Annotated in this window: 30 protein-coding genes and 1 tRNA gene (1 of these 31 running past the window's edge); 2 read left to right on the forward strand and 29 right to left on the reverse strand. The window is 43.1% G+C overall.

What is annotated here, in order from left to right; translation table 11 throughout:
• Positions 1–580: the 5' portion of a pitrilysin family protein gene (locus tag ABJL82_RS07270; protein ID WP_347274070.1), read on the reverse strand. 926 nt of this gene lie to the left of the window's left edge; only the first 580 of its 1,506 coding nucleotides appear in the window; it begins with the start codon at positions 578–580; its stop codon lies beyond the left edge, outside the window.
• A gap of 807 nt (positions 581–1,387) precedes the next feature.
• Here ABJL82_RS07270 and ABJL82_RS07275 point away from each other — a divergent pair.
• A complete protein-coding gene (locus ABJL82_RS07275) occupies positions 1,388–2,332 on the forward strand; it encodes a TlpA disulfide reductase family protein (RefSeq protein ID WP_347274071.1) in 945 nt (314 codons plus the stop codon).
• A gap of 169 nt (positions 2,333–2,501) precedes the next feature.
• Here ABJL82_RS07275 and ABJL82_RS07280 read toward each other — a convergent pair whose 3' ends face one another.
• The 13 genes from ABJL82_RS07280 to ABJL82_RS07340 all read right to left on the reverse strand — a co-directional run bounded on the left by ABJL82_RS07280 (position 2,502) and on the right by ABJL82_RS07340 (position 21,015).
• Entirely contained in the window at positions 2,502–2,951 is a 450-nt protein-coding gene (locus tag ABJL82_RS07280) for a hypothetical protein (protein WP_347274072.1), read from the reverse strand.
• Positions 2,952–2,971: 20 nt separating this feature from the next.
• Positions 2,972–4,036, reverse strand: coding sequence for a tetratricopeptide repeat protein (locus ABJL82_RS07285; RefSeq protein ID WP_347274073.1), 1,065 nt, complete (start codon positions 4,034–4,036; stop codon positions 2,972–2,974).
• Positions 4,037–4,080: 44 nt separating this feature from the next.
• Positions 4,081–4,485, reverse strand: a complete 405-nt coding sequence (locus ABJL82_RS07290; protein ID WP_347274074.1) for a tetratricopeptide repeat protein — start codon at positions 4,483–4,485, stop codon at positions 4,081–4,083.
• Positions 4,486–4,605: 120 nt separating this feature from the next.
• Complete coding sequence (aspS, locus tag ABJL82_RS07295; RefSeq protein ID WP_347274075.1) at positions 4,606–6,369, reverse strand: aspartate--tRNA ligase; 1,764 nt, start codon at positions 6,367–6,369, stop codon at positions 4,606–4,608.
• 214 nt (positions 6,370–6,583) lie between these two features.
• Positions 6,584–7,894 carry a histidine--tRNA ligase gene (hisS, locus tag ABJL82_RS07300; protein ID WP_347274076.1) on the reverse strand — a complete coding sequence of 437 codons (1,311 nt, stop codon included), beginning with the start codon at positions 7,892–7,894 and terminating at the stop codon, positions 6,584–6,586.
• An 823-nt stretch (positions 7,895–8,717) separates the two neighbouring features.
• Complete coding sequence (locus tag ABJL82_RS07305; RefSeq protein ID WP_347274077.1) at positions 8,718–10,733, reverse strand: ABC transporter ATP-binding protein; 2,016 nt, start codon at positions 10,731–10,733, stop codon at positions 8,718–8,720.
• Between the two features lie 208 nt (positions 10,734–10,941).
• Positions 10,942–12,150 (reverse strand): ABC transporter permease, encoded by a 1,209-nt coding sequence (locus ABJL82_RS07310; protein WP_347274078.1) that lies wholly within the window; start codon positions 12,148–12,150, stop codon positions 10,942–10,944.
• 326 nt (positions 12,151–12,476) lie between these two features.
• Positions 12,477–15,029, reverse strand: a complete 2,553-nt coding sequence (locus tag ABJL82_RS07315) for a hypothetical protein (protein ID WP_347274079.1) — start codon at positions 15,027–15,029, stop codon at positions 12,477–12,479.
• A 383-nt stretch (positions 15,030–15,412) separates the two neighbouring features.
• Positions 15,413–17,704, reverse strand: a complete 2,292-nt coding sequence (locus ABJL82_RS07320) for a glutamine amidotransferase (RefSeq protein WP_347274080.1) — start codon at positions 17,702–17,704, stop codon at positions 15,413–15,415.
• 858 nt (positions 17,705–18,562) lie between these two features.
• Entirely contained in the window at positions 18,563–18,715 is a 153-nt protein-coding gene (locus tag ABJL82_RS07325) for a hypothetical protein (protein ID WP_347274081.1), read from the reverse strand.
• Entirely contained in the window at positions 18,712–19,110 is a 399-nt protein-coding gene (locus tag ABJL82_RS07330; protein WP_347274082.1) for a hypothetical protein, read from the reverse strand. Before ABJL82_RS07330 ends, ABJL82_RS07325 begins: the two co-directional genes overlap by 4 nt.
• Before the next feature lie 1,446 nt (positions 19,111–20,556).
• Positions 20,557–20,685 (reverse strand): hypothetical protein, encoded by a 129-nt coding sequence (locus ABJL82_RS07335; protein WP_347274083.1) that lies wholly within the window; start codon positions 20,683–20,685, stop codon positions 20,557–20,559.
• A gap of 253 nt (positions 20,686–20,938) precedes the next feature.
• Positions 20,939–21,015, reverse strand: a tRNA-Val gene (locus tag ABJL82_RS07340).
• Positions 21,016–21,570: 555 nt separating this feature from the next.
• Between ABJL82_RS07340 and ABJL82_RS07345 the strand changes: the two genes are divergently transcribed.
• A complete protein-coding gene (locus ABJL82_RS07345; protein ID WP_347274084.1) occupies positions 21,571–21,918 on the forward strand; it encodes a hypothetical protein in 348 nt (115 codons plus the stop codon).
• Here ABJL82_RS07345 and ABJL82_RS07350 read toward each other — a convergent pair.
• The 15 genes from ABJL82_RS07350 to ABJL82_RS07420 all read right to left on the reverse strand — a co-directional run bounded on the left by ABJL82_RS07350 (position 21,887) and on the right by ABJL82_RS07420 (position 43,332).
• On the reverse strand, positions 21,887–23,371 hold the full coding sequence (locus tag ABJL82_RS07350) for a TrkH family potassium uptake protein (protein ID WP_347274085.1): 1,485 nt from the start codon (positions 23,369–23,371) through the stop codon (positions 21,887–21,889). The genes ABJL82_RS07345 and ABJL82_RS07350 overlap by 32 nt on opposite strands.
• 140 nt (positions 23,372–23,511) lie before the next feature.
• Complete coding sequence (gene trkA / locus ABJL82_RS07355; RefSeq protein ID WP_347274086.1) at positions 23,512–24,867, reverse strand: Trk system potassium transporter TrkA; 1,356 nt, start codon at positions 24,865–24,867, stop codon at positions 23,512–23,514.
• Positions 24,868–25,007: 140 nt separating this feature from the next.
• A complete protein-coding gene (locus ABJL82_RS07360; protein ID WP_347274087.1) occupies positions 25,008–27,071 on the reverse strand; it encodes a HEAT repeat domain-containing protein in 2,064 nt (687 codons plus the stop codon).
• An 855-nt stretch (positions 27,072–27,926) separates the two neighbouring features.
• Positions 27,927–28,877: a carbohydrate kinase family protein gene (locus tag ABJL82_RS07365; protein WP_347274088.1), complete on the reverse strand. Its 951-nt coding sequence runs from the start codon at positions 28,875–28,877 to the stop codon at positions 27,927–27,929.
• Positions 28,878–28,954: 77 nt separating this feature from the next.
• The gene (locus ABJL82_RS07370) at positions 28,955–29,905 is read right to left on the reverse strand and encodes a chemotaxis protein (protein WP_347274089.1); all 951 of its coding nucleotides are present in this window, start codon (positions 29,903–29,905) and stop codon (positions 28,955–28,957) included.
• A gap of 128 nt (positions 29,906–30,033) precedes the next feature.
• The gene (locus ABJL82_RS07375; RefSeq protein WP_347274090.1) at positions 30,034–30,444 is read right to left on the reverse strand and encodes a thioesterase family protein; all 411 of its coding nucleotides are present in this window, start codon (positions 30,442–30,444) and stop codon (positions 30,034–30,036) included.
• Between the two features lie 99 nt (positions 30,445–30,543).
• Positions 30,544–31,329 (reverse strand): dihydropteroate synthase, encoded by a 786-nt coding sequence (locus ABJL82_RS07380; protein WP_347274091.1) that lies wholly within the window; start codon positions 31,327–31,329, stop codon positions 30,544–30,546.
• A 31-nt stretch (positions 31,330–31,360) separates the two neighbouring features.
• Positions 31,361–32,317, reverse strand: coding sequence for an acetyl-CoA decarbonylase/synthase complex subunit delta (locus ABJL82_RS07385; protein WP_347274092.1), 957 nt, complete (start codon positions 32,315–32,317; stop codon positions 31,361–31,363).
• 168 nt (positions 32,318–32,485) lie between these two features.
• Positions 32,486–33,280, reverse strand: coding sequence for a carbon monoxide dehydrogenase accessory protein CooC (locus ABJL82_RS07390; RefSeq protein WP_347274093.1), 795 nt, complete (start codon positions 33,278–33,280; stop codon positions 32,486–32,488).
• 14 nt (positions 33,281–33,294) lie between these two features.
• Positions 33,295–35,229, reverse strand: coding sequence for an ASKHA domain-containing protein (locus ABJL82_RS07395; RefSeq protein WP_347274094.1), 1,935 nt, complete (start codon positions 35,227–35,229; stop codon positions 33,295–33,297).
• 203 nt (positions 35,230–35,432) lie between these two features.
• On the reverse strand, positions 35,433–36,773 hold the full coding sequence (gene acsC / locus ABJL82_RS07400; RefSeq protein WP_347274095.1) for an acetyl-CoA decarbonylase/synthase complex subunit gamma: 1,341 nt from the start codon (positions 36,771–36,773) through the stop codon (positions 35,433–35,435).
• Between the two features lie 358 nt (positions 36,774–37,131).
• Complete coding sequence (locus ABJL82_RS07405) at positions 37,132–37,749, reverse strand: ATP-dependent Clp protease proteolytic subunit (protein ID WP_347274096.1); 618 nt, start codon at positions 37,747–37,749, stop codon at positions 37,132–37,134.
• 264 nt (positions 37,750–38,013) lie between these two features.
• A complete protein-coding gene (acsB, locus tag ABJL82_RS07410) occupies positions 38,014–40,197 on the reverse strand; it encodes an acetyl-CoA decarbonylase/synthase complex subunit alpha/beta (RefSeq protein WP_347274097.1) in 2,184 nt (727 codons plus the stop codon).
• A 29-nt stretch (positions 40,198–40,226) separates the two neighbouring features.
• Positions 40,227–42,188: an anaerobic carbon-monoxide dehydrogenase catalytic subunit gene (gene cooS / locus ABJL82_RS07415; RefSeq protein ID WP_347274098.1), complete on the reverse strand. Its 1,962-nt coding sequence runs from the start codon at positions 42,186–42,188 to the stop codon at positions 40,227–40,229.
• A 370-nt stretch (positions 42,189–42,558) separates the two neighbouring features.
• A complete protein-coding gene (locus ABJL82_RS07420; RefSeq protein ID WP_347274099.1) occupies positions 42,559–43,332 on the reverse strand; it encodes an AAA family ATPase in 774 nt (257 codons plus the stop codon).
• Positions 43,333–43,933: the final 601 nt, after the last annotated feature.

Below are 43,933 nucleotides of genomic sequence, written 5' to 3' on the forward strand. Positions count from 1 at the left end.
TCATCCGGTCTGATTCGATAAAGGCCCACAACTCCAGTTTATTTGCGGGGATGTTACAGATATAGAACGTGCCGTCAGAAGATGTTGCGGCATTTAATCCAACCGCGCCATGTCGCAGGTAGAGGGAAAATATTTCATCCTTTACCGTCAAATCCCGCAGTTTTTCCCTTGTCGTTTCCAATTCTTTTTCTAATGCTGCAATCTTTTCATTGTCCCTGGTTTCTTTTCCGGTTTCCCATGCAATTTCTGCTACCAGTGTGTCTTCTTTTTCAAGCAGCGGTTTTTCGGCGGCATAATCTTTCGTTCCAAATATTTTCGTTCCCTTAAACATCATGTGTTCAAAGAGATGAGAAACGCCGGTAATACCAGGCCTTTCATCCACAGAACCTACCCGGAAATTAATCCGAAGGCAGACAATAGGCGCCTCGTGTTTCTCCAGCATAAGCAGCTTCAGGCCGTTCCCGAGAACGTGTTCCTTTACGTCTAATTTGAGCGGATTGGCATGCGCCTTCAGTGAAACAAGAAAGATAACCAAAAAATTCACGATTGCAAAAGATATGAGACGTTTCGTTTGTGCCATTTTATACGTACTCCCGGTTATTCATCTGATAAAAATATAGAGAATTGTTTTTAAAATATTTGATTATAAAAAATATAGCGTCCGAGCCAAAAATCTCTTTACCGAAAACATGAACACTGTCTGTCAATATCAAATTAAGAAGAAAACCACCTTTTTCATTCTAAAAGGAAAGACGGCTTTTTTGCAATGTAAATTTTAAAACACACCTTTTCTATAAAAATTGGCATAGCCAGAACCAAACAAGCAGGAAATATAAAAGGAGGAACCACAGATTGCTCAGATTAAAAAATTAAATATTCGTATTTCACCATCCTACTTTCCTACTTTTTCAAAAAACGAAGGTGTTAATAATTTTACCGAAAATGAGTCTTGAATAAAGGATGTATTCTGTGTTAGCATAGCCCGCTGTCTTGTATTCTTTTTTAGCGTAAGGATTGCGGGAACTTTTCAAATTTACAGCATGTTAATACGAACGAGTAAAATATTTCCCCCTCCTTCCCTTATTTCTTTTCAATATAAATCAGGCTTTAGGCGGCTTTCTGAAAAATAGATTTATTTGACTATAGAAGAATAAGGGCTTCTGCTGGCGCTTTTGCCACATTTTGCATCCTTGCTGACATAGAAGGCAAAGCCGCAAACCCGAAAGAGTTGAACCGTGAAGAACATGAAGGCCGCGAAAAAAACCAGCAAAAAATAAGTTTTTACCGTGTAATACTATAGCAGCGGCGATTCATGAATTGCCGCTACATTACAGGCTTTAATTTTTTTAACATTACATTATCCATTGGGACTTTAGGAGTTTATATCATGAAAAGTAAATACCTTTTTGTTGTAACAATTATTTCGGCGCTGTTTTTTTCTTTTGTGTGCCAGGTATCTTTTGCAAAGGAGCTTGCACATAATCAGGAAGCTGCAAAACAACTTGAATTGCTAAGAAAAAACCTGAGCGGGTTAACGGAAATGAAATTAAAAGATGCTGAAAATTTCTACAAAGATTTCCTTAAGGATTTAAAAAAACTGGAAAAAAAATACGAGGGAACCTGGGAGGGTCTGGAAGCAACCTTTTTTATAGGCAATGTGTACAACATGACGAGGAATTTTGATGAAGCGGTAAAATGCTTTGATGTTGTATTGAATCAGGAAGGGGTCGACAAAAATTTTCAGGCGCGAACGCTTTATTTTAAAATACAGGCCCTTCTGGGCAAGGGTGACGTTGTAAATGCAAAAAAAACTATTGAGGCATTAAAAGAAATAGAACCAAGGGCTGCCGCCAGTTTTAAAGGAGACTTAAGCAATACTACGCAAATGGGCGTGGAAGCCCCAACGTTCAACGTAAAGGATGTAAATGGAAAGACTGTTAACCTGGCGGACTACAAGGGTGAGGTTGTCCTCTTGTTTTTCTGGGCGACATGGGCAGAACCATGCATCCAGGAATTTCCGAAGATCATGAGAATGTACACCAATTTGGGAAGTCAGGGGGTGAAATTCATAGGAATAAGCCTGGATAATGATCTTGAAAACCTTATAAGTTTTATGCAACATGAACGGTTTGATTGGCCGCAGATATTTGACGGAGAACAATTTAAAGGCGAGCTGGCCCAACTTTATAATGTGCAGAATTTACCCTTGATATATGTATTAGACAGGAAGAGCAAGGTACGCTATATTGGAAATGAAATTCGTGGAATAACGATGACTGTTGCATCAATTCTTTCCGAAACCGAATCTGAGGATATACCTTCATTCAGGTAGGAGCGATAAGAGATTTTACTCTGTGGAAGGAAGCATACCGGGGTGCATCCCGCTTTTATAAAAGAGCGGGATGCACCCCTTTTTAGTTGCAGCAAATGCTTCGCCCCTACACTATGAGGCAAGCATCGCTATTATTGGAATTTTCCAAAAAACGAAGGTGTTCTGAAGATTATGGAAAACCCTCTATGCCAAGTTGCTTGCTGAATTGTATTACCAGAAGTAAAACGCCAAATACAATAATCGCAATTATTAATACCCAGTCTTTTTCCTTCTTTTTTATCTCGCCGGATTTTCCAGGGAAGACGACGGCAGATGCTTCTTTTATCGATTTCTTCACTTCAACTGCTGGCGGTGTATAAACCGTCTGAAGCGGTGTTTGCCCCGATTGTTGTTGAGACATTAGCCGTTCTTCTTCCTTACCAGCAATGTGTTGCAGAGGAGTTTTTTTGCCCTTCTGAGGCCTTGTTTTTTTATGGAGGTTTTCAGAAGAGGGAGTATATCCGGTTTTGGGCGCTCTTTCACCGACCTCTTCGTGAGAAGAAGTCAAAAATTCGCCGCAAAAACGGCACTTAATTGCTTCGTCCTTAATTTCTTCTGCACAAAAAGGGCATTGTTTCATAGTTTATATCCTTATTATAGTCAAGCGTTTCCCTTGTCGCTACTTCTCGGTTTAGAAAAATAAATGCATAGCGCCGCGGCAACACATAACCAAATTTGAATTACCACTACATAATATACTGCGCCCTTTACCAGTCTTGCAAAATAAGATTTTTCCGTTGCTCCGTCACTTCTACGGAAAGGGTTTTTAATCAAAAATGAAGCGGTGGACTTTAATTTTCTAATGAAACCCTTCAGGGTAGGATCGTCGCCTTTGTAAGATTTTTTATATTTGGCGGTATAATCCGTATCGAGATGGGGTTTATATTTCTGTTCAACCAGCGGACTTTGTGGTCTTAAAGGCCTTGTTTCCGGTACAACCGGCGGTGGTTCTGGCGGCATAACAACAACAGGCTGTGGTGGCGCCTCTTTTTGAGGTTTCACAGGCACTACAGCCACGGGTTCCGGTTGTTTTTTCGGCTCCGTTTTTGCGGCTTCAGCCACAGGTTCTTTTTCTGCCGGCTTGGATTCCGTCACACGTGATTCCGGTGATTTAGTTGTCTCTGAAGGGGTTGTTTTTTCCGGCGCTGGCCTTGCCGCTTGTTTTGTTTCTGCCGGTTCTGACGGTTTCTCTTCCTGTTCTTTCACAGGTTCCTTTTGAGCGGGGGGTGCTGGTCTTACCACCTGCGGTGAACCACCCGACATTGACTGCATACGCTCTTCTATCAGTTTGCGGTATTTGAGGAGTTCCTGTTCGGCTTTTTCACTCATGCCCAGTTTTTTATATGCCAGCCAGAGCCGTTGATATGCCTCCACATAATTAGGTTTGATTTCCGTCACCTTCGTAAATGCTTCAACGGCTTTTTGGAATTTTTCCTGGCGGAAGTATATGCTTCCCCTTCCAAAATGGGCCTCGGGGTGATTGGGATTCAAAGTTGTTACCTTTTCCAGCAACACCAGAGACTCATCCAGTTTCCCCAGCTTGTACAGATTGTACGCATCCAGGTAAAATTTGTTTGCTTCGCTATTTGCGTCGGCAAATACAGAAGGCATAGTAAAAATGCCAACCAATATGAATATGGGAAATAGTCTTAAATAGTTCTTCATAAAAAAAATGTTAACACTTTTACAAAAACTATACAAATTAAATTTTATTCGCTTCCTTTCAATTTTTCATAAGAACCTAAAGCCTTTTGTGCTTCTTCCTCCATGCCCTTTTTCTTGTAGACCTTATACATTTCCTGATAAATAGTTATAAGGTCGGGTTTCATCGTTAGCGCAATTTTCAATTCCTGCAGAGATTCATCGGGCAGGTCTTTTTTGTTGTATATCATGCCCAACGCGGCATGCGCCTCTGCAATGTTTGGATTATTACGCAATGTCTCTTTCAATAAATGAATAGCGTCATCGTATTTCCCCTGCTGCACATATTCTCCAGCCATTTGCAGGTACGATAATGAATGGTGTTGGCGCTTCAAATATATATAAAAGCCAACAGAAGTTAGCAGCACGACAAATGCCGCGCATAGAATCATAATGAGCATTTTTTGTTTCATAAATATTATTCGGTGTATCCTTCCTTTTTCCTAATGTCCTTTCTGAAAACGAGCATATTCTCCCTTTAGTGAAAATATCATCCTTTCTATAAAGGTTCATTTCAATGCCCGGCAAAATATTCAGGCAAGGCGTATGCCCAGTTCTTTTAATTGTTGCGGGTCTGCTTCAGAAGGGGCCTCCGTCATGGGACAGGTAGCTTTCTGTGTTTTTGGAAATGCGATTACTTCCCGGATATCGTCAAGGTGCAACAGCAATGCAATCATGCGGTCAACTCCCAATGCAATTCCGCCATGGGGCGGCGCTCCGAATTTTAACGCATCCAGCAGAAATCCAAATTTCTGATATGCATCGTTATCGTTTATCCCCAACAGGCGAAACACCCTTTTCTGTATTTCAGGGGAATGAATACGGATACTGCCTCCTCCAAGCTCCACGCCATTCAGCACTAGATCGTATGCCCTTGCCCTGACTTCTAAGGGTTTTTCCTCCAACAAAGGGATATCTTCAGACCGGGGCGAGGTAAACGGGTGATGTAGGGCCACGTAACGCTTCGCATCTTCATTATATTCGAACAGCGGGAAATCAACAATCCATACAAAATTAAATACCTCTGCATTGATAAGATTGTTTTTATGACCAAGATGCGTCCGGAGATGCGCAAGGGATTGGGATACGACCTTTTCCTTATCCGCAACAAACAGGAGCAAATCACCGGCTTTAGCATTCATGTGCTGCTGAATTTTTTGCAATATTTCCGGAGGAAAAAATTTAGTTATAGATGAAACCAGACCTGTCTCTTCCACTTTGAACCAGGCCAGCCCCCTGGCGCCAAACTGGCTAACAAATTCCGTTAATGCATCTATATCTTTTCTCGAATAATGCCCGCATCCTGCCGCGTTTATCGCCCGCACCTGCCCGCCGGAGTTAATTGTCTCTAAAAAAACCTTAAAGTTTGACTCTTTTACAATATGAGAAACATCCTGTATCTTCATACCGAATCGTAAATCAGGGGCGTCGCATCCATAGGACGTCATGGACTCCTGATACGATAATCTGGGGAACGGCAAGTTGACCGGTTTCCCCACAACCTTTTCAAAAATTGTAGCAATCAGCCCTTCGATAACCTGTATAATATCATCCTCATCCACAAAAGACATTTCCATATCGATTTGGGTAAACTCCGGTTGCCGTTGTGCGCGGAGATCTTCGTCCCGGAAACACCGGACGATTTGAAAATAGCGGTCAAACCCTGAAACCATGAGCACCTGCTTAAAGAGTTGCGGAGATTGCGGTAAAGCATATACCTTGCCATGATTCACCCTGCTGGGAACCAGATAGTCCCTGGCGCCCTCCGGGGTACTCTTTGTCAGTACCGGCGTCTCAATATCAATAAAACCCAGCGTGTTAAAATATTCACGCATCGTCTGGCACACCTTATGGCGGAAAATTAAATGCCTTTGCATTTCTGAACGTCTCAGGTCAAGATAGCGATATTTCAGCCTTAATTCTAATGAAACGTTGGAATTGTCAATGATTTCAAATGGCGGCGTTTCGGATTTGTTAAAAATTTCAAGCTCATCGGCGAGCACCTCTATCTCGCCGGTAGCTAAATCCGGATTGACGGTTCCGGCGGGCCTGGCAGCAACCTTTCCTTTTATTGCGATAACGTATTCAGATCTTAATTGATGTGCAAGTTCACATAATTTATTTGCCGTGTCAGGATTAAAAACCACCTGGGTAATTCCCTCTCTGTCCCTGAGATCGATAAAAATTACTCCCCCGTGGTCCCTAACGCTATCTACCCATCCCATCAAAACTACCGTTGAATCGACCTCTTTTAAGCGCAACTGTCCACACGTACACGTTCGCTTTAATTTAGACATGTGTTTACTGCCTCCTGTGGATTACAAATTTCCCATTTAAAATGGTCCGAAAAAAAATAATGTGTCTTTATTGCAAGGAAGATTTAGGGCGGGATTTTTGTTGTGAAGAGAGGGTTGAAATACCGTTGATCTTTATCTAAAAATTCCTTTTTGCTGTATAGCTTATTCTGCTATTCTTTAACTAAGGACTTGAGACTAAATTGCGATTGCCGGTTTATCGTTTTTGAAGGAACCAATTGAGTATCTCATCCTGTCTTACGATAACCTCTTCGCCCGTTTCCATTATTTTTACCTTCACATTGCCCCTTTCCAATTCATCAGGCCCCAGCACCAGAACGTATTTCACCCCCAGTTTATTTGCAACACGCATTTGTGCCTTCGGACTCCTCCCTTCATAATCCAAATCCGCGGAAATACCGGATTTTCTCAAAAGATTGAGCAGGTAAAAGCAATGTTTTTTGATCTCCTTGTCGATAGAAACGATATAAACCGTTGGCGCAGGCTCGTTAATTTCCGGATAAACAGATTGGGTTTTTTTGTTTAATAAATTTTGCATCGCCAGAATAGTCGCCTCCATTCCTATCGCAAACCCGACAGCGCCAATGGAAGGCCCTCCCATATCGGCTATCAGATTGTCGTACCTCCCGCCGGCGCAGATTGCATCGCGGGCGCCTAATGAAGAATGGGTAATTTCGAAAACCGTTTTCGTATAGTAATCCAGCCCTCTCACAAGATGCGCATCCGCAATATAAGGGATGCCTATTCCCACCAGGGCTTCCCTTACGCTATTTGCATGAATACGGCATTCTTCGCAGAGATAGTCATTCACGGGCGGCAGTTGATGTGTTACTTCCTTGCATTTTTCATTTTTGCAATCAAGTATACGAAACACATTCCTGTGAAGCCGTGATTGGCAAAGTTCGCACAATGCGGTCTCACGCTCGCAGAGGATGTCCTTTATGATATTTCTGAATACCGGCCTGCATTCATTACAGCCTATTGAATTGATCTTCACATTGTAACCTTTCAACCCGATACGATCAAAAATCCTCACTGCAACACCAATCGTTTCCACGTCGAGTAATGGGTCGTTTGCGCCAACTGCCTCTATCCCCATTTGGTGAAACTGGCGAAGTCTGCCTGCCTGAGGGCGTTCTTTCCTGAATTGCGGGCCGATGTAATAGTATTTTTGAAATTTTTTTGTTTTGTGCATTTCATATTCCAGATACGCCCGCATAACAGGCGCGGTATTTTCAGGACGCAATGTTATGCTCGAATCTTCACTGTCTGAAAAGGTATACATCTCTTTTTCCACAATATCAGTCGCCTCGCCTATGCTTCTTACAAAGAGACGCGTGTCTTCAAAAACCGGGGTACGGATTTCATAGTATCCGCATAATTCGAACTCCTGCCGTCCAGCCTCCTCCAGTTTCTTCCACAAAGCCCAGTTACCTGGCAAAACATCTTCAGTGCCTCTGGGGGCTTTAAATACATATCCTGATTTCTTATCGGTTTCTACGTTCATGTTTCATTCTCAACGTTTATAAATTTTCGTAAATATTGTTACTTCTCAATAAATTGGCAACACTCTAGCTTTTTGAAAACACTCAATAAAATTAAGGTTTTTGGTGTTTACAAAAAGAAAGGTATATACATGATTATTAAACACACACCCTAAATCCTCTCTCTCTTAGAGGAGACTTCTTATCTCCCCTCTAAAAAAGGGGGGCGGGGGAGTGTAAATTTTTAGAAAACCTTATTTGTTTGATTATATGTTTAAGGTATGAACACGGATGTTTCATTTTACTTTGCGATTGTAAAAATGCAAGCGAAAGCTTGCCTTGTTCACTTTAGCGGGCATTCGTCGGTATTGAATATAGCGTTTGATCAAATCAACGTTTTAAATGCTATGCAAATTAGAGTTGGACAAAATACGGAAAATTCTAGTTTTCTGGTCGAATCCCGGGAGAAATACATTCGCGGGTTCAGGTTTGTAACCTGAACCAAACATTTTATACTTTCAATCCAGCCTTCTATTAGGAGAACAAATGACAAATAAATTCAAGATTCCATACAGGGATTTTGTGATTTGGGCATTGGAATTTTGCCGTAGTACATTGCTCCATTATACGCATAAACTCATAGGTTCAGGTTGCAAACCTTAACCCGCCGGGATTTCATCCCTTCGGGATTATTGGAATTTTTCAAAGAACTAAAGTGTTACAAAAATTCTAGTTTTATGGTCGAATCCCTAGAGAAATATTTTCATTCATTTTTACCCACCCACAACCCCTTCCTCAAGAGGGGAATTTGATAAGTCCCATACTCAAGATGTTTAGCCACTTTTTCTACCATTTCATGGTTTGCCGGTGTTCTTCTATTATATCTATGGCTGGTTCGGGGATTTTCACACCTTCTCCGGTTTCGGTTTCCGGCCTTATTTTTTCCTGTGTATCGAACTGCATCTCAAAGAGCTTTTTGTATAGTCCATTATTCGCAAGAAGTTCCTGATGAAGGCCTGTCTCAACGATCCTTCCATTCTCCAAAACAACAATCATGTCTGCGTGAAGAATCGTTGATAATCTGTGGGCGATAACGAAGGTTGTCCTGTTTTTTACCAACCGGTAGATGGCATTCTGGATGAGCTGTTCCGTTTCCGTATCTACGGAGGAAGTTGCTTCGTCCAGAATCAGTATTCTGGGATTTGCAAGGATGGCCCGCGCGATTGCGATGCGTTGTTTCTGTCCCCCTGAAAGTTTTACCCCACGCTCTCCTATAATGGAATCGTAGCCATTCGGGAGCTGCATGATAAAGTCATGCGCGTTTGCGGCTTTCGCAGCATATTCAACGTCTCTGTCTGACGCGTCCGATCTTGCGTAAGCGATGTTTGTTCTTACCGTGTCGTTAAAAAGAAAGGTTTCCTGAAGCACCATCGCCATTTGTTTTCGCAGAGAATGCAGGGTGACGTTTTTTATATTATACCCGTCAATAAATATGTCCCCCTTTACCGGGTCATAAAACCGTGGCAGCAGTTTGGTCAGCGTGGTCTTTCCGCTCCCGCTCGGCCCTACAAAGGCAATCATCTGGCCAGGGCATGCAGTTATATTAATGTCCGTTAACACCTCTTTGTCATTCCCGTACATAAAGTGTACATGTTTGAATTCCACAAATCCCTGTACCACCGGCAATGGCCGGGCATTCGGAGCGTCTTGCAGTTCTACGGGTGTATCAAGCGCCTCGAAAACACGTTCGGTTGATGCAATGGCGCGCTGCACCTGATTATAAAACCGCGTCAGCCCGGTAATAGGACCATACATCATTTGCAGGTAGGGAAAGAAAATAACAAACGTTCCTGCAGAAAGCTGCCCCTGCAGCACCTTGTATCCTCCCAGACAGATAACAGCCACTGCGCCGGTTTCCGTTATGAAATCAACCGCCGGCCGCAGGGTATTCACAAGCCTCAGAATCCGGACGTGAAGAAAGTAGTTCTCGTAGTTTTTGTGTTTAAAACGTTCCAGTTCTTCCGTCTCTTTCGCGAAACCCGCTATAACACGAATGCCGGATATATTGTCCTGAATAAGTGCGTTGAGATCGCCGGTCTTTTCCCGTAACATGCGGAAAATCCTTCTGATTCTTTTCCCGAAATTATAGGTGCAGAGCGAAATAAAAGGGCATACAAACAAAACAATGCAGGTAAGATGCCAATCCAGTTTCATGCAAAAATAAATAATCCAGAAGAATTTGAACATATCGGTAATGAACGTAATCACCGGACCCACAATCGCCTGTTCCAGCGAATTCACATCGTTCATAATTCTGCTCATAATGTCGCCGGTTTTGTGATTTTCGAAATAACTCAGGGGGAATTGCTGGATATGGCCGTAAAGCTGATTCCGCATGTCATACACAAGCCGTTGCCCAAGCTCTGAGGTAATATACCCATGCGCCAGTGATATACAACTGCTTATTGCGTGCAACACGAGAAAACCCGAAGCAAGGAAGACGAGCGTAACCATAATGGCATTATGTTCCGGAAACCAATGGTTATGAATATATCCTGACGTTTTCAGCAACGGTTTTGCTATGGGAATGGAATATTTCTTTTTAAGAACCGGTTCATCGCCAGGCGTGTTTGCATTTTGTGTGGGTAGAGACAACGCATGCGTTGTCTCTACATTCCTATTCGCATGGCGGTCTGCCATTCTTATTTCGTCAACCGCTATTCCCAATATTTGAATAGGCAGCACGGCAACAAAAGCGCTGATTATTGAAAGCAGCAGAATGACAATCACCCGCCGCCAATATGGCTTCAGGTAGCATAACAATCTTACGTATGTGCCTTTTGAATGGAAATCTTTTTTCATAGACAGCTATTATAAGCAAAAAATATCTTTTTGCGTAACACTTTAGTTTTTTGGAAATTGCCATACATATTTTCGCGCAACATGGGTGGCACGGACAAACTTTGTTTTGTCCGTGTGGGGATTGGATACAGGCTCAGTTCAATATTCAATGTTCAATGCACATGAGCGGCAATTTGAGAATTGAATATTGAACATTTTGTAACACTTCTTATTCGTACCTGAGCGCTTCGATAGGATTCAGCCTTGACGCCTTTCTTGCGGGATAGTATCCAAAAAAGATACCTACTATATTGGAGAAGAGAAATGCTATTGCCACTGGCAATGGGGTGAGCATCGAAGGCCATCCACCGTAGAGTGAAATAGCCTTTGAAAAGACAATGCCGGAGATTACGCCAATAATCCCGCCGATGGAACTCAATACTGTCGCCTCTATCAGAAATTGAAGAAGGATATCCCTTTCCTTTGCCCCCACCGCCATCCTGATGCCTATTTCCCTCGTTCTTTCGGTGGTGGATACCAGCATGATATTCATTATCCCGATACCTCCCACAACTAAAGAAACAGACGCGATGCTCCCCAGCAATATGGTCATTGTGCGGCTGGTTTCCGTCATTGTGGATGCATATTCGACCTGGCTGATAATCCGGAAGTCATCCTCATCCCCGGCCCGCAGCCGGTGGCGCTCGCGCAACAAATCGGTAATCTGCCCGATAGCCCTGAAACGTCCCGTCGCGGTATACGAAGAAGCAAGGATAGCGCTGACATGGGTAACGCCCATAATCTTTCTCTGAACGGTGGTATACGGCATAAGCACGGTATCGTCCTGGTCTGTGCCCATCGGAGACTGCCCTTTTGCCTTTAATACACCAATTACTTTGAACGGGATATTGTTAATACGTATCCACCTGCCAACCGGGTCGAGAGACCCGAATAAATTCCCGACAACCGTTTGCCCCAATACGCATACCTTTGCCATTATCTTGACGTCCTGCGATCTGATAAACCTGCCTGCCTCCAGCTCCCAGTTCCGTATAATCTGATAATCCGGGTGAATGCCTACAATGCTTGTTGACCAGTTTTGGTTTCCATATACCACCTGGGAAGCCGTTCGTAAATTTGCCGATACATGGCTTACCTCCCGGCATTCCTTCGCTATTGCCGCTACGTCATCCGCAGTGAGGGTAATTGTGCCTTCCGTTCCCCTGGCGGCGGTGTGAGAAGTGCTGACAGGGATAATAATGAGTACGTTTGTGCCCAGGCTTTCTATTTGTTTCTCAATCAAATCCTTCGCACCCTGTCCGATACCTACCATGACAATTACCGCCCCTACCCCGATAACAATACCAAGTATTGTAAGTGAGGAGCGTAATTTATTCCTTAATATGGCGCGTAACGCTATTTTTAACAAAGGCGGCATGCCGCAAAAAACCTTTCATTAAATTGCTCTTCGTATTAAAACATAGGGAATTTCGCCATTAAATACATAGTGCGGCAAAGCCGTGACCAAAGAGAGTTTAACTACCTTGTCATTGCGAGGTTGCTTCGGAAAAGACCCTCGCAATGACAAGCTTGGACACCTTGTAATGACATGCTTTTGTCAATGCTAACTGTCCCCGGTTTGTCATTGCGAGGGCTTTTTCCGAAGCAACCTCGCAGTAAACACGCTCTTAACCACGTAGCAGCCCTTCGGAGTGAGAGATAAAGCCAGAGTGAAAGTCTCACTTTCACTTTTGACTTGAGTGGTTAATCTTCTTTTATTGTTACGGGTATTTTTTTCTTCAGATTGTTCGATTTAAACATAATTTTTGCTTTGCCGCTCTTGTTGGCGGTTATTGCAAAAACAGCCTCTCCGTTTGCATCCGTAGTTTCTTTCCTGGATGACAGGTTTAATAACCGCTTGCCCTTTGTCACCTTTGCTTTAATACTAGCGCCTTCGACAAGGCAGTTGTCATTTCCTGTGATTTTTACATATACTTCCTTGCCTTCTCCAACAAATAATGAAATTTTATCAGGTAAAACTTGCATGGAATCAGCCTTGCACCCTTCTTTTGGCGTTGGCGTTGGCGTTGGCGTTTGTGTAAGTGTAGGCGTAGGCGTAGTTTTTGGAGTAGGGCTGGCAGGTATGTCTGGGGTAAGAGTTGGAGTTGGAGTTGGAGTTGTATCGTTACTGCTGTAAGAAAACAATCCGATTGCCGTACCTGCCAGAATATCGTCAAATATCAATACGTTAACATCTTCATGTGAATCGCTGCAGGACGAGCCAAAAATAGTCCATGTAACGCCGCCGTCAGCGGTTTCATAAATACAATTACCCACTGCAGCATACGCATTACTTGCATCGGAAGGGTTTACCGTAACAGAGGTGAAATCAGTGGATGTTGCGGAAGAAGGGGTTACCGTTTGCCATGTCCATGTAGAACTGCCCGAAGGTTTTTCTCCCTTGTAAACGTCCCCTTTTGTTGCAATATAAACTGTTACATCCCCGGAGATGGTAGTTCCGTCTATGGACGTAACAATTTCATTATCAATATTTGTTCCGGTATTTGGCTTCCAGAAACTATTGGTTGAGCATACGGAAAGCCTCCAGCGAAGGCCTGTTTCCGCACTGTTTTCCCCGCCGACGCCAGCCCAGATTTCACTGTCAGTTACCCAAAGTGTATTTACCGGAAAATCAATAGTTGCGCCTGTGCTGTTTATGGTATCGGCAGTCCAGGTAGCACCGTCATCGTCACTATAAAATATTCCCCCGTTTGCTCCGGTTTCCCAGTTTGTGCCTGCAATGTATATCCTGTTGCAGACGGAAGGCACAAAACCAATTGCGGTAATATTTGAATGATCAGGGCGGGTAGAACCAAACTCGCCGGTATGATCTTCTGCCTGGAATACCTTTGCCCATGCCGGTGAAGTGGATGTGCCTGTTGTTGTCACATAAACCCTTCCCGCATTATTACCTACGAATACTATTGAGGGGTCATTTGGATTTATGGTTACTTCCGTTACCGGAGGCCCGTCAGTCTCAGGAAACATAGGAAAAATCCAGTCTGAAGAACTTGCTGTTGATGAGGCATCTGTGGGGTCGAAATTGACAGCCCTGCCGACGCCACTTTTTGAGGCAATCCATAGTTCTTTATGGGTGGAAGAGTATTCATAGAAATCGATATCATTTAAGACAACCCCTTCTATTCCATTGTTATTTCCAACTTCCGAGACGGCTGTCCATGTGCCGGAATTATAATTAAGTTCTCCAATAGCCCAGTCAGTTGCCATGTAAATGTTGGTTGTATCATTGGGATTAATATCTAATGCCCCATCATTAACATGGGTATCAACGGTATATGAACCAACCGTTGAGGAAAGGATAGGCGCATGAGACCATGAACTTGATGCACCGTCCAATACAGAAGCGCTGATAAAGACACGGCTGTTATTAAATTTAATATATTGAGGGAATCCTCCCGGAAAATTATCAGCGCCGGAACTTTCAAAATCCCATGAAGAAGTCCAGGGGGAGTCCCCTGTTGTTGTCTTATAAACCTGGGGGTTTGCTGAACCGCCTGCGATGAAAATAGTGTTAACGTCTGTAGGGTCTACGCCGATTATTTCAACCTCAACGGAACCTGAACCTGATGCAGGGCTTGCTGGCAGTGTAAGCGCTGTTGCAATTAAAGGCGAACCGTCCAATTTGTATGGCGTTACAACGCTGCCGCCGGTTCTTACCATAACAAAAATAGTATCCGCATCATAGACAGAAAGAGAGGTGATCTCAGAACCGGAGCCAAAAGAATACAGCAAGGTAAACGGATTGCCGGTTCCACCGGTATTTCTGTAAACATCTCCCTGATAAGTGCCGGCGTATAACCCTGAACTATGAGCAGTCAGCACACCCGGAGCAGGAATAGTGGTTGATATATTTCCCCAGCTTCCATAACTGCCACCGCTGTCGCTTGCATATATTTGTGAGGCGCCGGTACTGTCGCTGATGATCGCATAAATATCATTTTCATAGCCGGAGACAAGGTTTGCTTCAATCTCTGAACACTTGCCGGTGATATCGGGATAAGTGACCGCTTCCCATGAAGAAGAAGTACTCGTATTCCATTTGTATACCCCTTTGATGCTATCAATACCAATAAGAATTTCCGTTGTGCCTGAATTATCATATGATGTAATATCCTGTACCTGAGCGCCATATATGCCCAGGTTTACTTTTTCCACGCCGGCAGCAAAGGCAAAATGGGTCCATATAATTAAGGTAAATAAAAAAGAAACTCCTAACATAGACATACATTTTTTCATATTTTTTTCCCTTCCTTATTTTTGTGAATAATCACATAAAAACTCGTTATAGAATAAAGCACATGGCAGAGATTGTAACGAGTAATGCAGAAAAGTATATGATATACGTCACATTTACACCCAAAAAAACTAAATTGTTACGAATAATTGGGTTTGTATTTTCTTCTCGTCAATGGCCTTTACTTTGATGTGACGCGGAGCGTAGGAACGAGAAGGTGTAAAAACTCCCGGCGGGTTCAGGTTTGCAACCGAACGGTTACAAACCTGAACCCGCGAATGTAGTTTCCAGTGCCAGTACGTTCCCAAGTAGCGGTAAGGCATGCCTTGCCGCACTACACATCATGCCCATTATTGATTCTGCATTGACTGCAAATGCACGGCGTTCAGCTTAGGCCGCTGCGTTTTCTTATCCACCAATCAAAGGACACGATTGATATAATAATCACAAAAACGTACCCTTTGTCCCAGAGCGAAATTTGCTTTTTTCCGACAAGTTTCGTAATGGGCGGATTCTCTATGGAAATTTTTCCCCTGATATCCTTTTGGGGCAAACTGAAATATTTTCCCCCGGAAACCTCCGCCAATTTCATAAGCAATTCCCTTTGGATCGAAGTATCCTTAAATTCTTTATCCGCTTTCATAATATTAAACACGGTATGTTCTTGTCCGATCTCCCCGCTTTCATTTTTTGCAATTGTTTTGATAATATAAAACCCTTCCTCTTCGTATTTAAAATTAAAGGAATATTGTCCGTCGCTCCCGGTCATTCCTTTGTTAACGAAAATGTTTTTGCCGGTAAATTCGTTTGTGACGTCTATCTCCAATTGCACCCCCTCCCATGGCTGGTAGCTTTTTTCCAAAACCTTTATATTTACTTGTACTTCTTCCTGCGGAAGGAATGTGTCCTTGTTTATCGTTATGTGGATTGGATTGAACAGGGGGTCTTTGATAAGCCATTTGATGGTATTTTGCCAGAATTTCATATAATGCCGGTTGCTGCCCCCTCTTCCCACTGAGAGAAAATTCCATCGCCAAAGGGAATCGGTGGTAATGGCCATGCATCTTCCCTGTCCGGCATCGCGAACAGCAATGAGCGGAGGCTCTCCCTGTGATGGATATGTTGCCAATACTACAGCGTCAGTCTTTGGTTGTGTCGTAATGTTACAGCCATCAAGTTCCGGGAGATTTTTCCAGATGGAGAGGTTTCTGTCGTTGTTTATATCAAGGGTTGTCACGGGATGTAGTTGCCCGTTTTCTGTAAGAGTTGCACGTAATCCGGTTGTTTCCGTAATGTCTTTACCGGACGTAAGGTAAACCGGCAGAATTTCTTCTATAGAGGTGCCGTCATACCCCCCCTGTGTAAAAGACAAGTCCCCCCCAATCATGAGAAAGCCGCCGCCGTGTTCCTTTACGAAGGTTTCAATGTTGCTTAGATAGTAAGAAAACCGGTAGATCGGGGAATCGTAAGGGCGGTAGTCAAAGTTTTGAAATATCACCAGGTCGAAACTGTTAAGTACCTCGGTGAAAAGTTCATCCACGGGAAAGGGAATAAGGCTGAGTTCGTCATTGCTTGCATTGGAGATATCATTCGGCGTTCTCAGGATAAAAAAGGAAACAAGGTCGATGTTGGGGTCGTTCTTCAGCGCTTGCCGCAAAAAACGTTCATCCCATGAGGGCCTTCCGCAAACATGCATTACCCTGATCTTGTCCCGTACTATCTTAACGAGAAAGCTTACCTGATTGTTTTCCGTAATTGCCTCCTTCGGCTGAACGGGAATCGATACGGTATAAAGAAAGGTTCCTGTTTTGTAGGGAGTAAAAGAGAGGGTGACGTTGTATTCACCTTCTTCATCGGCAGTGATGACCTTTGTGGAGATGATGTCGTTCCCTTCTTTAAGCGTAACGGGGAGTTTCAGGTTGTTGTATCCCATCACCTTTATCGTGGTGTCTACCTTCCATGGATTTCGCGCAAAAGTAAATGTATTGTAGGAAATGCTGCTTAAGGCAACATCTCTTGCATCCATATTCTCTGCGGGTGCAAAAGTAAAAAAAGGAGTGGAAAATTCTCTTGCAATGCCTGAAATAACCTCCGAGGCATTTACATTCGCCGGGCGTTCCACCGTGTCTTTCCCGTCGGAAAAAAGGAAAAACGCCTTCACGTTATCGTCTTTGTAACGTTGCTGTAAATATTTAAGGGTTTGCGCAAAATCGGTATCTTCTCCATCTGGCTTAATGCCGGCCTTTATATCTTTATAAGAGGTTTCCGTTGGGATATCGGAAAAAGCGAAGAAATTTACGTCAAAAGAACTTTGCAGTTCCTTGAAAAAGGCATCATTATCCGTAAAAAAATTATCAAGCAACTGTGATCGGGTAACCGTAGTATCTCCGCATTTAAGAGACATGCTTTTCGAAGCGTCGAGAAGGCAAACCACCTTGTTTTTCAGCTTCAAAACCTCTTTTTGCTCCAGGTGTGGTTGAAAAAGGAGAAGGACGATCAGCAAGGTTCCTGCCAGCCGTAAAGAAAATAAGAGTATGCGTCGGGAAACAGGCCGGATATTTTTGATGCTCGACCATGAAAAAAAGAGAATCGCGATTGCGATGATAAATACAATCGCACGGAGGCCAAAACCTTCAAGCCCTGTAAAAGTGAGGTTCCATTGAGTAACATTTTCCATGCGTGTTATTATACTATCAATTCTCTTTTATTGTAAAATGTTTTCGATGAAAAAGAGATTTGCCGTAACACTTTAGCCTTTTGAAACCGGAAGTTGTCATTTGTAGTGCGATGAGGTTCGTCGCACTACATGAATTTTTCGCGCTCGTTCCCAAGCGCCTGTTTGGGAACGTAATGGCGCTGGAAACTACATTCGCGGGTTCAGGTTTGTAACCTGAACCAAACGTTTTATACTTTCAATCCAGCTTTTTATTAGGAGAACAAATGACAAATAAATTCCAGATTCCAAACAGGGATTTTGTGATTTGGGCATTGGAATTTTGCCGTAGTACATTGCCCCATTATACGCATAAACTCATGGGTTCAGGTTGCAACCCAATGTCATTAAGTTAAGAATTATTGTAACACTTTGGTTTTTAAAAAAAACGTGTTACCGATAAGCTCCGTCGGAGCAACCTGTTTGTAGATAGGATACCATAACAGATATTAGCTCCATCAGGAGTGGCCTGTCTTCCTGTCAATCATATACAGGCCGCTCCTACGGAGATATTTACCTGTTGAATTTTATTGCGCTACAAACAGACCGCCCCTAAGGGGGCTACATTGTTTTTTATGTCCCCCTTGTATTTTTCAAATAACTAAGGTATTAAGAATTATTTTATTAAAAACAACCCCCTTTTTCTTCCTTTATTAAGGGGGACTTTTGCGGCCGTTTGCTTAACTTAATGACATTGGGTTGCAACCTGAACCCTGGGTTTTATCGTGATAATAGCGCTCTGTGCAAGCGATGGCGAAATCAACCATATAAAACATGTGGTTCGGGTTAAAAACCAGAACCCGCAAAAGGGGGCAATAGTTTTTACAGCAGGTTGAATTTTTTCAGGATACCGGCGACTTTTTCATCGGTCTTGCTGAGGGTTCTGAATGCATCTATGAGAGTGTGCAGTTTGTTGTGGTTTGCCGCGATGTCGTCCTCTATCCTCTTAACCTTATCTTCAAAGGGGCGTATCATGGTGCGCCTGTCCCACAGGGCAAAAACCATATCGTACCGCCGCACAACGCCGCAAATGCGCCAAAGATGCCAAGCATAATATGTACCAACCGGCCAAACTGTTTGTCTATTCTGTCAAACTGAGCATCTATCCTGCCAAACTGGGTATCTACCCGGTCAAACTGGATATCTATCCGGTCAAACTGTTTATTCATGTCCTCACGGAGTTGTCTTGTTGCATTCGCATTTGCCCTGATTTCTGCCCGTAGTGTGTTTTGCCCTTCTTCAAGCCGTGTAAGCCTTTCCACGATTTCCCGGTCGCTGATGTGCGGTGCGGTCTCTATGGCAAATGTTTGGCTATTACAGACAATAAGAGCGGACGCTATGAATGGAATGATAATGGACAAATTCTTCATAAACAGCAGCTTAAATTTGACATGCAGTTTTGTCAAGAAAATTAGTCATTAGTCATGCATGGCAGGCTTTGCCTGTGACAATGACAGGCTAGCGAGGGGACGAGAGACTACGGACGATGGAAGAGGGCGCTCTTTCGTCTCCTGGCTATACCAACTTAGGATTTCACAACACAAGGTATAGGATGATATTTGTCATTAGGTATGCGGGTATGAGCGGCCATACGAATATAATAACGAATGTGGTGTCTGTACAAAATAAACCATAGCACACATCCAGAGCAAAGAGGATAAGGCAGACAGTTGGGAAGAGTAAGAAGAGTGTTATTATTATGTAAAAAAGTATGGGGTGAGGATGATAAAGCAATATTTGAGAAAGATACGTATTGCATGCGTAAAACAGGAGTAACGCAAAAGAAAATATTTTAGTTTTCGCAAAAAAATAGCTCGCGGCCGCTATGATGAACAAGAAAAACGCTATTATGAATAACCCGCTTATTGGCACTCGTATTTCTCTTTGTATGTTTATTAAGCAGTCGACAATCTACAATCGGCAGTCAGAAGTCTACAGTCTACAGTCTACAGTCGGCAAATTGCTGATTGAGGATTGAGGATTGCAGACGGGAGACTGGAGGTCAGTAATTTCTTTGTATTTTTTGGCAAAATATTTAATGCTGAAATCCGAAGTCCTCAATACTCACGCAAAATTACGAAAGGGGAACCCCGGATTACATAGATTTTTCAGGCAGGATGGAGAGCCGGTTTCTCCCCCTCATATCGCAGCCGCTAAGCGGTCGCGCCGTAAGCAACGCCAAAATTTTCCTATTGTCATCCTGCAATTATGCAACACCTTAGTTTTTTGAAAAACGTATTACCTATAAGCTCCGTAGGAGCAGCCTGTTTGTAGCAAAATAGGATATTATAACAGATCGTAGAGACAGGTTTGAAACCTGTCTCTACAATTAGGAGCGACCTGTCTCTTGTAAATCCATATAAACAGGTATACCTGAATACGGACAGGCCGCTACTACGGAGCTATTTACCCTATTGAATTTTATTGCGCTACAAACAGACCGCCCCTAACGGGGCTACATGGTATTTTTTCTATCCCGTGAATTTTTCAAAAAGCTAAAATGTTACGACAAATATTGACGTGATGTTATGACTATGATGGTAATTTGTTTTTTTGTCCGGGACATAGCACAAAAATATTCTATATACTGCCGGTGTGGATTGTTCGGCATAAACCTCAAAAACCTTTTCTCCTTTCGGTCCTTTCAAGGTGGTAAACTCATGGGTTTACAAGCCCGGATGCCTTGGATTTTGAGACAGAAACTGAATGGCCTTTTTTACCGCCTTGTATCTCTTGAAAAATCCCTTGTCGGTTTTGAGTTTGTCGAGTTGCCCTTGCGTCTGGTAGGTTAAGAATATTTCAAACAAGGGATGTTCCTATAGGTAGTCAAGATTGAGTTTTGAGATTTTTCCTTCCGATACCTCTTTTAAACATTTTTGGACGCCTTCAAAGGCTTCGCTATTTTGATAGAGCCATACCTCTGATGATGGAATATTCTTTAACACTTCTCCCAGCCTGCTAAGTTATTCAATATCAATTATTGCAGCCACCTTGTAACCCTCACTATCGATGATATATTGCCTGACTTTGATAAGACCGGTTTCCTGCTTTATGGTTGTAGTCATAATACATTCTCCTAACAAAAACACATATAAACACAGGGGTTGGAGGGGCACGCAGTTCCCTCATAAGTCGGCAGTCGGCAAATTGCAGATTGAGGACTGTAGATTGTAGACTGGAAACTGGGGATTTGAAAAATGGTGGGCGATATAGGACTCGAACCTATAACCCCTTGCTTGTAAGGCAAGTGCTCTAGCCGATTGAGCTAATCGCCCCCTGGTCTTCGATATTTCTGTACAGCCCGCGAATTTTCACTTTGCATATCTGCTTATACGCAGCGACAAGATCGACCTTGCGAAGTACCGCATGAGACAGGTGTTTGCCGATTCTCCGTTAAGAAAGATATATCTGTCGTCTATAAAATGCGCAGGAATACAATGCGCATGGGCGATTAATAAATGTATTATACAATTAATTTGTTGCAGTTTCAATATGAAAAAGATTCCGTAACATTTTAGTTTTTTGAAAAGGCATTTTTTCCCTTTGCAACGTGGTACGTTGCAAGTTATTCTTGCTTATGATATTATTTTAATCTCTGCATAAATATCGATATGAGGGACACACTCCGGCTTCATAAAAGTGAATATGACAAAATTCGCAGTGTGGCTTAAAACGGGAGAAAACATTGCGATATCTAAAAACATACAGCACCTTTAAGGAAATGGAAAGGGATGACATACTTTTCTGGAAAACCGCTTCAATGAAAGACAGGACAATCGCAAGGGAATCGTTATGGCAAAATTACTGTCTCTTTAAAGGAATAAACCCTGATGGACTCAAACTGCAAAGAATTCTTAAGCTTGTTAAATACCCACAAAGTTAAATATGTAATAGTAGGCGCTTATGCGCTGGGCTGTTACACAGAACCTCGCTTTACGAATGATCTCGACATTTACACACATCCGGATATAAACAACGTTAAACGATTAGGGAATGCATTAATAGATTTTGGGTTTGACGTATCTCCGGTAGACTTTTCCCTATTTCTCTCCGGCAATGAGATATTACGGATAGGAAGCCCTCCGGTCAGAATTGATATATTACCCAAAATCACCGGTATTACAAGGGACGAGGTCAAGAATAATTCTACCTTTTCCACGTTACCGGTAAAAATATAAGGAGAAAGCTGTAAATTTCCAGCCTGCCAAGGAGCATGCAAAAACTTAAAATCCATTTACAAAAATAAGAAATTTCGCTGAAATTAAGCGATGGGCCAACTTTTGCAAGTCCGGGTCCGCAATTTGCCATACAGGTGCATACGGCAGAAAATGCGGTAACCATATCAAGATTTGTTGCCATCAGCGCCAGCGAACACACCCCGAAAAATCCAAGGTACACCACAAAGAACACCGAGCAGCCGGTAATAATTTCCCCACTCACCGATTCGCCGTTAATCTTTACATGTTTTACCATGCGCGGCCTTAGTACACGCACTATTTCCCGCATGCTTGACTTGAGAAGTATCAATATCCTCACGCTTTTAATGCCGCCGCCCGTTGAACCTGCGCAAGCGCCGATAAACATGAGCAATACGAGCAGAAACCGGCATATATCAGGCCATACGTCAAAATCCGCCGTTGAGAAACCCGTTCCGGTGCATATTGTAACTACCTGGAAGAACGAACGTCTGAGGGAATATTGAAAATTCTGATAATACTCACTGCCAGCGTCATTACGAAAACTGTCAGGCTGCCCAAGGTATAAAAGCGCCGCGACAAAGACAATTGCAATCAGATTGAGTCCTGCAAAAAAGCGCAGTTCGGAATTTTTCAGTATTTTTTTGAAATTTAATTGAAAACACTGATAATAAAGTGCGAAACTACAGCCGCAAATAAACATAAAGACAGCGGCGACAATTTCTATATAAAGATTATCAAAATATGCAATACTGGCGTTCTTTGTGGAAAATCCTCCCGTTGAAACCGTGGCAAATGAATGGCAAATGGCGTCAAAAAACGGCATGCCGCCCAGGAAGTACAACAGCGTCAGCGTTGCCGTAAAAACAAGATAGATAATCCACAGCACCTTTGCCGTTGCCGCTATCCTGGGCTTCAGTTTGCCGACGGTAGGGCCGCTTACCTCTGCAGTAAAGAGCGGGTATCCGCTTACGCCCATAGCGGGGAGTAATGCTACAAAAACAACTATAATCCCCATCCCGCCAAGCCAGTTGGTAAATGCCCGCCAGAAGAGTATGCTTTCCGGCAATATTTCCACGTTTGTAAGAAGGGAAGACCCCGTTGTGGTAAAACCGCTTGTTGTCTCAAAGACCGCATCGGTGTATGTTGCGCATACCCCTGAATACCAATAAGGTACTGCTCCCAGGAATATACAAATGAGCCAGCTAAACGTTACAATGGCAATGCCTTCTCTGATGCCTATTTCTTCTTCAATTTTCCGGAAGAATAGTTTATTAAGTCCGCCCAATATGCCGGAAAGAACTATTGCCAGGATAAAGGCCCATAAGGTGTCGTAATTTTTATAAAACAACGCAACGCCCAGCGGGATTATGAAGATTGCGGAAAGCATTAACGCAAGATTAGATACCGTACGAAGTACTATCGAAATGTTCATAGGTGGTGAGGTTTAAGTGACATAGAAGGGTTTAATATGCATGTGGTTGTTTATTTCTACCAAAGTGCGAAATCCTCAGTCCTCAGTCGGCAAATTGCAGACTGTGAACTGCCGACTGTAGATTGTAGATATGGACTGCATCAGGTTTTTCCATTGGAAAATAGGGTTTGGACTTTTTCGATGGCGTTTGGAAGGGCAAAAACAATCACGCTTTCCCCAGGATTTATTATGGTATCGCCTGTGGGCAGTTTCATAACGCCATTCTGCGAAATAGCGCCAATAATGGCGCCCTTAGGGAAGGACACATCTCTCAGGGGTTTGCCTAAAATTTTTGAGTGTTCCGATGCTATCAACTCCATGGCCTCTGCTTCGCTTTGCTGAAACTTTACCACGGAAAGGGTATCGCCCCTGCGAATATGCTGCAAAATGGAACCCGCGGTGATGAGCCTTGGGTTTATTACCACGTCAATACCCAGAGAATTAATAATAGGTACAAATGCGGGGTCTTCTGTGAGCACAATGGCCTTTTTTGCTCCGAGTCTCTTTGCCAGTAATGCGGCGAGAAGATTGCTCTGTTCGTTTTCAGAAACGGCTACAAAAAAATCTGCCATGTGAATAGAAGATTCCTTCAGGAGATCGATATCCAGGGCATCGCCCTTCAGGATAATTGTTCTGTCCAGCACTGATGCCGCTTCTTCCGTTTTTTCCTTGAGGGGTTCTACGATGGTAACCCCGATTTTTCTATCTTCCAGTTTCTTTGCCAAATTAAGGCTTGCCCGGTTTACGCCATAGATAACGACCTTTGCGACTTCATCTGCCCGCCTGTTCACCATCGGGAGGAAGAAGGGCAATGCCTCCCTTGCCACAACCACATAGATGTTATCGTTAGGTTTGATTTCTGTTTCTCCCGAAGGAATAATCATTTCATCATTCCGTTGGATAGCGACGATAAGAAAAGAATCCGTATATTCAATTTCTTCCAGATCGACTAGTTTTTTCCCGACTATCGGGGCATTAGCAGGCACGCCAAACCCTCTCAGCAAGACGTCCCCCCCTTTAAAATCGGCCACATAGTTTGCGCCGGGAGTGCCGATGATATCCATAATAGAATTAATTGTTATCATTTCCGGGTTTACTATGTAGTCGATATGAAACCCGTTTTGGTGTACAAATGGTTTTTTCTCAGAAAATTCAGGGTTTCTTATTCTTGCAATCTTTGTTTTTACATTATATTTATACGAAAGGATACACGTCACGATATTTATCTCATCGCTGTTTGTTACCGCCAATACGACATCGGTATTCTTAATCCCGGCTTCTTCCAGGATTGAAGGAGACGTGGCCATTCCCAACACCGCAGAAACATCCATTTTCTCCGTAATACGGTCTACCATGTTTTGGTCTTTGTCTATAACAGAGATATCGTGTCCCTCTTTCGACAATTGTTTTGCGAGATTAAAACCTACCGCACCTGCTCCTACGATAAGGATTTTCATTTATATTTCAAACTCCTGTTAAAAATTATTTACGATTTACGATTTTTTTAATCTGTGTAATCTATGTAATCTGTGGTTTCTTTTTTTATTGACTTACGATTTGAGATTTTAGGTCGTACCTCGTAAATCGTACTTCTTTACTATTTTGCATTGGCGACGCCAATTTCAATTTTGTCATTTAATGCCTGAAAATGGGGTAAAAATTCTTCTCCGCCAAGATTAGGGTCCTCCGTCTTCAGCAGGGCGATAAGGTTCTTTACCTTTTCATGGTTGCCCTGTTCAAACATGGCAGAGGCAATGTCCAAACGGCCTTGCCAGCACCATTGACAATTCCGGGGATTCTCTTCAAGCCACACGGTGAACCATTTTAGCGCACGGTCAAACTGTTTCAGCTCTTTTGCGCACCGAATAAATTCTTTTTTTATTGTGTCATCAACGGAATTACGTTTTAAAATTTCCTCATAATTATTGAGTGCGTTTTGCCAATCTTTTAACGCAAATAATGTTTTTGCCCGTTTTATCCTGATTTGCAAGACCTTATCCTGTAACTCCGGGAATTTTGCATATTTTGCCATTATCCTGCCAAGAACGACTTCTGCCCGCTTATAATCTGCAATATTATAAAAACTAGCCGCCACGGACTCCATAATATCAAACGTTGCGTCTTCAATATTAACCAAACGCCCGGCCGCTTGTTCCACAACCCGTTTATCAACATCCTGAAGCGCTTTTATCAAAGCCTCAATTGCCGGCAGATTTCCTATCTGACCGAGAGCCGTTACTACCGACTCTCTTACTCGGGCGCTACTGTCGGACAGGCGTTTAATAAGGGGTTCTACACATACAGGGTCACCGATTTTCCCTAAACTATCTGCTGCATACCACCGCACACGTTCTTCCCCGTCGTTCAGGGCGGCAATTAAGTGCGGCACAGCGCGCGCATCGGCGAGTTTACCAAGGGACGCCGCAGTACACTCCCTTATTTCGGGCTTCTCGTGTGTCAGAAATTGAATCAAAGTATCAACAGCTTTTAAATCTCCCGTCTCGCCTAACGATTCTATTATCGTAGACACAATAGGGGCATTCGTTTTATTGTTTAACGTTTCGATGAGAACCGCCACCACCTCATTATTCCCAAATTGTCCAAGCGCCCTGGCAGCCTTTTCTCTCACAATCAAACTTTCATCACCCAGGGCACGAATTAAAGGTTGTAGCGCTTTTTCATCGCTAATAACCCCCAGTGTCTGAACAACTTCAATACGCACTTCTTCTTCTTTGTCTGATATGGCATTAATCAATATATCGACTATTGATGAGTCCTTGATCTTTGCCAATTCCTTTGCGGCAAAAATTCTTACTTCCGGATAATCACTTTTAATCGCTTCACTTAACAATGTAGTGTCTATTTTGTCATATCCAAGTTCAATGAGTTTAATAGTCTTTCGCGCCACTTCCTGTTTTAATTGTTCAATCCCTGCCTCTAATTGCTGGGTCTTTTCTTCCTGCTTCAGCACAATTTCATCCAGCCATTGCTCCCGTGTTTTCGACTTATTACGCAGCCACCATTCCTTCCACCATGAGGAATCCTTGTTGCTTGATACTTTCGTAATTTTCTCCAAAGACGCCATCACGGTTTCACGCAAATCACTATCATCAGACCGAAGCATTTTAATAAGCGGGTCTACGGCATCCTGGTCATTCGTATTGCCTAATGCCTTTGCCAACAGTATTTTAACATCCCTTAACTGCTTAGAGTTAAGCATGGCGTCCGCCATCATATTTATTGTTTTTTTTGTTTTAATCCTCCCCAGCGCATTTAAGGCAACGGTTCTTATTTGTTCAGATTCATCGCCCAAAAGGCGGATTAAATGCTCAACCGCACGATCATCTCTGGCAAATCCGAAGGCCCTTATCGCGGATATTTTAATATCTTCCCGAACCTTGGTATCTTTTAATATATTTGTTAAGGGTTCCTGCGCATTTTGCAAATTTAATCCCAGCAAAGAAACTGCCGCAGAACTTCTTATCGTGGGGTCATCTGAATATAACTGAAGGGTCCATTCGTCTATATTCCTGCGCAGTTTTATATCCGCTTTTGGCTCTTTCTCCTCATTAACCACCTTTTTCATTGGTGCAGAGGCGCATCCCATAGTGCCAAATACACACACAGGATATAAAACCATTCCGAATAGCATCAGCTTCATTTCTCTTCGCATGCGTATGATCCGTTGTTAAAAGTAATTTTCAGGCAAATACCACCATCATAGAGGTGGAAATCCGAAATGCTAAATACGAAATACTAAACAAATTCCAATGACAAAGCATAAAATTCAAAACGACTCCAAAATAACCCTGTCTGCGTGCGGTAACGCACAGGCAGGCAATATGCAATACGAAATACGAGAGACGAAAGATGCGCTTGTTTAGAATTTCAAATCATTTTTTCATTAGAATTTGTTTCGTATTTCATATTTCGTGCTTCGTATTTTGTGCTTCGTGCTTGTTTGGTTCCGGCTTGTCCAGGGCAGGATAATACCTTTTCTTCCCGCAAAGGTATGCGTTACACATATTGGCTATTTGGGTTGAGGCAGCAAAAAACACCTTGGTAAGCAGGGCTGGGTATATAGTATTACCCCGTAAAAACTTCTTTTTTTGTAGGTTTTTCTTTGTGTCCTTTGTGTTCTGTATATTCTTTGTGCCCTTTGTGGTTATAGGACAGACGCACGGCCGTGCGTCTCTACATTTTGGTTGCGGTTTTTTGCTACATTATGACGTTTCTGTAAGAATAAATGACTTAAAGACCGTTTGATGGTAACAAATTCCACTTTTTCGGTCAATATAAAAAGATTTGGGAGGTACGAGGCTGGATTTACGGTTTTTGTTTGCATAAGTTTTATAAAAACGTGTAAGTCTCCTCTATCAAGAGGAAATTTAAGAAATGTGTTTATTATTCTAAGACCAGACGCTTTTGGCTATAACAACTCGCGGGAACATTGTGTAGATTTACAAGGTACGATTTAAATCCCAAATCGTAAATCGTACTTCACAAATCTACTATATTAAAAAGGTGATTCCTTAAATACCTCTTTAAACCGCACCTTAAATTCATCTGCGGTGAAGTGAAAATTTTGTGTCCCATACACTTCAACTGCATAGGCGGCGCAAACGGCGCCTATCTTTGCCGCATGGACAATCCCCTTGCCTAAGACCAATCCTTTTATCAAACCGGCTCTGTATGCGTCTCCGGCGCCGGTAGGGTCCTTTACCACGGATACTTTTGCGGCAGGGACGTCATATGTCTTTGTGGTTCCGTTTTCTCCGCATATAATTGTAGACCCGTATTCCCCTTTCGTGATAATCAAAATATCCGTTTCCCTTATAATATCTTCGCTTGTCATGGAAATTTTGTCTTGCGTAAGCTGGAATTCATAGTCATTGCAGATAAATATTTTTGCCCCGTCAATGGCTTCCATTAGATGCTCTTTTGACCATGCAGGCAAGGACTGTCCCGGGTCAAAGATATACTCTATTCCTTTTTGTTTATATATTTTTGAAAACTGCATCATATCATTCAAATTTCCGGGAGAGACAATTGCCAATGATGCTTCTTTCGCCGCAGCATCAAAATCAAACCAGGCGCTATATTTCATGGCGCCCGGATTAAACGCCGTTATTTGATTATCCGATTGGTCTGTTGTAATATATGCCCCTGCCGTTAATTCTTCCTCTATCATCTTTATATGCCTGGTAGGTATTTTATTGTCTTCCAGCCACTTTTTGTACGGCTCAAAATCACGTCCGGAAGTGGCGATAATTTTGGGGGTTTCACCAAGCAGGGAGAGCGCGTAAGCAATATTGCCCGCCGTGCCTCCGAAATTTTCTTTCAGTTCATTAATCATAAAACACACATTCAACATGTGTATTTTTTCAGGAAGAATATGGTCTGAAAATTTTCCGGGAAAATCCATAATTCTGTCATATGCCACTGAACCTGAAACAAGTATATTCATTGCTTTTCCTTCTCAATAATGAAGTGATTAAAAAAATTTCGTAACAAGTATGGGCGGAGCATTTGCTATAAATTCGATTATTTTTCCTTCTTTAAACATCTATTGTCAAGCATATGTATTAATTTATTCATCTCCGGTTTTGTTACGTAGTTATCTGCGCCAACACTTTCACATTTCACCACCATCTGATTATTTATCAGACTGGAGAACATAATCACAGGGATATTTTTGAGCAAGGGGTCGCTCTTTATCCTTTTGCATAAGGTTAATCCGTCAAGCTCCGGCATTTCTATATCAGAGATTAATATATCTGGTAACTCACCGGAAAAAGAATCTTCCGCTTTTACTTTGTCACAAATTTCCATAAGTGCATCAAACGCCTTTTGACCATTTTCAAACACACGGACATTACCATATCCCGCACTGCTCAGTACGCGAACAACATTGTCACGAATAGTCTTTGAATCCTCGGCAAAGAAAACCACCACATTTTCACGTCCCTGTTTTTTTTCTATTTGAAATGTCTTGCTGGCAGCCTCGCCAATCGCCAGATGTGGAAATATTTTAGAAAGAATATGTTCCAAATCGATAATCATAATTTCTTTCTTATCGATATGCACCGACCCGGTAATGCCTAACCCGCTGCTATTGATAATATTGCTTATGGGAACAAAATCGCTCCAGGAGAGCCTGTGAATCCGGTTCACCCCATCTACCAGAAAGCTATTAATTGCATTATTAAATTCAGTTACTATTACCACGGATATGCTATTTGCATCATCGCTGTTTTTCCTCTGTATATCTAAAGCGTTTGCCAGATTAACGAGGGGTATTGTTTTACCCCGGTGCAGCATCACCCCCATCATGGACGGAGGAGACGTAGCCACCTTCGTGACTGTTTTTGGGTCATACTGCACTATTGACTGTACTTTTGCAACATTTACACCAAACGACTGCTCTCTGAGGAGAAACTCCAGCAATTCCATTTCATTGGTGCCGCTTTCCAGGAGAATTTGTTGTTTTGCCATAGCAATACTCCTTCGTTAAATAGTTGATTGGTTAAGGGGTTAAATAGTTGATTAGTCAATCATTTACCATTCAACCATCTAACGACTTGACAATTTAACTAATACATACAGATATATTAAATTTAATGTTACCCTATATCTTTTGGCTGTAGCAATTTCCTTAATTTTTCCGGCATTGCCGCAGGTTTGCGTTTTGCATTAAGGCATGCGAGCTTTGTGTATCCTTCGGCAACCAATATATCACCCCCTTCCCTGAATACTTTATAACTAAATTGAACCGTTGCATGTTTCAATTCGGAAACCCATGTTTGGACAATTAGTACGTCGTCATAGTAAGCAGGGGAACGGAAATTACAATGCACTTCGACCACGGGAAAATAGATATGTTCCTTTTCCATTTCGGAATAAGGCAATCCGCATTGCCGCAAATATTCAGTCCGCCCCATTTCAAAGAAAACAAGGAAGTTTGCGTAATAAACAATCCCCATCTGGTCTGTTTCCTGGTATCGTACGCGCGTTTTTATTTCGTGTATTTTCACCGGCAAAGCCCCTTTACGAGGTACGATTTTAGATTTACGATTTACAATTTTGGGGTTTTAAATCGTACTTCGTAAATCGTAAATCATACCACCCTATTATTATTTCCTGAATGCGGTAAGGTAGGAATCGCTGTAAACATTTTTGTTCATAATAATTTCCGCCGTAATTGCGGCATCCATCAGATCCTTATCAAGTACGTCCATCACTGCGGCATTTAACCCATATGCAATCCCCATAGTCAGGAAGGTGCGGGCGAGAAGTCTTTTTTCTTTTGTACCCTGAGAAAAATTGCTCAATCCCACGTTCCTCTGAGGTGCCGGGTCTGAGATCATTTGTATTTGGCTGAAAATATCAAACATGAGTGCGGGTTGTTTCTGGTCTACATTGATGGGAAACAATACCGGGTCAATGAGGATTTTTTCCATGGGAAAATCATGTTCAACGGCCTTCTCTACAATCTGCATTACAAATTCCATCCGCTTTTCCACGTCCTGCGGAATGCCGTGTTTGTCCATGGTGAGGCATATTAAGGAGGCGTTATAGTCCTTTGCTATGCCCATATATTTATCCAGTTCTTCCGGATCGCTCTTTGTTGAATTGATTAATACGTCATTTTTTACTACCGACAAACCGGCTTCCACTATGTCCCACTTTTGACTGTCAATGGCAATAGGGGTTTTTACGGTATCCTGAATAACCTCAATCAGCCATTTCATGGCGTCTACCGGGTCAGTTGCAGCAGGCCCCACATTCACATCCAAATATGTGGCGCCTGCTTCCGTCTGCTTCTTTGCCAGTTCCTGTATCGCTTTCGGATCTTTATTTTTAATACTTTCCCTCACGTCTTTAAACATACCATTAATACGTTCGCCGATAGAAATCATCGAATGTTTTCCCCTTTTTGAAATCGTAATTTTAGTATAAACGGTCAATACATTTTTTTACTGCGGCTACGGCCTTAGGGTGATTCATGCGGATAATGTCAACTCCGGACTGCAAAAGGCTTGTTGCGGTAATCGTTTCCCACATGGGGCCTCTTTCTTCACCAGGCCCCCATTGAGGAGCATCTTTATCGTCGGATTTTGCTTCTTTTGCCCGCCATGCTTCATGGCCAACGTCACAAATTACCGGCATTGCCATTAATTTATCACCGGTTAAGGCGGCGATTCTTTCTCGCTCTTGTATAGAATACGTATATTCCATGCCGTACCCCAATGCGCCCGTTGTCTGGAACATGACGATGCGATTAAGCGGGAAATCCATTTCAGAGACAAGGATGTTTACCTGTTTCGCAATATTAATATCTACCGGCGAGAGTGTTATAATGCTATGCCCGTCCGCAAGACAGGTAACGGTAAGCGTTTTGTAATTATCCTGAGTTACTACCCCTATCAGGCAATTTTCCCCTTTTAGTGCCTGGCTCACCTTTGGCAAAATCTCATTATCCTTTTCATCATGTTCGCAACCCCAGATGATTAAGGGAACGCCGACGGCGGCAAGGATAGACTTTGCGATGTCAACAGTTTCTGCCGCGGATTTGTTTCCTTTATCCGGATGGATACCTTCCAGTTTCAAACAGATTAAGTCCGCTCCATATTCTACGCACTTTTTTGCCCATTGTGCAGGGTTGTTAAGGACGTCCGCAAAAGGTTTTTTTAACGTTTCAGGCCAGTCGTCAGGCGGTATATCGTAAACATCCATTGCGATTACCGGTTTGCGCCCCTTGCTCCCGTCAAAATCCATAAAAGGAATGCATTTTGAGCCGCCGATAGTTATCGTTTTTTCCCTTGTGCCCCCCTCTTCTTTTGTTGCTCCGATGGTAATTTCGTTTACGCTACTTGTCCATTTCTCAGCTACATTTGGTATTTCCATGAATCGTTCTCCTACTTGTACAAGTCTAATGAAAAAATGTAACAGTTCATTCACCCTTAAATCCCTTCCCAATAGGGGACTTTTTGTATTCCCCTCTTGGGAGGGGCTAGGGGTGGGTCCTTTTCTAATACTGGGACAATCCAGAAGGGGTGAACTATTATGATAAAATCATATTTTGCCGGCAGCGCCTTTTTCAAGCGCGGTTGCGGGCAAATGTTGCCGTAAAAAATCCCCCAATTTCCGATAGAATTTACTCTCCCGTGAGATTTCAAAGACGGAGACTCCACACGCCGCAGAATTGTATATTTCCTGGTCGAATGGGAATATGGCAGAAACTTTAATCCCCAGGCTATCCAGTTTCTGCTGCAGATTTTCATGAATACCCTCTTCAGGCACGCGATTTAAAACGCAAAATTTTTCCTTAATCGTTATCGGGAGGGAATCTGCCAGTTTAATTATACGCTGCATAGTCAATGCGCCTACAATGGTAGGTTCACTGACTATCATCAGAAAATCAATATTATTTGTTGTTCTTCGTGAAAGATGTTCCATCCCCGCCTCGTTGTCCAGCACAACAAAAGGATAGGTAGTTCCTACTTTATCAAGATATTTTCGCAGTAGATTGTTGACATAACAATAGCATTTTGGTCCCTCTGGCCTGCCCATGGTCAAAAGGTCAAATTTGTCTCTTTCGACAATCGATTCCTCGATACAATATTCTATGTATCTGTCCTTCGATATGCCCGTAGGAAACTCCGCTTTTTTTTCAACTATATCTTCCCGTATGTCAGCAATAGTACTGTCGATGTGCAGACCTAGCAATGGTCCAAGGGAAGAGTTAGGGTCTGCATCAACCGCTGAAACGGTCTTGTTTAATTCTTCGGTGATGTATCGTATGATAAGCGCGGAGATAGTAGACTTCCCCGTACCGCCTTTTCCTGCAACTGCAATGTTATAAGCCATAATATGGATATCCTTTATTTTTTACTCACCATTAATTCTTCTACCACGGAGGGGAATTTTTCGATATTCGTGTGAGGAAGAAAGTTTGCCGATACATATTCTTCCATATATTTATTGTTACTCATCAGGTCAATATAGGTCATTTTCGCACCAATTTCTTTTGCAACTTCGTGGGCTTCCGCGGAGAATAAGGTCATTTTTGCACCGATGATCGAAGTGTTGCCGACAAAATGCACTTTTGATAGAGTAACATCAGGTAGCATGCCAATGGTAACGGCGCTTTTTGCATCCAGGTAATTTCCGAACCCCCCGGCGAGGTACACCTGTTCGATACTTTCCACGTCCATTCCCATAGATTCCAGTAAGGTGGAAATCGCGGAATAAATAGCCGCTTTAGACCGGATAAGGTTCTGTATATCCGCCTGCGTAATAACGATGTCTTTCTTTTTTGCCGTTTCTTTCCTGTCTACAAGGAGAAATTCCTGTCCGTTATCCGTAAACCGTAATCTTTCCGTGTTTATCCCTTTTTGAAAATTCCCCGTCCGGTCGATAACGCCGCTTCTTACCAGATTTGCCAGGCATTCCAATAACCCGGAGCCGCAAATTCCGGAGGGGGGGGCGTCCCCTATTGTTTTGTACATTACTTCAAAGTCCGGTGTAATGGTTATTTTTTCAATGGCGCCTTTTGCCGCACGCATACCACAGGAAATTCCACTACCTTCAAAAGACGGTCCGGCGGACGCCGAACAGCATACAAGCCAGTCCTTGTTTCCCAGCACAATTTCACCATTCGTGCCGATATCTATCAGCAGTGATAATGCCTCCGCCTTATCCAATCTTATGGATAAAACGCCGGAAGAGATATCTCCGCCGACATAAGCCCCGACACAGGGCAGTGTGTAAAGCAGGCCATGACTGTTAATCCTGACGTCGATTTCACTTGCCCTTATTGGCGCAATAATATTTACAACAGGAAGATACGGTTCCTTTCTGATATTAGTCGGGTCAAGGCCCATGAGAAAATGAGTCATTACCGTATTGCCTGCGCAAACGACGGCATTGACATCGTGGATATTCAGGGTATTCCTTTTCACCAGCGTGGATATGAGGTGGTTAACATCCTCTGTCAGCATTTCGTGCATCATTTCCATCGCATTATTTTGGGCAGCATACATAATTCTCTGGATGTAATCGTCCCCGTACTTGATCTGTGAATTATAGGTGGCTTCGGCGTCAATGGTTTCCGTGGTGGACAAATTAATCAGGTGTGCTACTACTGTTGTGGTTCCAACGTCAACAGCTATCCCATAATTGTTTGCGCTTACGTCGCCTGACTGCACCTCGGTTATTTCAAATAATGGGCTTCTGTTTGCCAGGGTTACGGTTACCTTCCAGTCGCTGCTCCTTAACAGAGACGGCAGTTGCTTTAATACAGCAAAGGGTATGGATAATTTCTCCGGAGAAATGGTTGTTTTCGAGGAGACGCCCTGGCATAGCCTTTCGTAATCCGCCATGTTGTCGTCCATGGTTGGGCGTGGTAATTCAAGGTATATCTTATTTATCAGTGGGGCATGTTTAAACTGTTCGACTCCCGGGCTAATGGCCGCCTGAGAACCGGAAAACAGCATACTATCCCCTACCAGTATCCGGCTCTTGTCCAGCCGTGACTCTTCGGGAATAAATACCTCAAGGTTATCATCTATTAATGTTTTGCATGCAAGCACATATCCTTTTTCTGCTTCTTCTCCGGAAATATGGGAGGAAGGCAGTCTTTGTGTTTTCCCGGACTGAAGAATTACCTTACATTTACCGCAGGTGCCGTCCCCTCCGCATAAGGCATTAATGAAGAGACCTCCTTTGTATGAGGCATCAAGCACCGTCTTTCCAGGTTCTATTTCAACAGTTATATCATTGGGGAGAAAATGTATTGTATACTGTGAATCTTCCATGCTATTTCCACGGCTTTTTATAGCCAAAAGTATCTGATTTTCTAAAAAATTTAGTACGGCATATTGATACCGAACATAATTGTATGTACGATTTACGATTTTAGATTTTTTTAATCTGTGAAATCTGTGGTTTCTTTTTTTATTAATTTATGATTTACGATTTGGAATTTTAAAGCGTAAATCGTACCTCGTACCTCGTACCTCTAATTATGCCACTCGGTCTTCAGGTAAGAGGGTATTCCGGAGGCTTCTCTCGGTCCCACAAGTATTTCCCACCCAAGGGTTTCCTGCAATTTTCCAGACATTGCTGCGACAAGTCCCGGAATAATCAATTTTTTGTGTTTCACCTTAGAGGCCACCTGGGCAGCCTCCATGGCCTTTGCTACCGTTTTATCATTTAACTTGTCTCCCGAATAAGCGGTCAGCACTGAAGTGCCTCCCGTATCAACGGACAGTATGTAAGCAGGAACCCGGCTCGCCTCAACCTCTCCTTCTACCGTATAATAAGTAAGAGAGAAGTTGGTAGTGAAGATAACCGGTGAATTTTCTTTCACGTCGCCTATACTATACAGCTTTGGTTCGACCTGTATTGGCTTTTGTGGGTCGGTATATAAATTTGTTCTGACGGTAAGCAACGGCATAATTCCCCAGGGTTCACAATTATTCACCACCACAATACCTGCGTATTTCGCCACATATGTTGCGGCTAACGAAATTTCCTGGAATGGGTCTTCTTCTAAAACAAGCGTAATGGCGGGGTATCCGATGGCGCGAAAGTTTTTCTTAAGGGCTGCGCGTCTGATTTTTGTTAATTTTTGCAATACATCCCTGGGATTATCACCGCTTACATCAAGGACAATCTCTTCCACGCCTGCTTTTTTTGCGCATTCAGCGAGGTCTGCAAGCTCTTCAAGAGTAGGGGCGGTCACCGTCATCGGGCATTTATTTTCTACCGCCAATGCTGCCATCGATGCACAATTTTGCGCATTTGCGCCATGCAGCAATGGCCTTTTCCCCGCACAATTTGCGAGGGCAGATTTCATATTATCTACGGAGGTGCTGCTTAAGATAATACAATGGTGGGAACCTTCGCTTATTTTTTTTGCCGCATCGGCAAATTTTTCCGGTGTATTGCTTTTATTAATGAGTGTTATCAGATCAATTTCAATCTCTGTGCCAACCCTCGAAACCTTCATCTGATTAATTTTTTTCAGGCGTTCGTCGAACGCTTCATTGCTTAAATCGTCACAAATGGTAATCCCTATGCCGGTGGGATGGTAAAATTTTTCATCATGCCGGAATAGGACGTTTTCTTCGCCTACCTGCACCTTTTTGCCGTTTGCTCCGATGGTTACCAGTTTTATCGGGGGAGCCGAAGCGGCGCCTAACGTATTTTTAGCATCTTCACTTACGTCCGGGCAATCCGAAAGATTTGCCTTCTTTTGCGCCAATTGCATGGCAAAGGCAAGGCACGTAGGCCTCCCACATTTTTTGCAATTTGTTTTTGGAAGCAGCTTATAAATATCCAGTCCGGTTAAAGCCATTCATCAACATCCTTTCGATAAAGAAGTTAGCAATTTTTTTTATATAAAAAAAATACCCCTTTGCCATTATGTAATATATAAGGAAAAGGGGTAAATATTCTATACATGATTATTTAAAATATCAAGTAATTATCCAGCCTAAACGGACACAGCCGGAACCAAACAAGCACAAGGTAAAAAATACGAAGCGCGAAATACGAAACAAATTCCAAAATACAGCCCCTGCACCCCCGCCAGCGAGGGACATTCTCCCCATTGGAAGGGATAAGGGGGAGGATTCGTATTTAGCATTTCGGATTTTACCATTAAATATTTTGCTAAAAAATGCGAAGAAATTACTGATTAAGGTACTATATCTCTATACTTTTAAGTCCTCGCTGGTGGATATGATTTTATTTACCAAACCATACTGACAAGCTTCTTCGGCAGACATCCAAAAATTCCTCTTTGTGTCTGCCTCTATTTTCCCTATCGGTTGACCAGTTTCTCCGGAAATCAAACGATTAATTTTTTCCCTGCATTTCAGTATTTCGGTTGCCTCGATCTGAATATCCGATGCAGTTCCATGGATACCGGTGGAAGGTTGATGGATAAGGACGCGCGAACTTGGCAAACTATACCGGTCCTCTTTTTTTGCTCCTAAAAGAATAATGACCGCCGCACTGGCAACTACCCCCGCACAAATAGCCTTAATTTTCGGCTTAACAAAGCGCAGCATGTCGTACATCGCAAAACCGGCGTCGGCGTCTCCGCCCGGAGAATTAATGAATACCTTGATATCTTCATCATTATCCGCTTCGAGGAGCAAGAGTTGCGTTATCACCCTCTCTGCCATTTTTTTATTTACTTCATCCGTAACAATAATCGTGCGCGTCTTCAGCAGTCTTGCTATTAAATCTCCCCCGCCACGCTTTTTCTCTTCTTTCTCCTCTTCGCTATCACCCCTGGTGTTTAAAAATGGCATTTCAAAAATCATACATTCACTCCACGGTAAAATCCTGTAAAAAATAATTTCATTCCACTCTCTATTGAATAATAAAATTGCGGAACAACATGCTTTAATATGCTTAAAATAAGTTGGGTTTTTAAAAGACAAAACCCCACGGCATTCATTTTACCCACCCCTAACCCCTCCCAAGAGGGGAATTAGACAGTCCCCTCTTGGGAGGGGTTAGGGGTGGGTTTGTTAATTAGCCGTTTCCAGATGCATGCAATGCATCTCTACAAAGATGGGGTTTTCTCAGAACATTGGATCCATGGACAAGGCAGGGTGGTTTACTTTTTGCATATATTCCAATACTTCTTCTTCCGTCTGGGCTACAGTCTCATCGGCAATTTTATCCAGAAAATCCTCCAAACCCAGTTCTTTTGACGTCTTTTCAAGCGGTTCCGAAAGTTCTTCCTTTAATGCCTTCGGCATCCACACTACCCTTGCCAAACCCCCGTCGGCGGAAATAAATTTTTTGCTTCCCAAATAAAATTTGCTGTGCCCCATAAACCCAGGAGTTTGGAGACCACCGCCTACAGTACCTGCCATTGTGGAAAATTTCATGCCGCTTGGGGTCATTTCCGTAAAATCACGATCTACCACCATAATCCCATTCGTCATGGGCAGCATCGCCGAAATACATTCAAAGCAGCCGCAGCTTGTCATAGGATCGGTCATTATACTGTAAAGGCTGACCTTTTCCAGCGCCCGGTTCGAGCTGTTATATAAAAATTCGTTTGTGCCGTCCCACTGGCCCAGTCTGTCGTCAATCACCTTTCTTTTTTCTATGGGCTGGTTGGGTCCTGTTGGGTTTATTTCATAACCCGCTTTCCCGTCAAGCCAGCTCACGGAACCGCACAGACCAGACCGTTCAGGGGTAACAATACAGACATGAGAGGGGGCAAAACTCTGGCAAAGCGTACAACTGTAAAAGAGATTTGCAGAATCATCCGTCATACCCTCCAACCGCGCATCACGTTCTGCAAATGCGGCGCGCACCTCTTTTAACTTCCCTTCCACGTCTTCTTTTTTTGTATACAGGGTTACCTGCACCTTATCAATAATGGCTCCAAATTCCCCGTGAAATTTAGCATGAATGATTTTTCCGATATGTTTCAGCCGCAAACCTGCCTTAAATGCGTCTTTGCTTATACGGTGCCGAATAATGTCCCTCTGCCCCATATGGAAAATACCCTGCGCCTCGCCAAGAAAACGATGCATCTGGCGTTCAAAAATAGGTTCAAAATCAGGCTGCATTTTTCTGCCTGCCACTTCTGCCACAATACCGATAGATACGCCTGGCCCTTGTGGCATCTCGTCTAGGTCCGGCCCTATTACCTGTATTTTGCCGTCTTCCACTTCATCTGCTTCCTTTGTGCAAACAAATTCAAAGGCAGGTACGCCAGGTCCGCCAATTTCTATCTGCATGTCATCTTTTCTGATACGCTCTCCCTCGAAGGCAGGCCCATATGCTACCGGGAGATCTACCTTGTGGATGGAAATCTTCAACCCGCGCACTTCGATGCATTTATCCACAATTTTATCAACAGGCACCCTTGACACTACGTGTTCATAGGTGCAGACTCCCGTAGGCAAAATTTCCGGTATGTCAATATTGGTAATGGTTGGGAAGCCATAGTTGATAGCTCCGGCGGCATTTGCATATTGTTCATCTGTTACTTCAGTTCCCAGCGCCAGAACAAAGGCAAAAATGCGGTTTTTATTATAAAGGAGATTCCTGCGCGCCTCACCCGGAGGCACGTTCCCGAATGAAAGGGCTGCCCTGTTTGCGAATCCCAGAGAATACACGGCAGCGGATGTTTCTTTTCCAAAGGGCACAAGACGTGTGTCCCATCCCATTTGCACCCCTTTTTCTTCCAGTTGTTCGGCAAACGAAATTCCAAAATTGTCCGATTGCATGAATACATACAGATTCTTTTCCTGAAGTTCCCTGGCGATTTTTACTGCGGTATCGGCGTCGGGAGCGCAGCCGACAATTGCGGCAAATCCAGGCGCAGTGCCATCCACAAACTCAATACCTCTTTCACGCATAATAATATCGTCAGCAGCGCCCAGCCAAATCCCTTCAACAGGCGGAGGCCCTATCAGGTATTTGCAAACCTCATAGACTTCTTCAGCAAAGAGGGTCGCCATGCCGGCGTCCAGCGTATGTCCCAAATAAGGAACCCAGTGTTTTTCCGCAGGCAGCGGAGGCAGCATGCTCCTTGCCATACCTATAATATGAACGCAATCTTCCAGTGTTTTAACGGGAATACCCGTCATGGAATATATGATGGGCAGATAATACGCAGTATTAGGAAATTCGACTTTACAATCCCGCCCTTTTTGTTCGATTGCTTCGGTAAGTTTTTTATCCGCCTTATCCACGATCTGATACGCTCCGCGTATTGCGGCAGAACAAATTATCTTTGACATAAAACAACGCCCCTTTAATCCATTTTTTTTTAATGATGCCCGGCAGGTTTACATTCCTGCTCCAACGCTCTTCGTTCCGCCATATCGTAAAGCTTCCTTTCTTTCTTTACGTTTATACCGAGAGCCTCTCTTTTCATTTCGATATGATCCATCAACATCTTGCCGATTTTTTTTATATCCTGCTGAAAATCCCATCTTGCGCCTACCTGTTCTTCCAATTCCTTTGTGAGCAGTTTCTGCAAATCAGGCGCGCCGGCAACCGGGGAATTCATCCCGAATACCGTATAAATTCCGGAAGCTACCAAAAACTGCCCGATAGCGATCGCCTTTTCGCTCATCCACTCCAGACATGCCCCTGCTACAGGGAGGTTGCTGATATCATTCCCCAGGCCGCCCTCTTTTGCCATTTCAGAACAGGCAATAAGAATACGGCTGTTATCCACACAGGCTCCGGAATGAAGGACAGGAGGTATGCCTACCGCCTCGCAAACCTCTTTTAATCCCGCCCCGCACTGATCTTTTAATTCGGGGAGCATAAGACCGCCGGAGGCGCATTGTCCTGCTGCACACCCGGTTGCAACAACCAGGATATTGTTTGCGATGAGTTCCTTCGCCAAATCAACATACGATTGTGTGCATTCTCCGGCTTTCGGGCTTGTACAACCTGCAATCCCAACAACGCCCCGGATCCTTCCGTTGATGATATTATCATTTAAAGGCCGGTAACTTGCCCTAAACCTTCCCCCCAGCATATATTTAATTGTTTCATGGCTAAATCCTGCAATGAGGTTAGGTTCGGAAGCGTCCGGGATAAACACCTTTTTTTTATCACGATTTTTGTAATTATCGATAGCCATCAGAATTATTTTTTTGGCGGACTCCAATGCATTTTCATCTTCAAATTCAACGTGTTCCGCACCGGAGATTTTTGCCTTGGATAATGTAGTGATAAGCTTTGTGTGGAAATGTTTTGCCGTTTCCGCAAGCGCCTGCATTACGCATTGGATATCAACAACCATCACCTCCACAACCCCGGTTGCCATTGCCCCCTCCTGCATCGTCATGTGTCCCGCCATTGGGATGCCATGCCGGACAAGAAGCTCGTTTGCGGTACAACAGAGACCGGCAATCACAATGCCTTTTGCGCCCACTGCCGCCACTGCTTTTTCGATATCGGGGCCAGTGGAAGCCATAACAATTGCTTCCGCCAGTTGGGGTTCATGCCCATGAACAACTATATTTACGTAATCCTTCTTCAAAACGCCAAGGTTCGCTCTTCCCTGTACCGGCTTAGGGGTTCCGAACATAATGTCCTGGAGTTCGGTGGCAATCATACAACCGCCCCAGCCGTCCGCCAGAGACACACGCATCGCCTGCTTTGTAAGATTTCTGTAATCCTGGTCTCCACCCATACCGGTACGGTGCATACTTTCTGTGACCTCCCGGTCAATAGCCCTGGATGCAATTCCTAATTTTTCCCATATCTTTTGGCGTGCCGCAGGGGCACGTTTGAGAAACAAAAGCGTTCCATAAGGTTTTCCGAACTCCATTAACGCCATTTCGCCAACTTCTTCGGCAATTTCGTTTATATCTCTGTCCTTCGTTTTAATATCAAAACACTCCGCAACCATTTTGAGTTTTTCTACATCTTTTATACGGTAACCAGGGGCCTCGCCTCTTGCCGTTGCCACCAAAAGATGGGCGGCTGCACGTGCATGATCTGAATGGCACGCAGTTCCCGCAGCACACATGCGAAGAAAATGCCTCGCTGCAAAAGTATTTGCATCTGCACCGCAAATGCCTCTTTTCGGACCAGGGCCAAACGGGTCTATATTGCATGGTCCGTAGTTGCAATGCCTGCAACATAGAGCAAGGCTTCCATAGCCACATTGCGGTTGCTGAGCCTTGTATCTGTCATACATCGTCTCCACATTTGATTCACGCATTTTATCCAGCATTATTTGGTCTGTTGTCTTTTGCTTATCTTCCATTGACACATCCTCCAATATTTTATTGGTGAAAAATTACCGTCAGGCCCCCCCCGTCATATATGCAAAGGGCCTAACTTCTCAATAAGTTGAGGTTTTTATAATAATTTCTACCTACCACAGGGCTCAGTCCTCAGTCGGCAATCGGCAATCCACAATCTGCAATTTGCAATCTGCAGACTGTGGATTGCCGACTGCCGATTGTACTGTATTCCCCCATTAATAAAGGAACCAGGGGGCTGTTTATCTCAACTTATTGAGAAGTTGCCAAAAATCGTCTATTACCCACTTCTTCTTCCTGATAGAGAAGAGAGAAACGCCAATTATAATTGTTCATATATTGAAATCAAGTGAAAAGAACACTACTATTTTTTTACTTCTTTTTAAGGATATCTTCTACCTTGTTTTTAATTTGGCAGATTTCCCCTAATAATTTGTTGTTTTCAGCGAAAGCGGCTATCCCCTTAATATCCGATTCAAGTATTTTCTCATCATATGAAATAAACCCCAAAAGAGGAATACCATCAAGTCCATTTTGAATGAAAGCCTTATGCTCTTCGGAAGCTACTTTATTACCCACCGCATAAACAGAGGTGAGACCGATATCTTCAGCCAGTTTTTTTACCTGAAACGCCGTTTGTATGCTTTTAGAGCCTGGTTCTACTATTACGATCAATGCATCTACGGCTTTTACAGTAGCCCGCCCCAAATGTTCCACGCCTGCTTCCATATCTACAAGTACGACCTCGTCTCTTTGCACTATCAAATGGCTAAGAAGTGTTCTCAAAAACGCACTTTCCGGGCAGGCACACCCGCTGCCACCGTGTTTTATGGCGCCCAGTACCATTAGTTTGATGCCATCCTGTTCCAGAGAAAGTTTTTCCGGTAAATCAGAAACAGTGGGGTTTAATTTAAAAAATTTTCCATACTCGTCCGATGCACCTGTACGTTCTTTTATTAAATCCTTCATCTGACTGATGGGGATTATTTCCGTTCCCTTCATAAAACCAAGCGTTACCGCAAGATTCGAGACAGGATCGGCATCAATGGCTATGACTTTTTTTCCGGCTTCTTTAAACACCTTCGCCAACGCCGCAACAAAAGTCGTTTTCCCCACCCCGCCCTTCCCCGATATCGCTATTTTCATGATGCTATCCTTATAAGCTGGCATAGCCAGAACCAAACAAGCAAGAAATAAAAAATTCGAAACAACTTCTAATGACAAAATGATTTGAAATTCTAAACAAATGTATCTTTTTCGTGCTTCATATTTTTTGTATGTTTTGAATTTTATGCTTTGTTATTCGGATTTGTTTCGGATTTCACATTTAAATATTTTGCAAAAAAATGCAAAGAAATTACTGATAAGCTACTAATTCGCCGAAGCCCTGCCTTCCGCAAAAACCAAAACCGGCTAATACCTTACACAATATTTTTTTACAATATGTAATCGTTATCGCATGAAAACAAATACATATTCAAAGTAAATATTAGCAAATACCCTGTTTAATTCCAAACAAATCTTTCGTTGGTTTGATCATAAGGATTGAATCCTTAGTCTACGCCGCAATAAACATTGTCGAGTTATTCTTGTGTGTCCTGCACAAAAATCGATAGAGTATTAACCCTGTCAGGGTTGTTTCATTCATATTCAGATTAAGCATACAAATAATCGCTGCTATATCTCTGAAACAAAAAAGTAACCGTAGTGTTTTTTTACATTTTCTCTACCTTAACGGCGCACACCT

Origin of the sequence: Candidatus Kuenenia sp. (genome assembly GCF_039794105.1) — a bacterium.
Taxonomy (GTDB): Bacteria; Planctomycetota; Brocadiia; order Brocadiales; family Brocadiaceae; genus Kuenenia.

Coding starts and splice junctions, on each gene's coding strand:
- ABJL82_RS07275 (WP_347274071.1), top strand. CDS start 1,388: ATGAAAAGTAAATACCTTTTTGTTGTAACAATTATTTCGGCGCTGTTT.
- ABJL82_RS07280 (WP_347274072.1), bottom strand. CDS start 2,951: ATGAAACAATGCCCTTTTTGTGCAGAAGAAATTAAGGACGAAGCAATT.
- ABJL82_RS07285 (WP_347274073.1), bottom strand. CDS start 4,036: ATGAAGAACTATTTAAGACTATTTCCCATATTCATATTGGTTGGCATT.
- ABJL82_RS07290 (WP_347274074.1), bottom strand. CDS start 4,485: ATGAAACAAAAAATGCTCATTATGATTCTATGCGCGGCATTTGTCGTG.
- aspS (WP_347274075.1), bottom strand. CDS start 6,369: ATGTCTAAATTAAAGCGAACGTGTACGTGTGGACAGTTGCGCTTAAAA.
- hisS (WP_347274076.1), bottom strand. CDS start 7,894: ATGAACGTAGAAACCGATAAGAAATCAGGATATGTATTTAAAGCCCCC.
- ABJL82_RS07305 (WP_347274077.1), bottom strand. CDS start 10,733: ATGAAAAAAGATTTCCATTCAAAAGGCACATACGTAAGATTGTTATGC.
- ABJL82_RS07310 (WP_347274078.1), bottom strand. CDS start 12,150: ATGCCGCCTTTGTTAAAAATAGCGTTACGCGCCATATTAAGGAATAAA.
- ABJL82_RS07315 (WP_347274079.1), bottom strand. CDS start 15,029: ATGAAAAAATGTATGTCTATGTTAGGAGTTTCTTTTTTATTTACCTTA.
- ABJL82_RS07320 (WP_347274080.1), bottom strand. CDS start 17,704: ATGGAAAATGTTACTCAATGGAACCTCACTTTTACAGGGCTTGAAGGT.
- ABJL82_RS07325 (WP_347274081.1), bottom strand. CDS start 18,715: ATGATACGCCCCTTTGAAGATAAGGTTAAGAGGATAGAGGACGACATC.
- ABJL82_RS07330 (WP_347274082.1), bottom strand. CDS start 19,110: ATGAAGAATTTGTCCATTATCATTCCATTCATAGCGTCCGCTCTTATT.
- ABJL82_RS07345 (WP_347274084.1), top strand. CDS start 21,571: ATGGACTCAAACTGCAAAGAATTCTTAAGCTTGTTAAATACCCACAAA.
- ABJL82_RS07350 (WP_347274085.1), bottom strand. CDS start 23,371: ATGAACATTTCGATAGTACTTCGTACGGTATCTAATCTTGCGTTAATG.
- trkA (WP_347274086.1), bottom strand. CDS start 24,867: ATGAAAATCCTTATCGTAGGAGCAGGTGCGGTAGGTTTTAATCTCGCA.
- ABJL82_RS07360 (WP_347274087.1), bottom strand. CDS start 27,071: ATGAAGCTGATGCTATTCGGAATGGTTTTATATCCTGTGTGTGTATTT.
- ABJL82_RS07365 (WP_347274088.1), bottom strand. CDS start 28,877: ATGAATATACTTGTTTCAGGTTCAGTGGCATATGACAGAATTATGGAT.
- ABJL82_RS07370 (WP_347274089.1), bottom strand. CDS start 29,905: ATGGCAAAACAACAAATTCTCCTGGAAAGCGGCACCAATGAAATGGAA.
- ABJL82_RS07380 (WP_347274091.1), bottom strand. CDS start 31,329: ATGATTTCTATCGGCGAACGTATTAATGGTATGTTTAAAGACGTGAGG.
- ABJL82_RS07385 (WP_347274092.1), bottom strand. CDS start 32,317: ATGGAAATACCAAATGTAGCTGAGAAATGGACAAGTAGCGTAAACGAA.
- ABJL82_RS07390 (WP_347274093.1), bottom strand. CDS start 33,280: ATGGCTTATAACATTGCAGTTGCAGGAAAAGGCGGTACGGGGAAGTCT.
- ABJL82_RS07395 (WP_347274094.1), bottom strand. CDS start 35,229: ATGGAAGATTCACAGTATACAATACATTTTCTCCCCAATGATATAACT.
- acsC (WP_347274095.1), bottom strand. CDS start 36,773: ATGGCTTTAACCGGACTGGATATTTATAAGCTGCTTCCAAAAACAAAT.
- ABJL82_RS07405 (WP_347274096.1), bottom strand. CDS start 37,749: ATGATTTTTGAAATGCCATTTTTAAACACCAGGGGTGATAGCGAAGAG.
- acsB (WP_347274097.1), bottom strand. CDS start 40,197: ATGTCAAAGATAATTTGTTCTGCCGCAATACGCGGAGCGTATCAGATC.
- cooS (WP_347274098.1), bottom strand. CDS start 42,188: ATGGAAGATAAGCAAAAGACAACAGACCAAATAATGCTGGATAAAATG.
- ABJL82_RS07420 (WP_347274099.1), bottom strand. CDS start 43,332: ATGAAAATAGCGATATCGGGGAAGGGCGGGGTGGGGAAAACGACTTTT.